Origin of the sequence: Amycolatopsis sp. FU40 (assembly GCF_021903635.1) — a bacterium.
Classification (GTDB): domain Bacteria; phylum Actinomycetota; class Actinomycetes; order Mycobacteriales; family Pseudonocardiaceae; genus Amycolatopsis; species Amycolatopsis dendrobii.
The window spans coordinates 963,421-1,018,676 of record NZ_CP091381.1; the positions used below are offsets into that span (position 1 = coordinate 963,421).

The window sequence follows — 55,256 nt, forward strand, 5'->3', positions numbered from 1 at the left end:
GGTCGTGCCCGGAATCGGCGTGGCCGGACGTGCGGGTGATCGTCGACGAGACCGGCGCGGTGGCCGCCGCGGCCGGGGTTTCGGCGGTCAGCGACGCGACCGAGACCGCTATCCGCGTCCACAATGGACACATTCTGCTGCGGGCGGAGGGCTTCGGCGCCTGCCACGCCGCCGCGACGGGCGCCGTGCCCGCCGGATGAATCGGCGGAATCCGCTGCCGGGCCGCCTAAACCCTTCCGACGTCGGTGGACAGGGCAGCCGCCGCGGCAGATAGTGGAGCGAAGATCGGCCGAAAGGAGCGGCGATGGCCGAGATCGCTCCGCTGGACCGGCAGTTGCGCGGCCTGCTGCGGCACGGCACGTTCGCGCAGGTCCTCGACCACGCGCTGAACGTCCGGGGGCTGAGCCTCGAACAGGTCCGGCAGCGGCTCGCCGGGCGGGGAGTGCGGGTCAGCCGGGCGGCGCTGAGCTACTGGCGCCACGGCCGCAGCCGTCCGGAACGGGCCGAATCGCTGCGTGCGGTGCGGGCCCTGGAGGCGGTGCTCGGCCTGCCGCCGGAATCGCTGGTCGCGCTGCTCGGCCCGCCCCGGCCGCGGGGAAGGGGAGCGGCGGCGGAACCGGAGGCCATCGACCGCAAACGGCTGTGGCCGGGCCACCGGCCGTTGCTGGCGGAGCTGAACCTGCCGCCGGACAATCTGGTGCGGCGTCTCGACGTGCACGAGCACCTGCGGGTCGACGAGCACCGGCGGCTGACCAAGGTGCACACCCGGCTCGTGGTGGAGGCCACCGCCGACCGGGTCGACCGGTGCGTGGTGTTCCTGTGGGCCGAGCGGTCCGCCCCGGCGCTGCCCGCCGAGGTCCGGTACTGCCGTCCCGGCCGGGTCCGGGTCGATCCGGAAGCCGGGGCGACGGTCTGCGAACTGCTGCTGGACCAGCGGCTCGCGACGGGCGAGCGCAGCGTGCTCGAGTACACCGCGGTCTACCCGCCCGGCCCGGAACTGACCTTCTACCACCACCGCTTCACCCGCCCGGTGCGGCAATACCTGCTGCAGGCGGAGTTCGCCGGCGCCCCGCCCGCCACCTGCGTGCCGTTCCGCCAGAACAGCGTGCAGGCGCCGCGGCGCCCCGGGCCTCCGCTGTGGATAGGGGCCTCGCGGACCGCGCATCTGGTGCTGACCGACGTCCGGCCGGGCATCGCGGGCCTGGCCTGGGAATGGGCTTGACCGGCGGTCCCGGGAAACCGCCGGCCAGCCCCTCCGCACCCGGTCAGTAGACGAACCAGGAGACCTGCGCCTTCCCCGCCGTGCCGGAGGTGTCGGTCGCGGTGATCGTCGAGCTCAGCAGACCCGAGGTGGTCTGCGGGTTCCCGGAGATCACGCCGGTGGCGTGGTCGATGGACAGCCCCGAGGGCAGTCCGGTGGCGCTCCAGGAGTAGCTGCCGGTGCCGCCGGAGGCGCGCATCGCCAGGTGCACCGGCGAACCGTGCGGCACCGCCTGGAAGCCCGGGTCGGCCACGGTGACCGGACCGGACGAACCGCCCTGCACGGTGAGGGTGAACGTGGTGTCGTGGCTCGCCGTGGCGTTCTTGCCGGTGATCGTCACCTTGTACGTCCCCTGCGGCGTGGAGGCGCTCGTGGCGATCGTCAGCTTCGCGGAACCGCCCGCGTTGACCGACGCCGGATCGAACGTCGCGCTCGCCCCGGCGGGCAATCCGCTCGCTGACAACGCGATGTCGCCGCCGGACGGAGGCGTGGCGCCGATCTGCTGGTTGGCCCAGTCGCCCATCGAACCCCACAGCTTGCCGTGCGCGTTGTAGGACGCACAGTCGGTGCGCAGCCAGGAGAAGACCCCGTAGATCTTGCCGTTGTAGTAGTACGGTCCGCCGGAGTCGCCTTGGCACAGGCCCTTGCTGCCGTCGCCGTAGCCGTCGCAGAACATGTACTGCGGCTTGAACACCGACGAGTCGATGGTGCTGCAGTTCGAACCGTCCACTGTGGGCAGCACGACCTCGCGCAGCTGGGTGTTCTTGCCGGCGTCATTGGCGTCGGTCTTGCCGTAGCCGATGGCCGTGCCCTGGGTGCCCAGCGGCAGGTCGTCGGCCGAGGACGCGATCTTCGGGTAGGTCATGCCCGCCGGAACGGGGATGTCGGTCTTCGTGAAGATGATCGCGACGTCGTTTCCGTTGCGCCAGCCCTGGTCGCTCTGCGGGCTGTAGTCCGGGTGGATCCGGAACTCCGCGATCTCGATCCGGGTGCCCTTGCTCGTGTCGTTCAGGTCGTCCCGTCCGTAGATCAGGTACTTCGGGTCGCCGTCGGCGAACTTGCAGTGCGCGGCGATCAGCACCGCCCGTTTGGCGACCACGCTGCCGGTGCAGGACTGCTCCTGCGGGCGCACCCCGCCGGTGCGGTGCTCGGAAATGATGAACGGGTACTTGGCGACGGTGGTCGGCTGCCCGTTGATCACGCTCGGGCTCGCCGAGGGCGCGGCGCCGTTCACCGCGGTCGTCGAGACGGTGGTCGTGGCGGATTGCCCGGCGTTGACCGACGCCGACGTCGGGTCGACGCTGAGGGAGAAATCGCCTTGGCCGGAACCGTTGACCGTCAAAGCGACCGGCGTCGTGTGCGTGGCATCAGTGGCTTTTCCCGTCACTGTAACGGTGTTCTGCCCTGGTGAGGCTGAGGACGACGCCGCGAGTGTGAGGGTGGACGTGCCGCCCGCGGTCACCGAGGGCGGGTCGAACGTCGCCGTGACGCCGGCTGGAAGCCCGCTCGCCGACAGCGCGACGCTCTGCGCGCTGCCCTTGACGACCTTGGTGGTGATCTTCGTGGTCGCCGACTTGCCCGGGTCGACGCTGACCGAGGCCGGGTCCGCGGCGAGGGAGAAGTCGTTGGCCGCGGGCGGCGTCGTGCCGTTGATCAGCGGGTCCGCCAGGTTGTCGCCCTGCATGGAGCCCCAGCCGGTGCACAGGTCGTAGCCGGTGCCCGCGTCGTAGGTGCCGTTGTTGCCGGAGACGACGTCGTGGAAGGCCGAGGAGTACTGCGCGGACTGGGCGATCGAGTACACCGTCGGGTTGATGGCGCCGAGATTGCTCTTGCCCGAGCTCTTCGCCTTCTGGTTCACCATCGCGAGATAGCCGGCCCACAGCGGGGAGGACAGGCTCGTCCCGCCGACGTCCTGCCAGCCGCCGTTCATGTACACCGAAAGCGCGCCCGCCCCGTAGTCGGCGTCGAGCGCGACGTCGGGCACCGAACGGTACTTGCTGCTGCCCGGCTGCCAGTCCGGCTTGCCGTAGACCGCCGAATACCCGCCGCCGGAGCGGGTGTTGCCGGTGCCGCCCTGGTTCCAGCACGACTCCGACTGGTAAGTGCCCGCGCTGTCGCTCGTCCGCAGCTGCGTGCCGCCGACGCCGGTGAACAGCGGGTCGCTGGCCGGGTAGTCGGCCTGCACGGTGGAGTTGTCGCCGTTGTAGCCGCAGCCGGTGGCTCCCCAGTCTCCGGAGGCCGACAGCAGAGTGACGCCCTGGGCGACCATCTGGGAGTAGGAGTCGTGCGACGCGGCGATCGGGTCGGATTCGCACTTCTCGCCGAGCAGCCACGAGCCGGACAGGATCGTGATCTCGTTGTCGCTCGCGATTTTCGCCATCTCGTCGACCCAGGCTTTGTCGCTGTTCGGCGCCTCGTAGACGATCTGGCTCGCTCCGGGCGCGGTGGCCGCGACCGCCTGGATGTCCAGCGTCACCTCCAACTGCCCGCTGCCCGGCTGGGAAACCCCGCCGTCCACCGGGACCGCCTTGGGCTTGACCGCGGGCTGCTTGAAGTAGTTCGTCCAGGCGTCGATGTCGGACTGCTTGAACGAGTCGAACTCGATCAGCCCGACCGTCTGCCCGGATCCGTCGTAGGAACCGGAAAGCTGCTTCATGCTGTAGGCGGTGCGGAACTGGGCGGGGGTGTAGCCGCCGCCCGGGCCGCCGGGACCCGCCGGGGACGACGCGCGGTGCGCGATCGGCCGGTTCGTCAGGCCGGTCACCGTGCGCACGATCTTCGCGACCGACGACGGCACGCTCGGCGCGGATTCCCTGGCGTAAAAGTGCTTTCCGGCTGAGTCGGCGTAGTCGCCGAGCCGCGTGCCAAACGCCGCCTCCACCTGCTCGACGGTCCCGGCCGCGTCGACCACCTGGCGGTTGGCTGAGACGTCGGTGACCCGCAGGCCCTGTTTCTCCAGGTATGCCTTCGCAGCGTCCACATCGGACTCGCGCGGTGCGAAGCGGGCCGTGTAGTCCGCGCTGGACAGGAAATGCCGGTAGTCCGGCGAACGCGGATCGCTGACCGAGGCGACGAACTGGGCGAGCCCGGCTTCGTCGTGGGGACGCAGCGAGAGCGCGATCGGGATTTCCCGGCCGGGATCGGTGGCGCCGAGACGCTGCGCGCCCGCCGGGGCGGAGCCGGTGGGCGCCAACGGCGTCCGCGGCTCTTGGGCGGCAGCCGAACCCGGTATCGCCAGAGCGGCTGTCAGGACGAGACCGGCTGCCGCGGCGGCCGGTCTCGCCCACAGGGAACGAGGGAGCACGATTCCTCCAAAGCGAAGCGGAGAAGAAACAGCCGGCCAAGGCTAGCCGCGGCGGGGGCCGCCGAATCGTGCTCGCTGAACGTTCGACGACGTTCAACCGTAATTCTGAACCAGGGCGTTTCCCCTGCTCAGAGGTAGTGGGGTGAAACAGTTTTCCACAGAGTGGCGGGTCAATTCACCGCGCTGGGAGGACGAAACTGGAAAGGAGAACCGGCACGACCGTCAACGCGATGGCTGTCCAGGGCAGCGCGCCGGGAGCTGTGCCGAGCAGGACTCCGCCGATCAGCGCGCCACCGGCGACGGCGCCGTTCCAGCTGGCGATGGTCAGCGACTGCGCGATGTCGGCACGGCGTCCGGCCAGCACCGCGGTGACCGCTTGGAACGACGTCGGCGCACCACCGAAAGCCAAGCCCCACAACGCACACGCGGCGAGCAGCAGCACCGGTTCGCGGCCGCCGAAGACGAGCATCCCGAAACAGCCGGCGGTGACGGCGGCGCAGCACGTGAGCACGGCACGGGGATGCCGGTCGAGGGCGAGCCCGACCAGCCACAGCCCGGCCACCGTGGCGGTGCCGAAGAGCAGCAGCCCGGCGCTCAACAGCACGAGATGCCCGTGAGCGGCGTAGAACGGCCCGAGATAGGTGTAGAACATGTTGTGCGCCAAGGAAAACGCTACCACCAGCAGCAACAGCGGACGCAGCCCCGGCGTGCGCAGCACGGCGCGGAGACTCGTCCGAGCCCCCGGTTCCTCGCCGGACAGCGGCGGAACCACCGCCACGATCCACCACAGCAGCGGCGCCGCGACGAGAGCCATCCCGGCGAACACCCAGCGCCAGCCGACGAGTTCGCCGAGGGCGGCACCGGCCGGGACGCCGAGCGCGAAACCCACCGGGGTGCCCGCCATCGCGACGGCGAGCGCGCGGCCGGACCGCTCCGCGGGCACGAGGCGCATGGCGTAGTTCGCCACGAGGGACCACAGAATCCCGGTGAGCGCCCCGGAGGCCACCCGCGCCGCGAGCACCAGCGCGAACCACGGGGACAGCGCGATCGCCAGATTGGCCGCCACGAACCCGGCGACCAGCAGGAGCAGGAGTTTCCGGCGCGGCATCCGGGCCGACGCCGCGGTCAGCGGCAGCGCGGTGAGGGCAGTGGTGATCGCGTAGACCGTCACCAGCTGTCCCGCGGCGGCCGGGGACACGCCGAGGTCGGCCGCGGCCGGGAGCAGGATTCCGGCCGGGACGATCTCGGTCAGGCAGCCGAGGAACACCGAGGCGGCCAAGGCCAGCAGGGCGGGGAGGGGCAGAGCGGTGCGGCCGGGCGGCGCGGTGACGTCCATGGCGGGGTCCTTGGGGTCGTGGCGGTCGGCCGCGTCGGTCAGGCGGGGGCGGGTGATTCGTCGTCGGGTTCGGTGTTGTGGCCGCGTCGGTCATGCCGTCGCGGAGCACGGCCGGGCGGGGGAAGTGCGGCCGTGCGGGGTGGGTGATGCGTCGCCGGTCGGTGATTTGGCGGCCGCGTCGGTCATGCCGTCGCGCGGCCGGGCGGGGAGGAGCGGCCGGGCGGCGCCGTGACGTCCGTGGTGGGGGGGGGCCCTGACGTCGTGGCGACCGGCCCGGCCGCGCGCGGTTACGTGGTGTGCAGCAGCAGGTTGTGCGAGCCCTCGCCGGGATCGACGACCTTGTCCTTCGCGGCCGCGTCGGTCATGCCCTTGAGCACCTGGTCCGGCGTCGCGTCCGGATGCGCGGACAGGAACATCGCGGCCACCCCTGCCGCTTCCGCCGAAGCGATCGACGTCCCGGAAACCACGGCGGACGCGCAGTCTCCCGTGTTGTCCGCCGTCGGGATGTCCTTGCCTGGCGCGTAAAGGTCCACGCAGCTGCCGAAGTTCGACGACGGCGCCCGGTGGTCGGCCTGATCGGTGGCGCCCACGGTGATCCCGGTGGTCTGCCGGGCGGGCGTGATGTCGCAGGCGTTCACCCCGGTGCTGCCGTCGCCGTTGCCCGCGGCGACGGTGTAGGAGAGGCCGTTCTGGGTCATCTTGTAGAGCTGGATGTCGAGGACCGTGCCGCTGGGACCGGCGAAGCTGAGGTTCAGCAGGGCCGGGCGCTGCGCGTTGAGGTTCACCCAGTCCAAAGCGGACAGAATCTCCTCGGACGTGCCCGTGCCGTCGCAGCCGAGAGTGCGCACCGACTCGACCGAGGCCTCTTTCGCGACGCCGTAGCGGCTGCCCGCGATGGCGGCCGCGACCTGGGTGCCGTGGCCGTTGCAGTCCGTTCCGCTCTGGTCGTCGTCGGGATCGACCGCGTCGTACGCGGCGTGCGCGCGTCCGCCGAAGTCGTGGTGGCTGGTGCGCACCCCGGTGTCGAGCACATAGACGTGCACGTTGGCCGCGGTGTTCGGATAGGTGTAGCTGCCGTCGAGCGGGAGGTCTGTCTGGTCGATCCGGTCCTGTCCCCACGAAGGCGGGTCTTCCTGGGTTCCGGCGGCGGTGTAGACCTGGTTGGCCCCGACCGTGGTGACCGCGGCGTCGGTGAGGTACTTGTCGTGCTGTTCCCGGGTCGCCGAAAGGGAAAACGCCTGCGAGACCGAGTAGTAGACCCGGCGCAGCGTGCCGCCGTACTTGGCGATCAGCGCGTTCGCCGCGGCGGTGACCTTGTCCTTGTCTTTGTCCATCGGCTTGAGCCGCACGATGTACACCGCGGTGTCGTCCGCGACCGCCGCGGGCGCCGCGATGCCGGCCGCGAGCGAGAGCAGGGCCGCCAGCACGACGGCTTTCGGGGTGCGTTTCATGGTCGTCCCTTCGGGGAGCCTCCGCCGCGATCCCGGGGAATCCCGGCGGAGGCGGGCGCGGTCAGAGATTGTTCAGCCAGGTGCGCAGGTCGTCCGGGCCGCTGCCCTCGTCGAATCCGACCACCCGGCTGCCCTTCTCCTGACCGGCGGAGATGTCGATCAGCGTCGGGATGTACTCGATCCCGTACTTGTCGGCGATGTCCTTGTTCTGGCCCTGCTCGCTCAGGTCCACCTTCGCCCAGATCCACTTGCCGCCGTCGGCCGCGTGGTATTTCTCCAGGTAGGGGGCCATCTTCTGACAGGGGCCGCACCAGCTGGCGTAGAAGTCCAGCACGACCGGCTTGGTCTTGGACATCTCCATCACCTGGTCGTAGTTGGCCGAGGTGACGTCGACGACGGTCTCGTCCTGCGGCGCGAGCGAAGCGTAGGACGCCGGGGTCTGCGCGGCGCTCGCCGGCGTCGCCGCGGCACCGCCGAGGACTCCCGCCGTCATCGCCGCGACGGCCGCGAACATCCGGATTCTCGTTCCCATGTGCTCTCCTCTATTCGGGGTGGGTGACCGGCACCGGCGCCGGACGCGCCGGGGTTTCGGGGGCGGGGCCGGTTTCGGTGGGGTGCCCGGCGCCGACCCAGTCTTCGATTCCTTCCCGGTACTTGCGGACGTCGGCGTACCCGAGTTCGAGCAGCCGGGCGCCGACGAATTCGCTGTTGCGGCAAGGGGTGTTGGCGCAGTAGACGACGATCGCCGCGGTTTTGTCCGGGACGACCCGAGGGGCGTGCTCGTCGGTGAACCGCGCGGCCTGCTCGTAGGGGAAGCCCGGGATGTTGCGGGCGCCGGGAAGGTGTTCGCGGGCGTAGTAGTCGGGCGGCATGGTGTCGACGACGATCACCGTGCCCTCGTCCATCGCGGTTTTCAGCTCTTCGCGGCCGATCAGCGGCAGCATGCCGGTTCCTCCCGGGTTCCGGCGGCGGGCAAGCAGGCCCGCCGCGAGGTGACTGACGAACGCCACGACCACCGAGTTGATCGTGGGAATCCCGAAGTCGAAGACGACCGCGAAGGCCGTTCCGAGCGCCCAGCTGACCAGCGCGGCGAGCTCCCAGTCGCGACCGGCGACGGCTTGCCCGCGGCGCAGGGCGGCGAAAACCGGACGGCACCGGCGAAGCACGAAGTACTCCGCGATGAGCACCCCGGCGACCGGCGGGGCGAGCACGCCGACCGCGGTCAGGAATCCGGCGAAGTCGTCGGCGATCCCGAGCGCCGACGCCGCCGTGCCGAACACGCCGAGCACCAGGACCACGTGCACCCGGCTGACCTTCCGGTCGAACAGCACGTCCACGACGTTGACCAGGCCGAGCGAGGAGGAGTACAGGTTCCAGTCGTTGATCTTGAGGATCGCGGTGGCCAGCACGAGGGTGCCGAGCAGCCCCGAGGAGGAGGTGACGATGCCGACGACGTCCGAGGTGGCGGCGGCGTGCGCGAGCAGCACGCCGATCAGCCCGATCAGGTACTCGCCGAGCGTCACGCTGATCACGGTCTGCTTGACCACGTCGGCGCGGGTGCGGTTGAACCGCGTCATGTCCGGGGTCATCAGCGCGCCGAGGATGAAGGCTCCGGACACCAGCGTGGTCGCCGCGCCGAGCGACAGCGGCGGTCCCGGCGGGGGAGCGGCGACCAGGTCCGCCAGCGAGTGCGTGTGCAGCGCGTCGAGGACCGAATACCCCGCCAGCACCAGGAAAGCGGGCACGGTCAGGTAGGCGGTCCAGGCCATCAGGCGGAAGCCGTAGACGGTGATCACGGTGATCGCCGCTCCGCCGACCAGCGCCCAGCCCCATTCCGGCAGCGCACCGCCGAGGGCGTGCATCCCGTGCGCGAACACCCCGTTCTGCACGCCGAACCAGCCCGCGAGGCTGATCGCCACGAGCAGGCCGACCAGTGCGGAACCCTTCCGGCCGAATCCGGCCCAGCGGGCGAGCACCGAGGTGGACAGTCCCTCGCGCACCCCGGCGATGCCGAGCAGCACGGTGATGACCTCCAGCAGCACCGAACCGATCGTGATGGCCAGCACCGCGTTCCAGAACGTCATGCCGTAGCCCAGCAGCGCGCCGACGATGAACTGCTGGAACGAGGACACCTGCCCGAACCGCTGCACCGCGACCGACGGCCAGGACCGGCGGGCGGCGTCCGGGACGCGGGTCAGCGAATAGTCGTCGTGCCGGTCGTTCATCGCCCGGTCGCTTCCAGTGCGGCTTCGGCGACGACGAGGAAACCCTGTCCCGGCTCGGGCCGGAAGGCGAATTCCCGGTCGAAGAACTTCTCGAGAAACGGCACCCGCTGGTGGTAGACGAACATCGACCGCGGATTTCCGGTGATCAGCCCGGAACCGGCGAACAACGGGAGTTCGGCGAGGAAGTAACGCACGGCGAGCCGGAGCGCCTGCTCGTCCGGCACGTTTCCGGTCCGGCCCTGCAGCACCCAGGTGGAAGCGCCGTAGCAGGCGGAACGGAATGCGCTGTCGGTTTCGAAGTGGGTTTCCGCCGAGGCCAGCAGTTCCCGATAGGACGGCAGTTCGCGCAGCCGGGCCATGCCGAGGATCCGGCTCTCCGGGTCGGGCACGTCCAGCGCGCGCAGCGCGGCGGCGATCTTGTTGTGCACGTGGCAGGACTGCCGGTGCGCCTTCTGTTTCGCCCTGGCGGGCGGGTATCCGAGCGCTTCGAGCGTGTAGGCGGTGACCTCGTCCGGGACGAAAAAGCAGAACTCGGCGAAGCGGTCCGCGGTCCACGCGGCGAGCCGGGCCAGCCGTTCCGCGGTGAAGTAGCCGTTGAACGGGCTCACTCCGACGCAGGCGTGCCGGACGTCCGGATACAGGCGGGCGCAGCCGGAAGACAGCGGAGTCGCGTCGAACATTGAAAATTCCACCTTTTCTCGTCTCGATTCCGCGTTTCTCCCGGCGGGGCGGGACTTGGTGCGGCTCACTGTGCCGGGATCCGGGCGGCGCGGGTAATGCCTGCCGGTTATGCCGCCGCGGGACGGCGGCGACTGTGCGATGCGGAGGTTCGCGAGAGGAACCCGCGCGGAATCAGATTCCTTCAGGGTTCCCCTCGCGGACTTCCGCGGGAGTGCGGCCACGGCCGCAGTTCGGAAAGAGGATTTCCTACTTTGGTCGGGCGATTGCCACACTTTCGCCGGTGCACTCGCACCGGCGGGCGTCATATCGTGAACTTTCGTGGAGTTGGAACTCAAGCATTTGCGCCACCTCCAGGCGATCGCCCAAGCGGGCAGCCTCAACCGCGCGGCCACCGAACTGGTGCTGCCGCAGCCCGCCCTCAGCCGCGAACTGCGCCGGATCGAGGAACTGCTCGGCAGGCCGCTGTTCGAACGCGCCCGCGCCGGGGTGCGGCCCACGCCGTTCGGGCAGCTGATCCTCGACTACGCGGACGGGATCCTGGCGCGCACCGCCCGGATCGGGCCCGCCCTCGCGCAGCACCGCGCCCAGCGCGACAGTGCGTTGCGGGTCGGCTGGTCGGAGACCGTCCTCTCCGGTCCGTTGCTCCGTGCGCTGGAGACGACCGGGCTCGGCGACCGGGCGGAGATCCGGACCGCCGAGTCGACCGCGGAGATGCTCGTCTGGTTCGGCCGCGGCGAACTCGACCTCGCCGTCCTGTCCGAACAGTGCGAGGTGCCGCTCCCCGCGAACACCGGCCGGATCGACCTCGCCGAGGACCCGCTGCTGATGATGCTCCCGGACTGGCATCCGCTCGCCGCCCGCCGCGAGGTGGACCTCGCCGAACTGGAGCACGAGCGGTGGATCTCCTCGACCGGGCCGGACCGCTGCCGCGAGTTCCTCGCCAGGGTGTGCGGCCCGTACGGCTTCGCCCCGGTGATCGCCCACTACGTGCCGGTCTCCGGCCCGCGCGACGAGATCGTCCGCTACCAAGGCGACGTCACGCTCGTCCAGGCCTCCCGCCCGCTCGCCCCGGGAGTGGTGCACCGGCCGGTCCCCGGCCTGCGCGAGCGGACCCGCCATTTCCTGCTGTACCGCGAGGACAGTCCGGTCGCCGCGCGGGCCGGCCTGCTGGCCGGGCTGATCCTCGACGCCTACCACGACGAAAGGGGCGGCTACGACGGCCCGCGCGCGATTCCGGGGGAACTGCCGTGGCTGACCGCCCGGACCAGCTGATCCGCACCGGCACGGACCTCGAGCTGCGGCAGCTGAAGCTGCTGGTCGCGGTCGCCGAGGCAGGCAGCGTGGCGGCTGCCGCGGCCGCGCTGGGCACCACTCCGGCCAAGCTCACGCTGCGGATCCGGCGGCTGGAACGGATGATCGGCGCCGCGCTGCTGGCCGCGGAACCGGCAGGGAAGCTGTTCACCGAAACCGGCGAGGTCCTGCTCGAACACGCCTCGGCGGTGGTGCCGCAGTTCGACCGGATGCTGACCGCCGCTCGCGCCGGACTGGAGCGCCCCGTCGCGCAGATCCGGATCGGCTCGGTGCCGACGCCCGTGCTGCCGCGGCTGATCCGCGAGGTGGGGCTGCGCAACCCCGGCGCCGGACTCGCGGTCCGGACCGGCGAATCGGCCGCGGAGCTGGCCGAAGCACTGCTTCGTGCGGAACTGGACCTCGGCCTGCTGCGTCAGGACGCCGTCCGGGAACGCCCCCTCGAATGGGTTTCGATAGCCACGGAGCCGCTGGTGGTCGGCATTCCGCCCGGACATCCGCTCGGCGTTCCGGATTCGCTCACGCCGGCCGCGCTGTCCGGCCGGCGCTGCGTGCTGCTCGACCAGGCCGTGCAGCCTCGGACGCACGCACTGCTCGCGGCCTTCGCCGACGCTGGCGCTGATCCGCGGCTTTGCTACGCCGACAGCGAATGGGCGGTGCTGTGTGTCGGTTACGGGGCCGGGATCCTGACCGTGACAGCGCCGCCGACGAGACCGATGCCGGACACCTCATACCGGCCACTGCATTGTGCGGCCACGAATTCGACTCTCGTGCTCGCCTGGGCTGAGGACAGCCCGTTTGCCGGTTGCGTCCCGCGCGTCCGTGCCGCGATGACGCGCGCGCACGCCGAATCCCTCCGCGCACTGGTCAGTTGCCGTCCGTGAAGGACTCCTTGCGGGAATCAGATTCCCGCAAGGAGTCCTTCACGGACATCAGAGATCAGCCGATGCGGTAGCTGTAGGGCAGAGTCGCCAGCACCTCGCCGGTTCCGACCTGCGGCAGACCGGTCACGCCGGTCGGCAGCGAAGGCACGGTCACGATGTTCAGGTGCCCGGCCACCTTCTGCCCGCGGTCGCCCGACGGCGTGATCGTCACCAGAATCGTCGCGGTCTCGCCCGGCTTCACCAGCTGCGGCGTGCCGCCGGTGCCGTTCGGGTCCACCGACTGGCCGTACGGGTCGCCGGTCGACGACGTCACCGAACCGTCGAAGCCCGCCGTCTGGATCGACGCCGTGTAGCTCGAATGCCCGGCAGGCGCGCCTTCCGGACCGAACGGGCCGATCTCCTGCACGTCGGCGAACCAGACGCCCTTGGTGACGTACCCGGTCTTCTCGCCGATCGTCGCGACCGACACCGTGCTGCCGTTCTGCGCGGACTTCAGGTCGCCGAGCACGTCGATGCCCGCCGCCGAACCCTGGATCTCCGCCTGCGCGGGCACGGTCGAGGAGGTCGCGACGGTGAACTTGCTCGTCTCGGGCGGAATCGAGTAGACCGGAGCGTCCGAGTTCAGCTCCGGCAGGTTGACCTCGGTCGACCCCTGGATCGGCTGCGGCTGCAGCGTTTGCCTGGTGTTCGTGCGCGCGTCGACGCCGATGGCGAGCGGTTCGACGCCGGTGTTGCGCACCGTCACCGGCACGGTCACCGCCTTGCCCGCGGCGAGCGACGCGGACTGCGGCAGCGCGGGCGCGCCGACCGAGACCTGGTCGAAGCCGACGGTTCCGGTGAACGGCTGGTCGATCTGCTTGCCGGTCACCGGGTTCTGCACGACGAGCACCAGGTGCCAGCGGCCCGGCAGCGGGTTCGCGTCGACGAGCTGCAATCCGGTGCCCTGCTTCAGCGTGGTGGCCGAATCGAGGGAGGCGTTGCTGTTCACGTCGGCGAGTTCGCCGTTCGGGTCGACCAGGACGCCGTCGAGCAGAGTGCCCGGATCCTGGAGTTTCACCGCGACGTCGAGGTCCCGCTTGCCGCGCGGAACGTCGAATTCGTAGGAGAAGGTCTGCGCGGGCGACACCGCACGGGCGTTGCCGCCGGTGATCGTGCCGCTGAAGGCGCCCGGGCCGTTCTTCGTCGGGATCAGTGCGCGCAGCACGGCCGACACGGTGGTCTGGTGGCCGTCGGAGCTGCCGAAGGTGATCGAGTAGTCCGCGTCGCCGCCGCTGGCCGGGGTCTGCAGCGCGACGTGCACCGGCTTCGTCTGCCCCGGGTTGAGCTGCAGGATCTGCGGCGAGACCTGGCCGTACGGGACAGCCCGCTGCGCGGTGGTCGCCAGCTGGACGTCACCGGTGTAACCGGCCTGCCCGGACGCCGAGTAGAGCACCGCGGTCCACGTGCCCGCGGCCGGGCGCGTGACGTCCACATTGGCGTAGTTCGCCGTCGCGGCCCCGCCCTGCGGACGGCTGTTGGCGACGAAAGTGCCGTCCGGCGCGAGCAGCGTCAGCCGCACCACCGGGGTGACCGACTGGCCGTTGACCGACTTCGGGCTGCCCTGCCACGCCATCCGCGCCAGCAGCCGCTGCGCGCCGTTCGGCACGGAGAACGTGACCTTCTTGTACGCCCAGTTGGTGCCGTTGAAGTACGGGAAGGTCGGCAGCTTCGTCGAGTCGAACGCCGTGGTCTGCGCCTGCGTGCCCATCGGGGAGAACGTCCGCGTGCCGGTGCTGACCGTCAGCGGCTTGGTACCCGAGTTGGTGACGTTGACCGACGCCTGCTGCGTGCTGCCCGGCGCGCCTTCCAGCGTCAGCTGGTCGGCCGACAGCGAGATGTTCGACGAAACGCCCGCCGGCGCGCCGGTCGAGCCCGGAGCGGTGAGCGCCGCTTCGACCGCCGCGCGCGCGTCGAGAAGGCCGGCGCCCTGCTCGTCGGCCGGGAGGTTGAGGTCGCGCGCGGTGCTGGTGATGATCTGCTTCACCTGCGCGGGCGTCGGCGACGTGCCGTGGTGGGAATTGCGGTAGCTCTGGATCACCAGTGCGGCGACGCCCGCGGTCAGCGGGGCGGATTCACTGGTGCCGCCGAAGGATTCGAGGTCGGTCGGCTGGGGGACGGTGTTGAAGTTGCGGCATTCCGAGTACGCCGGGGAGCAATCGGCCCAGTTGCCCTCGCCGGGCGCGACGAGGTCGATGGTGCGGCCGTTCTGCGTGATGCCCGACGACGACAGAGCGGAGATGTTGTCGCTGACCCATTTCCCGTTGGAGAACGGGAAAGCCGCGTAGCCGGTCTGCGCGTACAGCCGGTTGTCGGTGGTCGCGCCGGTGGAGATCACCAGCGGGTCGGTGGCCGGGCTGCCGATCGTGGACGTGGTGCCCGCGTCGCCGCTGGAGGCGGTCACCGTGACGCCCGCGGCCACGGCCTGGTCGTTGAAGACCTGGAACAGGTTGCGGGAGCTGGAATCCGGGTACTGGTTGAGGCCGAGCGATTCGTTGATCACGTCGACGTGGTCGACGGTCACCGCGTAGTCGATCGCCTGCAGCACCGCGGAGTTCGTGGCGGTCTTGCCGAAGACGTTCAGCCCCACCAGGCTCGCGCCCGGCGCGACGCCCTTGACGACGATGTTGCAGCCTGCCGGGAGCGGGTGCTTTTCGTTCACGAACTTCGACAGGTCGTGCACCACGACGCCCTGCGCGGCGATCGACGAAGCGTCGCCGAATGCCTCGGCGCCGGCGTCGGTCGTGTTCGGGCCGTCGCCGGAGAAGTCCTGGTAGTCCGAGAACACATGGCTGCCGTCGGGACGGATGAAGTCCGCGTAGTTCGGGTCCATGTTGTCGGCGAGGAACGCGACCTTCACGCCGGCGCCATTGGCCAGATCGGACGCGCTCTTGCCGCCGGTGGTGCTGTACGCGCGGATCGACGTCAGCGCTTCGGGCTCCAGCAACGGTTTCGCCGGATCGGCCGGGCAGGTCGCGTTCGGCGAAGCCGGTGCGGAAGGTCCGCCTGCCTTCGGCGCGGCGGCCGGTGCGCCCGGTTTGGCGTCCGGCAGCGTCACCTTGCTGTCCGGCAGCACCTGCGCGACCGCCGGGTCGTGCGCGAGCTGCGCGGCCTGCGCGGGCGTGACGGTGGCGGAAAACGCGTTGCCCAGCGCGAAGTGCTTGACTTTGGCCGGTGCCGCGCCGGCGAGCTTGGCGAGCACCGAGTCCTGTTCTTGGGTCGCTTTGGCGCGGCGAGTGTCCGAGGCCGCCTTGGTGGGCGGCGCGCTGGGCAACTGGTCCGCGAGGACGACGATCACCGATTGCGGCGCGGTGTCCGCCGCGGCGGCCGGTGCGGCAGCCTGCGCCGGCTGGGTCGCCCCGGCCAGCACCAGGCTGCCGGTCGCAGCCATGACCAGGGCGCGAACGGATCGCGAGGAACGCCCCATGTGCAGTTCCCACTTCCTGCTAGAAGGGTTCGTGAGTTACCGGCCCCGACGAAATCGGGCGCACTCGTGCCGCGCTCGATTTCCCAGTAGCAGAACTCTTTCCGACTCCCGCACGATCCACAAGCGACAATAGTGGGAAACAAATCCGGCAAACGGGACCGAATTTCCGCGCGGTCGCGCATTCGGTCCCGTTTGCCGGAATCGGGGTCAGTCCTGGGGGAGGTGTCGGCGCGAGTGTCGCGTCACCACAAGGGTTCCCGCGATGGCGACCAGTGCGACGCAGGCGAGCAGCACCGGGTAGCCCGCTACTGCGTTCAGTGCCGCCAGAAGTGACGGCAAGAGGAATCCGACATACGCCAGCGCGTAGTACACGCCGGTGAGTTCCGCGATTTCGTCCGGCCGGGCGAGACGTTGCAATTCCAGCAGTCCGGACACCACGACGATGCCGTAAGCGGCGCCCAGCACGACCGCCGCGCCGAGCGCGATCCACGGCGATTCCTCCGCTGCCGCGAAGACGCTCAGGACGAGTCCGGCGCAGAGCACCGCCATCCCGGTGAGCACGGCGCGGGCGCTGGTGGCGCGGTCGACCCGCTTGGCGATCGGCTGAATCCCCACGCCCGCGCCGATCGCGCAGACGGTGAGCAAGGTGGAGTAGGCCAGCGCCCACGACCCGGTCTGGTGCTCGACGAGCTGCGGCAGGATCGCGTACGCCACGCCGCACGAGCCGAAGATCCACGGCGCGGCGGGCAGGATCACCCGGCGGAACCGCGGATGCCGCGCGGTGGCGGGCAATGCGGCGCGGACCGAGCCGGTCCGGACAGCGAGCGTTTCCGGACTGCGCGTGACCGCGAGCAGCGAGACCAGCGCGAGTCCGATGTGGACCAGGTAGGGGAGGACCATCGGCCACGGACCCCATTGCGCGAGCGCTCCGGCGACGCCCGGCCCGATGCCGAGCCCGAGTGTCAGGCACAGTGCCGCGCGGCGGGTGCCCGTGTCGGCCGCGCTGTACGGGTCGGCGTCGGCGAGCTCCTTGATCCAGGTGGAGCCGACGGCCATCGCGACCGCGACCGCGATCCCGGAGAGGAACCGGCCCGCGGCGATCCACCCGGCGCCGGCCGGGCCGAGCGCCAGCAGCACGCTCGCCAGCAGCGACAACACGGTGCCGGCGAACATCACCGGGCGGCGACCGTACCGATTGGACAGTCCGCCGGACAGCAGCAGCCCCGGCACGAGGCCGACGACGTACGCGCCGAGCAGGGCGTCGACGGTGAACGCGGAGTAGCCCGCGGCGTGGTACATCACGAGCAGCGGGGTGAACTGGTTGCCGCCCCATCCGGCCGCGAACACCGCCGCGGCGGCCGGAAACCAGGCCGGGCGAGTGGTCGTTTCGGGTGTGTCGGGCAGGGGGTCAGCAGTAGTGGTCATCGACGGTGCACCGAATCCAAGTGTGCGCGCAGGGCCGGGGCGAAGGTGTCGGCCTTCGTCCCGGCCTCCGCGATGATGTTCAGGAGGTCTTCGTGCTCGCCGACGACCCGCGGCAGGCGTGCCGGGATCGGCGCGAGCGCGTGGACGTTCATCCGGCGCTGCCGGTCGGCGAGCGTCGTGTAGAAGGCGAGCAGCAATGCGTTGCCGCCCGCCTCGACGATCGTGCGGTGGAACAGGGCGTCGGCTTCCGCGAACGCGGGCACGTCGCCCGCGTCCGCGTGCTGCCGCTGGACGTCCAGCACCGCACGCAGTTGCTCGAGCGCCGCCGGGATCAGCTCCGGACGACGGCCCAGCCGTTGTACTGCCGCGCTTTCGACCGCCTCGCGGGCTTCGAGCACGTCCTCGGCCTCGCCCGGGGTGATCGGCACGACGATCGCGCCGCGCTTCGGGATCAGGTTGAGCAGCCCCTCGACCTGCAGCCGCAGGAACGCCTCGCGGACCGGCGTCCGGCTCACCCCGAGCCGCTCGGCGATCTCGCCCTCGCTGAACAGGTGGCCGCCGGGCAGTTCGCCGGTGAGCACGAGTTCCTTCGTGAGCTCGTACGCGCGGTCGGCGGCGGGTTTCGACGCGTTCACAGGTGTGACGCTAACATGCATCCCAGCTTGTATCTAAGCCGTTGTGACCTGCGGCTCAGCTGGTTTGTCGGGGGCGTGTGCGATGCTCCTCGGGTGCTGCTGCTCGACGCCCGACCGACCGTGAACCAAGCCGTCGACGCCATCCGCGCCGCCTTGACCGGCGGCCTGGACCCGGACCAGGACCCGCCGCGGTCCGTCGTACCCGTGCCCACCGGGCAGTTTCTGCTGATGCCCGCGTTCTGGGACCGCTATGCCGGGGTCAAGGTCGCTTCCGTCGCCCCGGACAACCCGGCGCGAGGCCTGCCGCGGATCCAAGGCCACTACCTGCTGATGGACGGCCCGACGCTCACCCCCATGGCCCTCCTCGACGGCGTCGCGCTCACGTCGGTGCGCACGGCGGCTGTTTCCGCGGTGGCCGTGGACCTGCTGGCAGTGCCGGACGCGGAACGCCTGGTGGTGTTCGGGACCGGTCCGCAAGCGCAAAGCCACATCGAAGCTTTCCGTGCCGTGCGACCGGTGCGGGACGTAGTGGTCGTCGGCCGCAATGCGGAGCGTGCGCAAGCTTTCGCCGCGCAGTACCCGTTCGCCCGCGCGGGCACTCCCGACGACGTGTCCGCAGCTGATCTGATCGCCTGCTGCACCTCGTCGCGCACCCCCGTGTTCGACGGAGCGAAGGTCCCCGAGCACGCCACCGTGGTAGCCGTCGGCTCGCACGAACCCGACGCTCGCGAGGTCGACGATGTCCTCATCGGACGATCCACAGTGGTCGTCGAAGGCATCGGCGCGGCTACCCGCGAGGCCGGGGATGTCGTAATGGCAATGGAATCCGGCGCCCTTGCCGCGGACGACCTTGTCTCGCTCGCCGCGCTGGCCCAGGGTGCTGCGGTGCCGCCGGGTCCTCGGCTGTTCAAGAGCGTCGGAATGGCTTGGGAGGATCTGGCGGTCGCGGCGGCCGTCTACGAAGCGGTCAAGTGACATCCCGGCGAAGCGGGAACGCGACCGCCAGTCCGGCCGCGACCAGTGCGTAGCCGAGGAGAACGAGCGCGCCGCCCGCGGTGGGCAGCAGCTGTCCGCCCGCGTGGCCGGTCTGCTGGGCCAGCGCGTCGGCGAGGTAACCGAATTCGGTGAGCGCCGCGGTGGCTCCGCCGGGAAGGAAGGGATAGATCGCGTTCACGCCCGGAATGGCGAGCAGCGCGATCTCCACCAGGTACAGATATCCGATCACGACCGCCAGCGCGGCGACTTGGTTCCGCAGCAGCGCACCGATTCCCACGCTCAGCACGGTGTAGATCGTCATCGCGGCGGCGATCCGGAGCAGAAGTTCGAGGACTGTTCCCGGCGCGAGGCCGACAGTCACTCCGTGGACGGCGGCGCTTCCGTAGAGCGCGAGCCCGGCGGCGGCCGCAGTGACGACGCCGTAGCAGAGCCCGCCGATGGCGAACGCCGCGAGTTTCGCGACGAGGATCCGCCAGCGGCGCGGTGCGAAGAGGAACGTGACGGAAATCGTGCGGTGCCGGTATTCCGACGTCATCGCGACAGTGCCGAAGACGGCCGGGAACAGGACTGTCACGGTCGCCATGCCGAGGACATTCCGCACCCCGGCGGCGGTGTCGAGACCCGGCATCGGCGGCTGGACGTGCTGCGGGCCGATCACGCCGATCAGCCCGACCAGTCCGCCGCCGCACGCCGCGGCCGTGACGAGCGCCCACAGCCACAGCCGGGTGGAGCACAACCGGCGGAGTTCCGCGGCGATCATCGCCGCTCGCCCGCGGTGAGGGCGAGGAAAACCTGTTCCAGGCCGGGTTTTTCCGGGGTCAGCTCGTGAATCCGGAGTCCCGCCGCGGCCGCCCGGTCCGCGATCTCGGCGGTGCCGATCCCGCGGACCCGAAGGAGATCCGGCGCGATCCGCTCGGCAGTTCCGCCCAGCGCCCGAGCGAGTTCGTCGGCGTCAGGGGAACGGACAAGCGCGACGGACGCGGTCGAGGCGGACAGGTCCGCTACGGTCCCGGTGGCGACGAGGCGACCGTCGCGGATGACCACGACCTGCCCGGCGATCTGCTCCAGTTCGCTGAGCACATGACTGGAAACCAGCACCGTGCGCCCGCCCGCGGCGAACCCGGTGAGCAGGTCGCGCAACCACGCCATGCCCCGCGGGTCCAGCCCGTTGCCCGGTTCGTCGAGCACCAGCACCGGCGGATCGCCGAGCAACGCTGTCGCGAGACTGAGCCGCCGCCGCATGCCAGTGGAATAGCCGCGCGAGGGCCGCCCCGCGAAGCCGGTCATCTCCAGTTGCTCCAGCACCTCGTCGACGCGCCGCCGAGGCAGCCGCGCCATCGCGGCGCAGACGCGCAGATGCTCACGCGCAGAACACGCCGGATGCGGCTCGGCCCCGTCGAGCACAGCACCGACGGCGCGGACCGGATGCGGCAACTCGGCGTACCGGAGACCGTCGATCGTCGCGGTCCCGGAGTCCGGCCGGACCAGGCCGAGAAGCATCCGCATCGTGGTCGTCTTCCCGGAGCCGTTCGGCCCGAGGAACCCGGTGATCTCCCCAGGGCTCGCGGAAAACGTCAGCTCGGCGACCGCGGGCGTCGCGCCGAATCGTTTGGTCAGATCTTGGACGGCGATGCTCATGCGCGAGCCTTGAGCGCGTCGGCCAGCTCGGCCGCATCGGGCAGGCTGAGCAGCAGTTCAGCGAACTCCGCGTCGTCGAGGACGATGCGCAGCGCAGGCCCGGACCGGCGCACCGACACCAGCTGGCGCGTCCCGGTGCCCAGCCCCCAGACCCCGACCTTGAACACCCCGCTGACCAGCATGCCGATCCGGCCGCCGCGGGTGCGGGCCAACGGGTTCCCGATCTGTTCGGCCGTCCGGATCCTGGCCAGCGGAACCGTGATTTCTTCGCGCCGCACCGCGAACCGCTCCCAGCGGGCGAACCGCACCCGGAGTTCGTCGCCGACGATCTCGGCCGTCGCCATCGCCACCACCTCCTGCGTTATCTGTTCTATTAGATGTATAGCAGATATCCTGGACGGGTGCTGCTGACTTTGGATCTCGACCGCGAGACGCCGATCTACCTGCAGATCCGGGACCGGATCGTGGAGGCGATCGCCGACGGCGACCTCGCCGAGGGCGACGCGCTGCCCTCCACCCGGCAGCTCGGCGCCGACCTCGGCATCAACTTCCACACCGTGAACAAGGCCTACGACCTGCTCCGCGCGCAGGGTCTGATCCGCATCAACCGCAAGAGCGGCGCGGTGATCCGCCGCGACGCCCGGTCCGGTCCCGCCGAACCCGGATTCGCCGACGAATGGCAGGAACGCCTCCGCACGCTCCTGGCCGAGGCCGTCGCGCTCGGGCTGGACGCCGGCGAGGTGACCGCCCGCTGCGGCACGGTGCTCGAATCCTTCCGCGCCAAGGCTCCGTCGTGACGTCGTCGGTCTGCCTGGATCTCGCGCTGGTCGCGCTGCTGGCCGCCGCGTTCTGGGCGGCTCCCGCGCTGGCCCGGCCGACGCTTCCGTTCGGTGTCCGCGTCCCGGCCGCGCGCATGGCCGAACCGGAGATCATCCGCGCGCACCATCGGTACGCGCGCGGAGTGCTGGTGGTCGGCACTCTCGCGTTCGTCTTGGTCGCTTTCGCTTCAGCCGGACTGCGCTGGGAATCGGCGGCCGCGTTCGTCGCACCGGTTCTCGCGGCCGCTTGCTGCGGGCTCGGCTACCGGGAGCACCGCAGAGTAGCCGCCGCGAAACGGGACGGCGACTGGTATTCCGGCACCCGTCAGGCAGTCGCGGCCGACACCTCCCTGCGCACCGACCCCGTCCGTCCACAGTGGATTCTTCTGGCTCCGGCGGCATCGCTGTTCGCGATCACCGCGGCGATCGGGGCCTGGCGCTACGGCGCTCTGCCCGCGACACTGCCGACGCCGAACGGAATGATCGTCGACCCCGCTCGGCGCAGCGAGACGACAGTCGGCCACGCCTTCGCGACCGTCACCGCGCAGCTGCTGATCATCGTCCTCGTCGGTCTGCTGGGCTTCGCCCTCCCTCGTGCCCGGCCGGAGCTCGACGCGGCACAGCCTGCCGCCTCGGCCGCCCGATACCGCGGCTACCTCGCCGGGGTGCTGCGGCTGCTGTTCGGCACCGCCGGATGCGCGGCCGCGAGCTTGCTGGTGGCGTCGCTGGAGGTGTGGGAGATCGTCCCGGCCACGACAGGCGCGACCGTCGTCAGCTACCTGCCTCTTGCCGCCGCGGCAATCGCGTGGGTGGCGTTCGCGTTCCGGGCCGGCGACGCGGGGCACCGGCTGCCCGCGGACGAAGAAGACTCCGGCCGCGTGCAGCGCGACGACGACCGGTACTGGCGCCTCGCAGGCATGGTCTACGTCAACCGCGGCGACCCGGCCCTTCTCGTGCACCGGCGCTCGGGCGTCTCCTGGACGCTCAACCTCGGCAACCCGATCAGCTGGGCGATCCTCGGGGCACTCGCGGCTTTCGCCGCGCTGGCCGGGTTCGGCGTCGTCGAACTGCCTTCCCGCGGCGGATAGCCTGGGTTCCTTCGACGGCGAGGGGAATCTGGGATGTCCGAGGAACTGACTACCGCGGCGGAACTGTTCGACGCGATCGGAGCCGGGTACGAGGAGGCGTTCGGCCGCCCGCCGGTGGTGGACGCGGCGGTGCGGGAGTTGCTCGCGGTGCTGCCGCCCTCGGCGCGGGTGCTCGACGTCGGCAGCGGGACCGGCCGCCCCGTGGCGGCGGATCTCGTCGCCGCCGGGCATCGGGTGACCGGGATCGACGTGTCCGCGGAGATGGTGCGGATCGCCCGCGAGCAGGTGCCCGGGGCCGAGTTCGTGCAGGCCGACGTGCGGGAATGGGAGTCGGAACCGGAGTCTTGGGACGCGGTGTGCGCGTTCTTCCCGTTCCTGCAGCTGGCGCGGGCCGAAACGGAGCGCGCGCTCGGCCGGATCGCCGGCTGGCTGGTCCCGGGAGGAAGGTTCGCGCTGATCACGGTGCCCTCCGACGTCGAGGACGTCCCGGTCGACTTTCTCGGCCACTCGATCCGGGTCACGAGCTTCCCGGCGGACGCGCTGGTCGAGCGGGTGCGCGCGGCCGGGCTGGAAGTGACCGGGACCCGGGCGGAGACCTTCGCGCCGGACAAGCCCGGGGCGGAGCCGGAGGAGCACCTGCTGATCTCGGCCCGCAAACCCGGCTGAGCGGCTCCGGAAAGCACGAAATGGTGAAACAAATTCAGTGCTGAGGGAAAGCGGGGCGGCATTTCCGCGCTGCCGGGTGAACACGCCGGAAACTGCGCGGAAACGCCGCCCCGCCCGCTCGTCGCGGCCGGTTTTCCGGCCGATCGAATGAATCCCCGCCGAGACCGGGTGATTGCCGGATCACCGCGGTTCGCTCACGGCGACCGGTTCGCGAGGTTTGCTGCCGCCTCGCCACTGACCGCTCACCGCAGCCGATTCGTTTTGTGCCCGCTCGCGCACATCGGCTGGCCGCGGCTCCTGGCTTGCGCTGCTCGTTCTCCGCTGAGCCTGCCCGCCGCACCCGAATCCCGCAGCCGGCTGCGACCGCCGACACGCTCGCTCGCTCGCCGCGGCTGGTTGCCGAGGCTCCTGACGTGCGCGGTTCGCTCGCCGCGCTCGACCTGCGGCAGTTGATTCGCTCGGTTCGCCCGCCGCAGCCGACCCGCGGACTTCCTGCGGCAGTCGGCTCGCGTTTGGCTCACCGCAGACGAGTGGAGGACTTCCTGCGGCAGGATCGCTTGCGGTGGCTGTCTCCTGAGTCTCCTGACTCGCGAAGTTCTTTTGCCGCCAACGGTTTGCTCCGCATACCGCGGGCGATGAGCGAGGCCGATCGCGGAAGCGATCGGCACGGGAACTCAGGCCGGAACAGGCTCGCTGCTACTGGTTGCCCCACTGCTGCTCGCCCTGCTGGCCGCCCTGGTCGTAGCCGCCCTGCTGGCCGCCTTGCTCGTAACCGCCTCGTTCGCCGCCCTGCTCGAAGCCCTGCTGCTGGCCGCCCTGCTGGAAGCCGCCCTGGCCGCCTTGGTCGAAGCCGCCCTGGCCGCCCTGATCGAAACCGCCCTGGCCGCCTTGGTCGCCCTGGCCGAAACCGCCCTGCTGACCCTGCTGTCCGCCCTGGTCGAAACCGCCCTGCTGCTGTCCGCCGCCCTGTTCCTGGCCGCCGCCTTGCTGGCCGCCGCCGAAGTTCTCCTTCAGTTTGTCCGCGCCCTGGCGGATCTGGTCGCCGTGCTTGCCGCCGGTTTTCTCGTCGGCGAATTCGGCGGCCTTGTCGATGCCCTCGCCGACCTTGTCCTGGTTGTTGCCCGCGAATTCCTGGATCTTGTCCTTGGCCTGGTCGAAAAAGCTCATTGAAATCCTCCTTGATCTATTCGTGACCCATGGATACCAGCCGGGTACCCGAAGGGCGCGGCCGCGAGACGCCAGTCCCCGGTTCGGGTGAGGCCGGGCGCCGGTTCTGCCCGGGTCGGGCCACGGGTGGGTTACCCCACACGCCCGGGTCCGGCCGCGGCGGGCCGGTAGGGTCGCCGCGGCAGGGGCGCCGGAGCCGAGGAGGACGTGTGGCGGGACCGTTGAGCGGGCTGAAGGTCGTCGAGCTGGCCGGGATCGGGCCGGGGCCGCACGCGTGCATGGTGCTCGCCGACCTGGGCGCGGACGTCGTCCGGGTGGAACGGCCTTCCGGATCGCTCGACCTCAGCGGCGGCAAGCCGGACCCGCTGCTGCGCGGGCGCCGCTCGGTCGCCGCGAACCTCAAGACCCCCGAGGGCCGCGAGCTCGTCCTGCGGCTCGCCGCGAAAGCGGACGTGCTGGTCGAAGGCCTGCGCCCGGGCGTCGCCGAACGGCTCGGCGTCGGCCCGGACGACTGCTTCGCAGGCAATCCCCGCCTGGTTTACGGCCGGATGACCGGCTGGGGCCAGGACGGGCCGCTCGCCCAGCGCGCCGGGCACGACATCAACTACCTCGGCCTCACCGGCGTGCTGCACGCGATCGGCCGCGCGGGCGAGCGTCCGGTGCCGCCGCTCAACCTGGTCGGCGACTTCGGCGGCGGATCGATGTTCCTGATCGCGGGCGTGCTCGCGGCGTTGTGGGAATGCGGCCGGACCGGACGCGGCCAGGTCGTGGACGCGGCGATGGTCGACGGCGCGAACGTGCTGTCCCAGATGATGTGGGCGTTGCGCGGCCTGGGTTCCTGGTCCGACGAACGCGGCACGAACCTCCTCGACGGCGGCGCGCCGTTCTACGACACGTACGTGTGCGCGGACGGCCGGTATGTCGCAGTCGGTTCTCTCGAACCGCAGTTCTACGCGGCTCTCCTGGACGGCCTCGGCCTCGCCGCGGAAGACCTCCCGCCGCAACTGGACCGCGACGGCTGGCCCGCGCTCCGCGCCACCTTCACCCGGGCCTTCCTCAGCCGCACCCGCGACGAATGGGCCGAGGTCTTCGACGGCACCGACGCGTGCGTCACGCCGGTCCTCTCGCCCGACGAGGCTCCCCGGCATCCGCACATCGCCGCGCGGTCCGGCCTGGTCACGCTCGACGGGATCATCCAGCCCGCTCCGGCGCCGCGGTTTTCGCGCAGCACAACGGATTTGCCGTCGCCGCCGCCAGTGCCGGGCGCGGACACCGAGGACGTCCTCGCCGACTGGAAGGCATGAGCACGCGGCTGGGCGCTCGTGCGCGTTGGCGCCGGTTCTAACCGGCAGCAGCACTCACGAGGACCGCAACCGCACCGGCAACGTCACGTGCCCGTTGGTGATGAACGACGGCACCGGCTCCAGCTCCTCCTCGGCCACCGCCAGCGCCAGATCCGGGAACCGCTCGAACAACGCCGGCAACCCCAGCTCCGCCTCCATCCGGGCGAGCTGCGCGCCGAGGCAATAGTGCACGCCGTGGCCGAACGCGAGCGCTGATTTGTCCTTGCGGGTCAAGTCGAACTCGTGCGCGTCCGGGCCGTGGTGGCTCTCGTCGCGTCCGGCGGGACCGAAGGACGGGAGAATCGGGTCGCCCGCGTGGATGACCGTGCCCTCGACCTCGATGTCCTCTCGCGCGAACCGCAACGGCAGGTGCGAAAGCGGGGCCTGCCAGCGCAAAGTCTCGTCCACGACGTCCGACCAGGTGCGCTTTCCGCCGAGCACCTGCCGCAGCTGGCCGGGATGGGTCAGCAGCGCGGTCACCGCCTGGTCGAGCAGGTTGACCGTCGTCTCGTGACCCGCGGTGATCACCAGGATCAGCGTGTCCACCAGTTCCGCTTCGCTCAGCCGGGAGCCGTCGGAGTCGCGGGCGCTGATGAGGGCGGTGGCGAGGTCGTCGCCGGGCTCGGAGCGCCGCTGGGAGACGAGGCCGGCGAGAATTCCGTACAGCAGCTCGACGTTCGCGGTCGCTTCCTCCGCGGTCGCCGACGTCGCGAAGATCCCGGCCACCGCGGTGCGCAGGCCCGGCCGCGTCTGTTCGGGGACTCCCACCAGCCGGCAGATCACCTCGATCGGCAACCGGTAGCAGTACTGTTCGCGCAGGTCGGTTTCGGATGGTCCGGCGTCGAGTTCGGCGAGCAGGCCGTCGACGATTTCGGCGACCGCCGGGCGCAGCGCGGCGATCCGGCCGGGCGCGAAAGCCTTGGACACCAGCGACCGCAGCCGCCGGTGCTCGTCGCCGTAGGCGGTGAACATGTTCTGCACCGAAACCCAGATGTCCAGCGACCAGTCGGAGGAGATCCTGCCGTCCCGGTAGGCGGGCCAGTGCCGCCGGGCGTCCTTCGACACCCGCGGGTCGGCGAGCAGGGCGCGCAGCAGCGGCAGGCTGGTGACCGACCAGGCGAGCACGCCGCCCGGCAGTTCGACCACGGTCAGCGGTCCGCGGGCGCGAAGCCGGGCGCCCTCGCCGTGCACGTCCGGCGCGGCCGGGTCCAGCACGAAGGGGGTGACGGCGTGGTCCATGGGCGCTCCTCGCGGCCCGATGGTCCACAATGGACTGACGATGGGGGAGGTGTCCGTTGCGGCCACCGGGTCCGCGACAAGCGTAGCGCGGCTAAGGATCGCTCTGTCCGGCTTGAGGGGTGGTCCGGACCAGGCCGGAGAAGGGGTTGACGTCAGCCGTCGGCGCGCTTGCGGTGCAGCGAGAACCGCTCGAACACCGACAGTTCGCCGGTCGGCTTGGTGACGTTGTAGTAGGTCACGTGCATGGTCGTCGTGCCGCCCGGACGGCGCCCGGGATCCACGGTGAACGCGGCGAAGCCGTAGGGGTGGTCGAGGTCGCGCACCGCGCTCCACACCGCTTTTTCGCGCACATAGGTCGGCTTCCGCTTGCCCGTGGCCGGATCCCGCTTGTCCGCGACGGCAGTCAGCACTTTTCCGGTGCCGTCCTTGAAGAAACTGCCGTTGGTGGTGCCGGAGACGCCTCCTCCGCCGAGAATCATGTGCACAGTGCCGTGCGTCGCGTCGATGTTGTCGGTCGCGTCGGACACCGGGTTCGGCGTGAGCGTTTCGCTTTCCGCGACGACGCCGTGCACGGCCAGGGAGCGTTCGTAGTCGTGCTCGTGCCCGCAAAGCACCAGGTCTACGCCGTAGCGGTCGAACAGCGGGCCGTACTTCTCGCGCAGGCCGAGGTCGGCGCCGTTCGCGTCGGACGTGCTGATCATGACCTGGTGCATCGCGACGACGATCCAGTCCACGTCCCGCGACGCCCGTGCCGCGGCGAGTTCTTTCTCCAGCCAGGCGAGCTGCCGCCCGCCGGAGTAGCCGCTGACGTAGAGGTCGCCGCCGTCTTGCAGGCAGTTGTCGTCGTTCTGCAGCACGATCACCCGGACCGAGCCGACGGTGAAGCCGTACCAGAGCCCGGCCAGTTCGGGGTCGGTTTCGGTGGACGGCAGCTGGAAATACGCCTGGTAGGCGTCCATCCCGAGCGCGCCGTTCTGCTTCTCGATCTCGTGGTTGCCCGCGGCGGGCATCCACGGCCGGTACCGCGCCGAGCGGGTGTTGTTGGTGAAGAAGTTGTTCCAGGTGCGCACGCGGTCGACGTCGAGGTTGGCGTAGCAGAGGTCGCCGTTGAGCAGGTGGAACAGCGGCGCGACGGTCTCGATGCCGGTGACGATGTCCTTCGTCGCCGGGGTGGAGAAGAAGTCGAGCGCGGGCGCGCCCTTGAGGTCCCAGGTGACCTGCGGCGCGGACTGGTCGCCGAAGCTGGTGAAGGTGAACGCGGACCGGCCGCCGGGCGCGGTGCGGAACGTGCCGGCGTCGGGCGTCGCGCCGTCGTGCTGGGCGACGTAGAGGTACTCGGTGTCCGGGCAGAGGCGGTTGATCTCGGCGTGGTGCACCCAGACCGTGCGGTTGGAGGCGCCGTCGAGGTAGGTGCGGGTGACCGCGGGCGCGTACGAGCCGAAGCCGTCGTCGAGCGTGCCGTAGAGGACGCGGGGGCGGCGGACCGGGCCGTCGGTGAGCCACGAAACCACCATCTGCCGGGCGGGATCGCGGCCGAACGTGAGGTGCAAACCCTGCACTGGCGTCGCGCCGCCGCCCGGCGCCGGCGCGAGCGGAGCGGCGGCGGCCGTACCAGTTCCGAGCAGTGGTACGGCAGCGCTTGCGCCCATTAGGCCTAATGCTCCTCGACGGCTGACGGCGTTGGACATGGCGGCCTCCTCCGGCTCCCAGGCGAAAGCGAAGTTATGCTGGCCGCGCGGCCCGCCGATGAACGCCTGCTGTCCGGCGCGTGAAGTGTCGTCCGGGCGGGTTCCGGTTCGTTCCCTTTGCCGGGAAACGGTTTCCAGACTGTCCGAAGTGGAGGGTCCGGGCGGTGCCGGATCGATTCAGAACGGTTCTGCTAGCCTCCGGGGTGACGTGCGGCTCGCCGTGGTGCCGCGTTGCCGCCGGGGCGCTCCACGGAGCGTGCGCTGAGTGCTTCGGCTCGAACCTCCGAGGAGCGTTATGACAGGCATCGTCCGGGTCCGGGGCCGTGAGGTGCTCGACAGCCGGGGCAACCCGACGGTCGAGGTCGACGTGGTGCTGGCGGACGGGTCGGCGGGCCGCGCGGCGGTGCCGTCCGGGGCCTCCACCGGCACGCGCGAGGCCGTGGAGCTGCGGGACGGCGACGCGAAGCGGTTCCACGGCAAGGGCGTGCGCAAGGCGGTCGACGCGGTGAACGGCGAGATCGCCGACGCCGTGGTCGGCATGGAGGCGGAGGCGCAGGCCGACGTCGACCGCGCGCTGATCGCCCTCGACGGCACCGAGAACAAGGCCCGCCTGGGCGCGAACGCGACGCTCGGGGTCTCGCTGGCGGTGGCGAAGGCGGCCGCCGCGGCGAACACGCTGCCGCTGTACCGCTACGTCGGCGGGGTGTACGCGCATCTGCTGCCGATGCCGATGATGAACATCATCAACGGCGGCGCGCACGCGGACAACCCGATCGACTTCCAGGAGTTCATGATCGGCCCGGTCGGCGCGGAGACGTTCGCCGAGGCCGTGCGGATGGGCTCGGAGGTGTTCCACACGCTGCGGAAATCGCTGCACGACGCGGGACACAACACGAATGTCGGCGACGAGGGCGGGTTCGCGCCGCAGCTGGGGTCGGCCGACGAGGCGCTCGAGTTAGTGGTCCGCGCGATCGAGCAGACCGGGTACGAGCCGGGCAAGGACATCGCGCTGCTGCTGGACCCGGCGGCCTCGGAGTTCTACCGCGACGGCGTCTACGACTACACCGGCGAGGGCCGCAAGCGCAGCGTCGAGGAGCACGTCGCGTACCTGACCGAGCTGACCGAGCGCTTCCCGATCGTCTCGATCGAGGACGGCCTGGCCCAGGACGACTACGCGGGCTGGAAGCAGCTGACCGACGGCATCGGCGACCGCGTGCAGCTCGTCGGCGACGACCTGTTCTGCACGAACGTCGAGATCCTGCGCGACGGCATCAAGCGCGGCATCGCCAACTCGATCCTCGTCAAGGTCAACCAGATCGGCACCCTGACCGAGACCCTGTCCGCCGTCGACACCGCGCACAAGGCGGGCTACTCGGCGGTCATGTCGCACCGTTCGGGCGAGACCGAGGACACCACCATCGCCGACCTCGCGGTGGCGACCGGCTGCGGCCAGATCAAGACGGGTTCCCTGTCGCGGTCGGACCGCACGGCGAAGTACAACCAGCTGATCCGCATCGAGGAAGAGCTGGGCACCGAGGCTCGCTACGCGGGCTGGGACACCCTGCGCTGATTGTGCGGCGGCCCGGGTTTCCCGCCCGGGCCGCCACTTTCTATTTCTTCACCCGCAGGAACATCGCCGCCGCGGTGAAGGCCGCGCTGACCCAGAACGCCGCACGCGCGTGCGCCGCATCAAGGACGACGGCCCCCGCCACCGCAGGCCCGGCCACCGCCCCGAGATTGAACGCCGTAGTCGCGATCGCCCCGGCCACCCGCGGCGCATCCTCGCTGGCAGACGTGACAATCGCAGCGATCAACGCGGACCCGGCCCCGAACGCCATCGCCCCGGTGACCAACGCTGATGCGACGAGCCCCGGAAGACTCTGCGCCGCGAAGAACGCCGCCACCCACACGGCGGTCAGCACTGCCGTGCCCGCTTTGAGGATCCTCGGCCCTGCCTTGCCCGCGACGGTGACGCCGACGAACGATCCCACTCCGAACACCGCCAGCACGACCGGAACCCATCCCGGCGGGGGCGGTCATCGTGCCGAGGTAGGTGAACGCCGCGAACGTCCCGCCGTTGACCAGCACGCCCTTGACCACGGTCGCCCTGACGCGCGGTCGCGTCAGGACCCGCCACTCGCGATACACCGGGCTTGTGGCCGGCGGATTGTCGAACTTTGCTGTTGTCAGCGCGATGGCGGCCGCTGCCGTGATCGCCGCGATAGCCCAGAACGCGGCCTGCCATCCGGCGTGCTGACCGAGCAGTGTCCCGGCCGGAACGCCGACGATGCACGCGAGCGTGACACCGGACAACAGCACGGAAGCCGCTCGCCCGACGGCGTCCTCCGGGACGAGCGCTGGCAGCGCCGCGAGCGCCACCGCGAGAAACCCCGCGTTGGCGAACGCCGCGAGGGCGCGGGTGGCGAGGAGGAGCGGGAAGTCGGTGGTGAGGGCACCGACGATGTGCACTGCGGAGAAGAGGCCGAGGAAGGTGAGGAGCGCCATTTTGCGCGGCAGTTTGCTGCCGAGCATCGCGAGAACTGGTGCGCCGACGACCATTCCCGCCGCGAAGAGCGACGTGAGCAGCCCGGCGGTACCGATGGAGACACCGGTGCCCGCGGCGATCTGGGGGAGAAGCCCGGAGAGGACGAACTCGGACGTGCCTTGGGCGAAGACCGCGGCGGCTAGCAGGAAGATGAGGGGTGGCAAGGGAATCGACTCCGATGAGCTGTCGGCGTCCGGGGACGCCTGGGGGCTGTCGACGGTTCGCTTGCGGAGTGGGGTGGCTCGGGTTCACGTGCGGCAGCCCGTTGGCTCGGGTGTCTGGCCGCAGTTGGGCCGGTCGGAGCTTTGCCGCGGCGTGATGGCCGCGAGCAGGCTTCGTCCGGATACTGCGGTGCCGGGCATGGGTTGCCAGGTCTGCTGTGCTGCCGAGCATGCGCTGCCGGAGGCTCCGCCGTGTGCAGGCTTCGCCAGCGGTGCTAAGCATGCTGTGGCCGCGGTGCTGTAACGCGGGGCATGCTTCGCCAGCGGTGCTGAGCGCGCTTTGCCGGTTGCTTTGCGTGCACCGGCTTTGCCCGCAGTGCTGTAGTGCCGAGGGCGCCTTGCCTGCGGTGCGCGGTGCCGAGCGCTGCTTTCGCCAGCGGTGCTAAGCATGCTTTGTCGGTTGCTTTGCGTGCACCGGCTTTGCCCGCGGTGCTGTAGCGCCGAGCATGATTTGCCCGCGATGCCGTGGTGCCAAGCACGCTCTGCCGGTGGCTCTCTGTGCGCAGGCTTCGCCAGCACACATATCGAACGGCAAGCTTCGCCCGTGGCGTCAGACTTCACCGCGACGTGGCCACCGTGCGCAGTCTTGGCGCTGGCTGGCCAACCTTGCCGTCGGCGCGATTCGTTCGCACACCGCGGCCCGACGCTATGCCTGGCCGCCGTGCGTGGTCACGCCGGTGAGAACCGGCATACACCACGCACGAGAACCTGTTCAGAGCACAGCTCAACCGCAGGGTATCCGCGGTGAAACTTCCGCCGGTCAGCCCGGCGCGGGAATGAACCCCGGCACCCGTCACTCCGCCGCCCAGCTTGCGGCTGGGCGGCTACCGTCTGCTGGCCTCCGGCGACGTCATGCCCTGGACTTTACCTTGCCGTGCTCAGGGAGTCGCGCGCATTCCCCTGTTCCTCCCGTGGGGAACGGAAATCCGGCCAGGCCGCGCATCGTAGGGTCGCCGGGGCGCGGCCGTCGTCGACAGCCGGAGTTCGCGTTCGGATCCCGTGCGGGGCGAACGAGGAGCGCCGATCCGGACAGCGCGGCACCGGTTGGTCTCGCGGGTTCAGTTGAGTCCGGCGTGGGCGGCGATATCGTCGGCGAACGATGTCACCTTGGTGTACATCCCGGGTTTGCCGGGCTTTCCGCATCCGTCGCCGTACGAGACGATGCCGACCACCGTGTCGCCGACTACCAGCGGGCCTCCGGAATCTCCTTTGCAGGCGTCGACACCGCCGTTCGGGTAGCCGGCGCACAGCATGCTCGCCGCGGAGTACTCCGGGTATCCGGTGCGGCAGGCGGAGTCGCCGGCTATGGGGACGGTGGCTTGGCGCAGGTAGTCCGACCGGTCGCCGCCGTCGGCGAGCCGGCCCCAGCCCAGGACGGTGGCATTGGTTCCGGCGGGGTAGCGGCTCGGATCGCGGGCCAGGCCGGCGGGGCGGTAGGGGAGCGAGCCGCGGACGGTCAGGACTGCGACATCCGCACCTTGTTGCGGCGTCTGGAAATCCGGGTGTTGCCACGCGGCGGACACGGCGCGGACGACGCCGTCCTGGCTGCGTTTGTCTTCTCTTCCGGCTACTACGCTGAGTTCGCCGATCGGGACGGTGGCGGCGCAGTGCGCGGCGGTCGCGACCGCGGTGCGGCTGACGATGACGCCGCCGCAGAACTGGGTTCCGTGACTGTCCACTAAGTACACAGCGTACGGATGTTGCGTCAGTGAAGCCTTTTCTCCGCCGATGACGGTCGGAGCGGCACTTGCGGCGGACAGGCTCAGGCTGATGACGGACAAGACGACGGCGACGATGAAAGCCAATCGGTGTGGCATAGCGGACCCCCTCGGCTGCGGCAGCGCACGAGAACCACTTTAACCGGCGGTTGAGCGGAAAACCGTCGCTGAACCGGGTGGAAACCGCGGGAGCCCGGATCCGGGCTCCCGCGGCGGGTGAGGCGGGATCGCTTGCGAAATTCGGCTCGGGCAAAGGAATCGCGGGCAGAGTGCGGGGGAAGGCTTGCGGTGAAGGAGGCTGACCGATGGGGCCAGGGCGAAGAACGGTTGAGGAAACGGGTTTCGGGAACGCGGGGGAAGCGAGGGCAGTGGCAGGGAAGCGAGGTTCTCGGAGTGAAACCTGGCGACGGCGGCGTCGTCGGCAAGGAACTGCCCAGCAGTCGAATACTCGAACGGCGGCCTGGCCGGAGCCGCCGGCGCGGAGTCGGCCGCAAGCACTGCTCCGAGACCTGGCTGCTTCAGCGGGAGCGCGTTGAGAAACAGCGGTGCGGAACCATCCCGAACTCAGTGTCGGGTCCGTTCGCTTCGGCGGACAAGGCGAGGGGAGCCGGCCCGGGGACCCGAGTGCCGGAAAGCCGCGATCAACTCGGCAGACCGAACGGGGGCCGCCGGTGCGAAGCCGGCCCCAGGCCTCGCACCGGCAACCCCCGGGCACTTCAGCAGAGCGGAGCCACCGGCCCGTCCGAGCCGGTCTTCACGTACGTGTCCGAGATGTAGTGCCCGGGCCCGATCCGGTCCCAGATCTTGCTCGTCCCGAACTTCCCGGTCACCGTGTCCCCGTTGACGTAGCACTCGATGTTCACCTTGGCGTAGTTGGCCGCCAGGCCCTTCACCGACGAGGACGTGTGCGCGCCCGACCGGACGTTCACCGGGTCGCCTGCCGTTTGGACGAGGCCGGTCGCCGCGGCGGAGCCGGTCCACAGGTAGGCGACCTTCACGTTTCCGTTGTCCCCGAGGCCGACACCCGAGCTGAAGGTGCCGTCGGCCAGGTCGATGCCCGCCGGGTTGCCCACCTTGTACCCGAGATCGTCGCGGCCGCCGTTGTAGCCGTTGTGGTAGGCGGCGTACGCCTCGGGCTGGCCTTGCGGCAGGTCTTTGTACTCGGCGCGCACCGAGGGCGGGTTCCAGTAGTCGTCCTTGGTGTTCCACGGGCCGACGTCCCAGACCGGCGCGTATTCGCAGCGGCTGTTGTCCGTCTTGCACACTCGCACGGTGTAGTTGCCGGTTCCCTTGGGCGACAAGGCTTTTCCGGACGGCAGCGCGACGAAGTGGTCGTTGCTCGCGATGACGTGGCCGTTCGCGGTGGTGTGGCCGGCGAGGCCTTCGCGGGTGGCGTAGACGGTGTAGGTCAGCGGGGTGGCCGCGGTGATGGCGTTCGCCTGCGGGGACAGGGAGCCGGTCAGTTCGACGTCGCGCACGGTGGGGCGGGCGGCGGTCGTGCCGGACAGCGTGATCCTGGTCTGCACGATGCTCACCGCACGCGGGAGCGCGGTGCCGGCAGGGGTCCATTCGGTCCAGTCGCCGGCGCCGGATCGGCCGCGGACGTCGACGTCGACCGAGGTGCCCTGCGGCGCGTCGGCGGAGATCTCGGCGGCTACCCGGTTCACCGGCGCGGGCAGGCGCCGTTCGGCGGAGAGCAGGTAGCCCTCGCTGCCCGCGGCCCGGTCGGCGGGTCTCCACGCGGCGTCTCGCAGCGTGAGCGTGCCGCTGGCCGCGGCGACGTTGACGTCGTCGCTGTCCACCGAGGACAGATCGGCTCGCCAGGTTCCCGACGCCTCGGCAGCGCTCGCGGGCGTCGCGACTGCGGCGACCGCCCCCGCGGCGAGCAGTGCGGCGACCGTGCGCCGGACCGTCACATTCCCGACCACGACGGATCTCCCTTCACTCGTCCGAATCGAACTGCCGGAGTGTCGGAGGGATCCGTACACGATCCATACAACGATCTCGCCCGGTCGTGTACCGGACGCGGGAGGTTGACAGCGGGGAGTAATGAGCTATAGCTTTGCAAACAAAGTTAATTTAAGAGCAAAGGAAGTATGGGATGACCATCCTGGTGACAGGGGGGCGCGGGAATGTCGGGAGCGAGGTCGTCCGGGTGCTCCGCGAGGGCGGACACGAGGTGCGTGGGTCGGCGCGTGACGCGACCGCGCTCAACCTGCCGGACGCGGTGTCGGTGGATCTCGCCGCGGAGGGCGGGTTCGAGGACGCGCTGTGCGGCGCAGACGCGATCTTCCTGTATCCGGCTCGGCCGAACGGTGCGGCGGATTTCCTTGCCGCAGCGAAGAAAGCCGGGGTTTCGTACGTTGTGCTGCTGTCCTCGCCGGACGTCTACGAGGGGTCGGCGGACAATCCGATCCGGCGGGGGCATCTGCCCGCGGAGGCGGCGGTGGCGGAGTCCGGACTGCCGTTCACGGTGCTGTACCCCGGCTGGCTGATGGGCAATACCCGGCGCGACTGGGGTGCGGCGATCCGGGCCGGTGAGCCAGTGCGGCTCTTCTCTCCGGAGTCGCAGTTCACGCCGACGGCCGAGGCGGACGTGGCCGCGGTAGCCGCGAGGTTGCTTGCGGAGCGTAGCTATCCGGGGCGAATGCTCACGGTGACCGGGCCGGAGTCGATGACGCAGCGTGCGATCGTCGAGACCCTGGCGGAGGAATTGGGTCGCTCGATCGAAGTGGTGACCGAAACTCGCAGCGAAGCGCTGGAACGGCGTCCGGAGTGGATGCCCGCGGCGGTCCTGGAGCACCTGATGGACGTGGAGGAGGCAGCAGTGGGCCGCCTCGCGCCGGTGAACAACACGGTGGAGCGGTTCGCGGGACGAGCGACGTCATTCCGCGAGTGGGCGCGGGCGCACAAGGACGATTTCGCCCAGCGCCCATAGAAAGTCCACTGTGGACAGTGGCTACGCGGTCTTCCAGGAAACGCACGCGGGTCGCGTCTGGGATTCGCACAATTCCCGCACCGCGCGCAGCACTTCCTCGGCGGAAACCTCGCTCCCGGAGGGCTGCGGGAAGTGCGCTCCCTGAAGGCTGCAGTAGTCGACCGGTTCCTCGCCGACGCCGTTCGCGGGCAGGAAAGTCTCGCCGTTTTCGTGCCACGTCAGGCTTCCGCGCGCACCGCGCAAACCGGCGACCAGGTACGGCGTCCGCGGCTTCCGGCCCGCGTACAGCCACCAGACGATCCCGGCGTCCGGCGTGGGCGGTTCGGCGGAGCGCAGGGCGGAGAGCACGTCGTCGACAGTCGCCTCGGTGACGTCGTACCCGGTCCGGCGACGGGCGTCTTCGATGCTCGCCATGGTGCGCTCCGCTCGTGAAGTGTCCCGATACTACTCGGTGCCGATCGGCGAGCGACTTGTGGAATGGCTGGCGCGCAGCCGGGCCGCGCGCAGCGTCAGATAGCGCTGTTCGGCGGTGTTTCCGGTGCGGGCGGCGGCCGCGGTGTAGTGGCGGATTGCTTCCTCTCGTTCGCCGGCCAGCTCCAGCAGGTGCGCCCGGGCGGCGGCGAGGCGGTGGTGGTCGGGAAGCCGGTCGTCGAGTTCGGCGAGCATCGTGAGCCCGGCGTCCGGCCCGTGCACCATCGCAGTCGCGATCGCGCGGTTGAGCGTTACGACCGGGTTGCCGGTCAGGGCTTCGAGCCGCGTGTACAGCGTGAGCACGCGCGGCCAATCGGTGTCCTCGGCCCGCAACGCGATGTCGTGCGTCGCGGCGATCGCGGCTTGCAAGCGGTATTCGCCGATGCCGTCGCGGGCCAGCGCGGCGGTGATGAGCGCGACGCCTTCCCGGATCAGCGAACGGTCCCATCTCGCCCGGTCCTGCTCGGCGAGCGGAATGAGGTCGCCGTCCGGTCCGGTGCGAGCCGGACGGCGGGCGTCGGTGAGCAGCATCAGTGCGAGCAACCCCGCCGCTTCGCCGTCGTCCGGCAGCGCGGCGTGCAGCAGCCGCGCCAGCCGGATCGCCTCCGCGGACAGTTCGGTCCGGTGCAGACGGCGGCCGCCGCTGCTGGTGTAGCCCTCGTTGAACACGAGGTACAGCACGTGCAGCACGGACCGCAGCCGCGCCTGCCGCTCGTCCGCGGCGGGCATCCGGAACGGCAGGCCGGACTTCTTGATTTTCGCCTTCGCCCGGCTGATCCGTTGCGCCATCGTGGTTTCCGGCACGAGGAACGCGCTGGCGATCTCCGCGGTCGTCAGGCCGCCGACCGCTCGCAACGTCAGTGCGATCGCCGACGCCGACGTCAGCGACGGATGCGCGCACAGGAACAACAGCGTCAGCGTGTCGTCGCGATCCGGCACCTCGGCGCCCGGCGGCTCGGCGGCGACGGTGTCCTCGCGCCGCCGCCGGGCCTGGTCGCTGCGGAAGCTGTCGATGACCCGGCGGCTGGCGGTCTGCAGCAGCCAGCCGCGGGGATTCTCCGGGATCCCCTCGGCGGGCCAGTGCTGCACCGCGGCGAGGAGAGCCTCCTGCGTCGCGTCCTCGGCCGCGCCGAAATCGCCGGACCGGCGCGCGAGGACGGCGAGGACCTGGGGCGCGAGCGCGCGCACCAGGTCCTCGACCTCGGGCTGCGACATCACACCTCCGGCGCGCTCATCACCTGGCGCACCTCGATCGGCACCCGCAGCGGCGCGCCTTCGGGCCCGGGCGCGGCCGAGACCCGGGTGGCGATCTCCAGCGCCCGCGCCTCCGATTCGACGTCCACCACCCGGTATCCGGCCAGCAGTTCCTTGCCCTCCGGGAACGGCCCGTCGGTGACGACCGCGCCGCCCTTGCCGTCCGCCACCACGGTCTTCGCCGCCTCCGGCCCGGCCAGGCCCTCCGCTTCGACGAGTTCCCCGGCCTCGGTCAGTTCGGCGTTGAGCACGTGCTGGAACTGGATGTGCGCGCGAATGTCCTCGGGGGCCCATTCCGGCAGCGGCACGTCGCAGTCCTCGCCCTGGGCGTAGGTCTGCAGCAGCATGTACTTCGGCATAGCGTTTCCTCCAGTGTCCGGCTCGCCGCTTCCGGGCGGGCTCACCAAGGGAACGGAACCCGCGCACCGTCCTCGACACGCATCGCGGACATCTTGCCGGGAATATCGGCGAGCGCGGGGCGGAACAGGTGGCGTGGGTCTCAGTGCCCGGGACGTCCGAATGGCCTAGCAGGTAGGTTGCGGGAAGCAACTCACCTGGAGGGAACCGTGAGCACGACGACCTTCGCCGCGGTGTCCGCGGTCAAGCAGCATTCGGACACCGGGTTCAGCGTCGACCTCAGCCCGGCGTGGACCATCGGCGGCCGCCCGAACGGCGGCTACCTGCTGGCCACGATCGCCCGCGCGGCGACTGTCGTTTCGGGGCATCCGGACGTGCTCGCGGCCAGCGCGCACTACCTGCGCTCGCCCGAACCGGGCCCGGCGGAGATCGAGGTCGAGGTGCTGCGCACCGGCCGGACTGCGACCCAGCTGCGCGGACGGCTGCTCAAGGACGGCGTGCCGCAGGTCGAGGCTCTGCTGACGCTGGGCGTGCTCGGCGAGGCCGAACCGTTCTGGCAGGACGGCGTGCCGCGGCCGGAATTCGGCCCGTTCCCGGAGGAGCCGTGGGGCCCGGCCGTGCTGACGTCCGGCATCCCGATCGCGATCCGCGACGAGATCGACGTGTACTTCGACCGTCCGCTCGCCGACGGGCCCAGCGGCCGCGGCGAACTGCGCGCCCTGCTCGCGCTGCCCGGCGACGAGCCGTTCGACCCGGTCAGCCTGCTGTTCGCGGTCGACGCCCTGCCGCCGGCGACCCTCGACGTCGCGCCGTCCGGCTGGGTCCCGACGCTCGAACTGACCGCCTACGTGCGGGCGCATCCGGCTCCCGGCCCGGTGCGCGTGCTGCACCGCGCCCACCTGATCGGCGACGGGCGGGTCGACGAGTCCTGCCACGTGTGGGACAGCGCCGGGACGCTGGTCGCGCAGGGCACGCAGCTGGCCGGGATCCGGATCGGCTGAGTTCCTGAGCTACTGCCCCGGGTACGGCGGCTGCTGCTGCGGGTAGCCGGGGTACGGGGCGGGCGGCAGCGAGCCGGAGAACGTCGGCGCGGCCGCTGGCGAGTTCATCGACATCAGCAGGTTTTCGACGGTCCTGCGGCGCGCGCCCGCGACGACCGCGACAGCCATGATCTCGAGCGCGAGGCCGAGCACGAACCAGAACAGGTGGTAGCTGGTCAGCGCCTCGAGGTCGTGCTCGTAGCACCACGTGGTCGCCTCCCCGTTCCGCGAAACCTCGCAGTACCAGTGCGGCTTGGCGATCAGCACCATGATCAGCCCAACCCCGATGCTGGCCAGCCCAAGGACCATGAAGAAGACCTGCAGAATCCGCGCGAAGATCGACATGCGCGGAGCGTAGCGACCCAATGCCCGCCGGGTCAGCGGGTTCCGGCAAGTGCCCCCGTCGTGACCAACCGGTACCCGGTGCGCCCGGAAAACTCGGCCGTCAGCGCGAACCGGTCGCCGCGCACCAGCGTGTGCCGCCATTCGATGCGTTTGCCCGCGCTGGTGCCGAGGCGTCCGATGGAGAACGCGCCGACCGTTTCGCCGCAGCCCAGCAGGGTGCGCTCGGCGCGGGTCGGCACGACGGCGCGGATCTGCTCCTCGCCGTGGTCGAGCCGGACGCCGGTGCGGCGATGGAGTTCGCCGTACAGGCTGGTGTGCTGGAAATCCGCGTCCAGCAGCGGCCGGGCGAGTTCGGCGGGCAGCCACACCCGGTCGACGGCCAGCGGGTCGTTCCCGGCCAGCCGCACGCGTTCGAGGTACAGCAGGGGAGTGGAGCCCTCCAGCGACAAGCGTTCGGCGACCACCGCGTCCGCGCGGATGTCGAGCCTGCGCACGACGCTGTGCTGGTCGAGACCGGCCTCCTCGACCGCCGCGAAGAGGCTGTAGAGCGCGCCGAGCGGCTGCTGGATCTCCGCGGCCGCCGCGACGCGGGGCTGGCGGCCGCGTTCGGCGATGAGCGTGCCGTCCGCGCGCAGTTCCCGCAGCGCCTGCCGGACGGTCTGCCTGCTGACGCTGTATTCGTCGGCGAGCGCGAGCTCCCCGGGGAACGCGCTGTCGAATTCCCCGGCGCGGATGCGCACCAGCAGCCGCTGCTGCAACTGCCGCCACAGGGGCTGCCCGCCGGTGCGGACCAGCTCTGCCTCGCCCATGCCGGGAACACTACCGCTTGCCAAATGTACGGACAGCTCTTAGATTAAATGTACGTACATTACCGAGGAGGCCAGAGTGCGCACAGGAGTGAACCGGTGACCGGCGCGACGCTGGGAGCGGCGCGCGCGACGGTGCAGTGGCGGGCGAAGCTCGCCCGTCCGGTGCCGGGGCTCGCGGTCGCGCTGCTGGTCGCGGCGGTGGCGACGGCGGGCGGCAAGCTCGTTCCGGTGGTCGGCGGGCCGGTGCTCGCGATCCTGCTCGGCGCGGTCGCCGGCGCGGTCGTGCCGGGGCTGCGCGGCTGGCGGTTCAGCCCGGGCTACGCGATCGCGTCGCGGCCGGTGCTCCAGCTGTCGATCGTCGTGCTGGGCACGGGGCTCTCGATCCAGCAGGTGGTGCACGTCGGCGGGCAGTCGCTGCCGGTGATGCTCGGCACGCTCGCGGTCGCGCTCGGCGGCGCCTGGGTGCTCGGCAGGCTGCTCGGCGTCCGCGGGGACACGCAGACGCTGATCGGCGTCGGCACCGGCATCTGCGGTGCGTCCGCGATCGCGGCGACCAGTGCGGTGCTGAAGCCGAAGGAAGCCAATATCGCTTACGCGCTCGGCACGATCTTCACCTTCAACGTCGCCGCCGTCCTCCTGTTCCCGCCGCTCGGACACGCGCTCGGGATGTCGCCGCACGCGTTCGGCCTGTGGGCCGGAACCGCGGTGAACGACACGTCTTCCGTCGTCGCGGCTTCCTACGCGTACGGCGGCGACGCCGGCTCGTACGGCCTCGTCGTGAAGCTCACCCGCACGCTCACGCTGATCCCGATCGTGCTCTTCCTCGCCGTGCTCGTCGCACGCAAGCAGTCCGGCGGCCGGGTTTCCTTGCGCGCCATGCCTTGGCACCGGCTGGTCCCGCCGTTCCTGATCGGCTTCCTCGCCGCCGCCACGGTGGAAAGCGCGGGCTGGATCCCGCAGTCGTGGCACGCGCCGCTGTCGACGCTCGGCACCTTCCTGATCACGATGGCGCTCGCCGGGATCGGTCTCGCGCTCAAGCCGTCCGACCTGCGCAAGGCAGGGCACAAGCCGCTGCTGATGGGGGCCATCCTGTGGGTCGCGGTCGCCGCGTCGAGCCTCGGGCTGCAGGCGCTGACCGGCGGGATGTGACGCGCTAGCGCACGCGCGGATTCCGTTTCCGCCGCCTGCGCTCGGCAAAAGCCGCCAGCAGCCGGGGCACTCCTCGGCTCCGGCGCACGAACACCAACGATTCGCCGCGTGGGGCCGGTTCGGTCCCCGCGGCGTTTTCGTCGCGCCGTCCGCGCCGGAACTCGCGGAGCCCGGCGGCGAACACGTCCGGGTCGCCGCCGACGTCCGGGTGATGGGTGCGCACGAACCGGCGGTAGGCCGCCTTGTCGGCCTCGGACCATTCCGTCCGCTCGTCCACCGCCGTCCTTCCCCGGTTGAAGGTTTCACTGGAGGTTCCTGCCGGAAGCCGCGTTGAACTGCCAACCGGCGGTTCAACGATACAGTTCAAGCACATGACCGAGAAGATCGAACTCGACCTGTCCGAGCTTCGCGCCGTCACGGCCTACGCGGTGGCTTGTGCGGAGCCCGCGCTGCCGATCTTCGAACAAGCCCGTCCAGGCGACCGCCGTCCGCACGACGCGATCGAGTCGGCCCGGGCGTTTGCTCAGGGAGCCAAGCGCAGCAAGGCGATTCGCGACGGCGCGTGGGCGGCGCAGCGGGCGTATCAGGAAACTCGCGATGCCGGTCAGGCCGCGGCGAGCGAGGCCGCGCGGGCCGCTGTCGCCGCTGCTGGCGCGGCGTTTCTGCATCCGCTCGCGAAGGCGACTCAGGTGTGGCACATCCTCGGTCCGGCCGGGCACGCGGCGTATGCGTTCGAGTTGGCCGGATTGACGGTTCAGCACCCGGCGGCTGATCCGGTGGTGGTCCGGGTGCTGTCGCGGTATCCGGCGGCTCCGGGCGGCCGGGGCCGGGCGGGGGAGTGGGTGCGCGAGCTGGATGCCTTGCTGCGCAAGGGTTAGCGAACCCGTTCCACCCGCCGCTCGTCCCAGACCGGTTCCGGGGTTTCGCGGACCGCGCCGTCCGAGCCGAAGACCAGGTAGCGGTCGAACGAGCGCGCGAACCAGCGGTCGTGGGTGACCGCGAGCACCGTGCCCTCGTACGACTCCAGCCCGTCCTGCAGCGCCTCGGCCGATTCCAGGTCGAGGTTGTCGGTCGGCTCGTCGAGCAGCAGCGCGGTGGTTCCGGCCAGTTCCAGCAACAAGATCTGGAACCGCGCCTGCTGTCCGCCGGACAACCGGTCGAATGCCTGCTCGCCCTGGCGATGCAGCTCGTATCGGCGCAGCGCGGCCATCGCCGCGCCGCGATCGGCCGCGTGCTCCGTCCACAGCACGTCGACCAGCGTGCGGCCGGTCAGTTCCGGGCGCGCGTGCGTCTGCGCGAAATGGCCGGGCACGACGCGTGCGCCGGTCTTCCACTCGCCGGTGTGCGCGACGTCGCCGCCCGCGAGCAGCCGCAGGAAATGCGACTTCCCGGAGCCGTTCGAACCGAGCACCGCGACGCGCTCGCCGAAGAAGATCTCCAGCGAGAACGGCTTCATCAACCCGGTCAGTTCCAGGTTCTTGCAGGTCACCGCGCGCACGCCGGTGCGGCCGCCGCGCAGCCGCATCCGGATGTCCTGGGGACGCGGCGGTTCCGGCGGGGGACCGGCCTCCTCGAACTTCCGCAGCCGGGTCTGCGCCGCCTTGTACCGCGACGCCATCTCGTCGCTGCGCGCGGCGTACTGCTGCATGTCCCGGACCAGGCGTTTGAGCTGGGCGTGCTTCTCGTCCCAGCGGCGGCGCAGTTCGTCGTAGCGGGCGAACCGTTCCTGGCGCGCTTCGTGATACGTGGCGAAACCGCCGCCGTGCACCCAGGCGTCCGCGCCGTCGCCGCCGGGCTCGACGCTCACGATCTTGTCCGCCGCGCGCGCGAGCAATTCGCGGTCGTGCGAGACGAACAGGACGGTTTTGCGGGTTTCCTTCAGCCGGGCTTCGAGCCAGCGTTTGCCGGGGACGTCGAGGTAGTTGTCCGGCTCGTCCAGCAGCAGGACCTCGTCCGGCCCGCGCAGCAACGCTTCCAGCACGAGCCGTTTCTGCTCGCCGCCGCTGAGCGTGCGCACGAGCCGCCGGCGCGCGCGGTCGAACGGCACGCCGAGGGCCTCGGTCGTGCACATGTCCCACGTCGTCTCGAACTCGTATCCGCGCGCCTCGGCCCAGTCGCTGAGTGCCTGCGCGTACTGCATTTGCGCGGCCTCGTCGTCGACCTCAAGCAGCCGTTCCTCGGCCGCGTCCACCGCCAGTGCGGCGTCGCGAACCCGTTGCGGGGCAACCGAAACCAGCAGATCGCGCACCGTGCGCTCGTCGCGCACCGATCCGACGAACTGCGCCATCGCGCCCAGCCCGCCGGAGACGGTGACCGAGCCCTCGTCCGGCTTCAGCTCTCCCGACAGCATCCGCAGCAGCGTGCTCTTGCCCGCGCCGTTAGGGCCGACCAGTGCGACGACCGCGCCCTCGCCGACCCGGAACGAGACGTCGCCGAGCAGCGGACGCCCGTCGGGCAGCACGTAGCGCAGATGCGCGGCCTCCAAATGCCCCATGCCCGCGCACTCTACCCAGGCAGCCGCGAATCGCCGCACGGTTTTTCGGCTGTCCACAGAGGACACGAAGCGGCGGCGCCGGTCTGCGCCGGCGCCGCCGCTCGTGCGGATCGCCTTATGCCTTCCGCTGCATGCTCTCCCGTGCCGGGTTGGCCTGCTCGCCCGCCTTCGGGTCCTTCTCGTTCTGCTTCGCGCGCACACCGGACTCGACGCGGTCGCCGAGGTCCTTGTCCACGTTGTGCCAGTACTCGAACGCCCGCTTCAGCACCGGTTCGGTCACGCCGTTCAGCAGGTGGCCGACGATGTTGTCGACCAGCCGTTCGCGCGCGGCGTCGTCCAGCACCTCGCGCACCATGGTGCCCGCCTGGCCCCAGTCGTCGTCCTCGGCGTGGTCGACGTAGGCCGAGCGGACCATCTCGCCGTCGGCGTGCCAGCCCGCGGGCGTGCCGTAGCGTTCGGTGTCCGCGCGCGGGCCGCCCTTGGAGTTCGGCGCGTACACCGGGTCGGAGACCTTGGCGTAGCGCATCGCGCCGTCCTTGCTGTAGCTGTGCACCGGCGCGACCGGCGCGTTCACCGGCAGCTGCTTGTAGTTCGCGCCGATCCGGTACCGGTGTGCGTCGGCGTAGGCGAAGATCCTGCCCAGCAGCATCCGGTCCGGGCTCGGGCCGATGCCGGGAACCAGGTTGTTCGGCTCGAACGCGGCCTGCTCGATCTCGGCGTGGTGGTCGGTCGGGTTGCGGTCCAGCGTCATCTTCCCGACCTCGATCAGCGGGTAGTCGCCGTGCGGCCACACCTTCGTCAGGTCGAACGGGTTGAACCGGTAGGTCTTCGCGTCCTCGAACGGCATCACCTGGACGTGCAGGGTCCAGCTCGGGTGGTCGCCGCGCGCGATGGCCTCGAACAGGTCGCGGGTGTGGTAGTCGGTGTCCGCCGACGCCATCTGGTCGGCCTCGTGCTGGGTGAAGAACTCGATGCCCTGGTCGGTCTTGAAGTGGTACTTGACCCAGAACTTCTCGCCCGCGGCGTTGACCCACATGTAGGTGTGCGAGCTGTAGCCGTTCATGTGCCGCCACGTGCGCGGGATCCCCCGGTCGCCCATCAGCCAGGTGACCTGGTGCGCGGACTCCGGGGACAGCGTCCAGAAGTCCCACTGCATGTCGTGGTCGCGCAGGTTGCTGTCCGCGCGGCGCTTCTGCGACCGGATGAAGTGCTGGAACTTCAGCGGGTCCTTGATGAAGAACACCGGGGTGTTGTTGCCGACGAGGTCGTAGTTGCCCTCGGTGGTGTAGAACTTCAGCGCGAACCCGCGCGGGTCGCGCCAGGTGTCCGGGCTGCCGCGTTCCCCGGCCACCGTGGAGAACCGGGCGGCCATCTCGGTTTTCGCGCCGGGCTGGAACACCGCCGCCTTGGTGAAGCGGCTGACGTCGTTCGTCACTTCGAAGCGCCCGAACGCGCCGCTGCCCTTGGCGTGCGGCTGCCGCTCCGGCACCCGTTCCCGGTTGAACTGCGCCATCTGCTCGATCAGGTAGTGGTCCTGCAGCAGGATCGGGCCGTCCGGGCCGAGGGTGAGCGAATGCTCGTCGCTCTCGGCCGGGATCCCGGAGTCCGTGGTGGTCGCCGGGGGTTTCGGTTCTTCGGTCATCTCGCGAGCTCCTCGTGGTGGTCGGAAACGCCGGAGCAGCCGGGGCACAGACCCCAGAAGACGATCTCGGCCTCGTCGACGGCGAACCCGTGCCGGTCGTGCGGCGTGAGGCAGGGGGCCTCGCCGCGGACGCAGTCGACGTCCTCGGCCCTGCCGCAGCGCCGGCACACCACGTGATGGTGGTTGTCGCCGGTCCGCCGTTCGAACCGCGCCGGATGCCCGGACAGCTCGATCCGGCGGACTAGACCCGCGTCGCCGCACGCGGCGAGCACGTCGTAGACCGCTTGGATCGACACGCTGCCCAGGCTTTCGCGCACGCCCGCGGCGATCGCCTCGACAGTGGCGTGCGGGTGCTCGCCGAGCCAGCCGAGCACGGCTTGCCGCGGCTTGGTGACGCGCAGGCCCGCCGCTCGCAGCGTCGCCGCCGAGTCCGGCATCGGAGTCCTCCCCGGGATCTGGAACCGCTCCAGTTCCGCCGGTTACCCGGTCTCCGCGCGGCTCACACCTGGGTGTCACCCGCCGGTCGGACGAGTTCGGCGAGATGCGCCCGGAGGACGGCGACGCACTCCTCCGGCGAGGTGAGTTCCGGCTGCAGCACGGCCCGGAAAGCGATCCCGTCCAGCAGCGCGGCCAGCCGGGGCGCTTCGATCTCGGGGTCCTTCGGCTCGAACCGGCCGCTGCGGGCCTGGGCGTCGAGGATGCGGCGGGCCAGTGTCACGGTGCCCTGAACCGCCTCGCGGGCCAGGTCGTCCAGACCCGGGTCGGCGCGCGCGGCCATCAGGAATTCGACCAGCACGGTCACCTCGGTGCGCCGGCGCTCGTCCAGCGGCAGCAGTTCGCACAGGAACTCGGCGAGCTGGTCTACGGCCTCGTCCGGCGGCAGTTCCGACAGCGAACCGATCTTCTCGCGGCGTTCGACGAGCCGCGCGGTCGTCCGGTCGATGGTGGTGCGCATCGCGAACCGCATCAGCGCGTGCTGGCTGTCGAAGTAATGCCGCACCGAGCCGATGTTCAGGCCCGATTCCGCGGCCACCGCGCGCAGCGAGACCGCGTGCAGCCCGTCCTTCGCGGCCAGCCGCAGCACCGCGTCCGCGATGTGCGCGCGCCGCTCTTCCCCGTCCACCACTCTAGGCACTGGACTTTTATATCACAGACGTGATAGAAACGGTTTGTATCACAGGTGTGACAGAAAGGGGTGCGCTGTGGAGACGGTGCTGAACATCCTGCTGATCCGGTTCGGCATCATCGCCGGGATCGTGGTGGTCGTCGGGCTGGGCGCGTTCGCGCTGATCGTTTCGCTGCGTCGGCGCGGCAAGGGGGAGCGCGTGCGGGAAGGCGCGGCGGTGCTGGCGAAATCCGCGGCCAGGGCGATGGACCGGCGCGGCGCGCGGGGCGTGCGCGGGCGGGTCGGCGGCGAGGTCGTGCGTCAGGCCGCGCGGTGGCTGGACGAGGACCCGGGCCGGAAGCGGTCCGGCCGGTGAACGCGGTGCTGGCCGACGGGGACGAGATGCTGCAGCACCTCGCGCACGATCTGTTCGTGAAGGGGTTGATCGTGCTGGGGGCGGTGGTGGTGGCGGTCGTCGGGATCGTGGTGATCTGGAAGAAAGCGGGGCGCTGAAGGCCCGGGAGGCAGCGCCGGGCGCCTTTCCGGGCACGGGTGCGGGGGCGCCGCGCCGGTCGGCGGGACAACCGCGCGCGGTACGCGCCACGTGGCGGTGCCTGCCGGGGCCGGGATTTCGGCACGATGGAGTCTTCCCCTGGAACACGGAGGCCGTCGATGAGTTATCCGTTCGATCCCGAAATCGCCGCCGCGGTCCCGATGCTGCCCGAGGTCGACCTCGTCGACGTCGCGGCCGCGCGGGCGGGCATGGCCGAACTGATCGCCTCGACGCGAGGCGACTTCGACGAAACCGGTGTCAGCACGCGCGACGAGTCCGTGCCCGGTCCCGAAGGCGCGCCGGACGTCCCGGTCCGTGTTTACACGCCGGATCGCGTCGCGACGAACGCCTTGGTGTTCGACATCCACGGGGGCGGTTTCGCACTGGGCGACCTGGAGGTCGACCACGCGTCCAACGTCGAGCTGGCCCGCGATCTCGGCGTCGTGATCGTGTCGGTCGAGTACCGGCTCGCGCCGGAGAATCCGTATCCTGCCGGGCTGGAGGACTGCTACGCGGCGCTCGAATGGTCGGTCAAGCACGCGGACGAACTGGGCGTCGATCCGGCAAAGGTGGTGCTGTACGGAGTGAGCGCGGGCGGCGGACTGGCCGCGGCGCTCGCGCTGCTGGCCCGCGACCGGGGCGGCCCCGCGGTGGCGTTCCAATTCCTCGCCGTGCCCGAACTCGACGACCGCCTCGAGAGCGGCAGCATGCGCCGGTTCTCGGACACGCCGATCTGGCACCGGCGGGCTGCCGAGTCGAGCTGGGACTACTACCTCGGCGGCCCGGGCAAGCGCGGTGGTTCGGACGTCCCGGTCTATGCGGCGCCGGCCCGGGCGACGGATCTCTCGGGACTGCCGCCCGCTTATGTGTCGGTGATGGAGTTCGATCCGCTGCGCGACGAGGGAATCGCTTACGCACAAGGCCTTTTGGCGGCGGAAGTGCCTACGGAACTGCACTTGTTCCCGGGCACTTTCCACGGTTCCGGGGTGATCCAGCACGCGACGGTGAGCCGCCGGGAAGCCGCGGAACGACGGGCCGTGCTGGCCCGGGTGCTCGGGGTCGAGGCGGACTGAGGCTGGGCGGTCGGGTCGTCGCGGCTTGCCGGGGCGGCCGGAATCGCTTGTGCTGGGCCGATTCCGGCGCGCTTCCACAACTCGCGTCCGCTGTGGACAGTTCGGCCGAAGGCGGCGGGGTTTGCCGGTGGAGGACGATAGAGTGGAAACCGGGGGTGCCCCCGCGCCCCTCACGCAGACTCCGCCAGCCTCCGCGCCACCAACGCGAGCCGCGCCCGGAACCGCCCCGCCGGGTCGTCCAGCGACCATCCCAGCGCGTCCTCCACATGCGCCAGCCGCGCCGCCACCGAACTGTGGTGCCGGTGCAGCGCGATCGCGGCCTGGCGGAGGGAACCCGTGCGGCAGAAGGCTTCCAGGGTTTCCAGATCGCCGCTCCCGGCGAGCGCGTTCAACGCCCGCACGTCCGGCTGCGCGCGCAACTGCTCGACCGGGATCTCCGCCAGCAGCGTCACCGCGCCGAGATCCTCGTGCACGATCAGCGGCCGCGCCGTCGCCGCGAATCGTTGGGCCAGGCGGGCTTGCAGCCACGAGCGCCGTGCTTCGAGGCCGTCGACCGCGTCGCCGACCCCTACCCGGACGGAATCCGGGAGCGTACGGTCCTTGGCCCGCAAGGCCAACGTCTCATTCAGCGCCGGCACGACCGAATCCGGGCCCTCGCGCGGCTGCAACAGCACCGCGGCGACCCCGCCGACCACGGCCACCCGCGCACCGAGCGGTTTGCCGCGGGCGACGAGCGCGACCGCGTCCGCGCCGGCATCGCGACCGGCGCCCGAAGCGACCGCCACCACTCGCAGCGGGCGCGCGGTGTCCAGGCCGAGCAGGGTCAGCGCCCGCGCCCGGTCCTCGTCCGCCGCCTGCTCGCCCAGCACCAGCTCGACCAGCGCCGGGTCGGCGAGATGCGGCGCGGCGGGCGGCGGTTCGACCGGGTTGAGCACCTTCGCCGAGATCGCGAGCCGTTCGAGCACCAGGTCGTCGAGCGGACCCGGCTCGCCCGCCCGTTCCAGCCAGACCCGCCCGGCGCCCTCGAGGTCCGCGACGACCGCGCCGGGCGGCGCCGGGCCGTCGCCGCCGGGTTCGCCGGTCGGCCGGTACCGGAGCACGGTTCCGTCGGCACAGCGAATCCCGGCGACGCATTCCGCAAGAAAAGCCGTCGCGCGCAGCAAATCCGGCAGCGTCGCCCGGCGGGCGATCAGCTCGTCGAAATACGCGATGACGCGCACCGCCGTTTCCGCGCCGGAATCGACCGCGGACAACCGCAGCAGCAAGCCCTTCACGAGTGCCAGCCTAGCGCGAGTCTCATGTGGACAGTCCGGCCAGCGGGTGCAGTTCCTCCCACCGCGGGACGCGCGGCGGGAAGCGCAGCGTCAGCCCGGCTTCCGCGGGCGTGCGGTCGGCCTTGCGCGCGTTGCAGCTGCGCGCCGACCCGCCGCAAGCCGCGACGGTGTTGAGCCAGCTCGTGCGCGCACCGCCGCGCGAAACCGGCGTGATGTGGTCGACCGTGGTGGCCCGGCGCCCGCAGTAGGCGCACGTGTGCCGATCGCGTCGCAGCACGCCGGAACGCGACCAGCGCGGCGGCCCGGAATAACGCCATTTCATGACGACGTAGCGCAGCAGCCGCACCACCTTCGGCCGCGGGAAGACGCCGAGGTCGGGCCCGTCGCTTTCGTGGACGACCGCGACCTGGCGGACCAGCATCCGGATGGCATGGGGGAGCGAGACGGTGTGCAGGGGCTCGTAGCCGGCGTTGAGAACCAGGACTCCCATGGCGACGGGCACCTCCTTTCCGGGGCTGAACGGGCCGCGAACGCAAAAGCCGCCCGGCCGGCGTTCCGGCGGGCGGCTCCTCGCTCACGGCGTGGCAGGCCACGTCATGGCGCGGAGCCGGGAATGCCCGACAGGTGCATGCGTTCGTCGCGACGCGGCATTCCGTGGATCCTTTCGTGGCTGTGGACGACTTCATCATTGCCGCCCCGCGCCGCCGCGTCAACGGAAAATGATCGCCCCCGCTTCAAGATCCACAGTGGACTATCGCGGGCGCGCGGAAGCGGTTTTCGGCGGCGTCCGGTACAACTCGCCCAGCAACGCCACCGCGGCGTGCGTGGCCGGATGCGGATCGCGGGCGCGCCAGGCGAGCTGGACCGGCACCTGCGGGGCGTCGCGGACCCGGCGGTACACAATGCCGTCGCGGCGATACTGCGTCATCGTGGAATGCGGGGTGACGCCGACGCAGCGCCCGGTGGTGATGGCGGCGAGCCAGTCGTCGACGTCGTGCGTGTACTCGATCCGCGGGCGCGATTCCGGCGGCCACAACTCGGCGGAAGTGGTGCCGGTGCGCGGATCGATCACCAGCAGCCGCGACGCGAGATCGGCGAGCGTGACGGTGCGGCGTCCGGCGAGCGGGTCGTCGGCGGCCATGGCGCAGTAGCGGTCCTCGCGGCCGACCGTCGCGTGCGCGTACTTGCCCGGCGGCACCTGATGGCGCACCACGGCGAGATCGGCGAGCCCTTCCGCCAGCCCGGCGGTCGCGGTGTTGGCGCGCACGAGCAGCAGTTCGACGTCCGGGTACCGCGCTGCCCAGCGACGCTGGAACTCCGCGGTGTGCCTGCCCATCGCCGACCACGCGTGGCCCATGCGCAGCCGCGTGTGCCCGGTGGTCGCCTCGCGCACGAGCTCGTCGGCCTCGGCGAGCAGATGCCGGGCGCGGGCGAGCACCTGGACGCCCGCGGTCGTCGGCTCGAGGCTCCGGCTGGTGCGATGCAGCAGCTGCACGCCCAGAACCCGTTCCAGCGAGGCCAGATTCCGGGATACCGCCGCCTGCGAGACGCCGAGTTCGGCCGCGGCGTCGGTGAAGGTGCCCGCGTCCACGATCGTCACGAGGCAGCGCAGCTGACGCAGCTCCAGATCCATGCGTCCAGCGTATCGCTGATGCGGTCAATGCATTTTGCGCATGGATCGGCCGACTGCATGCTCGACCGCATGGCGACTACGGAGCTCGCTCCGCGAACACGTGACGACGCACGGGCGGCCGGTGCCGCGATGCTGCTCGGAAGCGCGCTGTCGAACCAGGTCGGCGCGGCGACCGCGGCGCTCGCGTTCCCGGTGCTCGGCCCGCCGGGCGTGGTGGCGGTCCGCCAATGGGTGGCGGCGGCGGTGCTGCTGGCGGTCGGACGCCCGCGGCTGCGGACCTTCACCGCACGGCAGTGGTGGCCGGTACTCGCTCTGGCCGCGGTGTTCGCGACGATGAACCTCTCGCTCTACACCGCGGTCGACCGGATCGGTCTCGGACTGGCCGTGACGCTGGAATTCCTCGGCCCGCTGGCGATCGCTCTCGCCGGCTCCCGGCGCCGGACGGACCTCGCGTGCGCGGTGGCCGCCGCGGTCGCGGTCGGCGCGCTGATGCGGCCGCGGCCGAGCACCGACTATCTCGGGATGGGGCTCGCGCTGGTCGCCGCGTCGTGCTGGGCCTGCTACATCCTGCTGAACCGGACCGTCGGCCGTCGCCTGCCCGGGGCTGCGGGCTCGGCTGCCGCCGCCGGGGTGTCCGGTCTGCTGTACGTGCCGATCGGGCTGTTCGCGATGCTGCACCACCCGCCGACTTCGGGCGCTCTCGCGGCGGCGCTCACCGCCGGGCTGCTTTCGTCGGCGCTGCCGTTCCTCGTCGATCTGGTGGCGTTGCGCCGGGTGCCGACGCAGTTCTTCGGCGCGTTCATGAGCGTCAACCCGGTGATGGCCGCGCTGGTCGGACTTGTGCTGCTGGACCAGCGGCTCGACGCGGTCGCGTGGGCGGCGATCGGGGTCATCGTGGCGGCGAACACGGTGGCGGTGCTGCGGCGGGCCGGGTAATTGTCGGTGCGGCGGGATAACGTAGGCGCCGTCGGCAAGGGAGGTGTGGCATGGTGCGGATCGCTGATCAGGAGTGGCCGTCGACGGTCGTGCCCGCCGACGCGCGCGAACGCGCCCAGTCGACGGGCGTGCTGGTCCGCCGCATGGGCTGGGTGTCCGAGCGGCTGACCCGGGAGGAACGCGACGACGTCGAGCGGCAGCTGGAATTCTGGTACTCCAACGGATACTGCCCGGACGCGCTGCTGATCGCGATGAGCGCGCTGCCGGACGGGACGCGCCAGCGGCCGCGCCGCGCCAGCGAAAAGCCGGGCGACTTCCTGCGGTCGCGGATGAAGGGCTGGTTCGTCGACGAGTCCGCCGCCGCAGACCTGACCGAGGTGCGCGAACCGCCTCGGCGCGGGCAGACCTTCGAGGCCTGGCTCGCGAACCGGCGCAAGCAGGCGGCTGACGAGGGCACGTATCAACGGCGTTCGCGGCTGACCGACGCGGGGGAGCGGGCCCGGGCCGAGGCCCGCACGATCGCGGCGTCCCGGCGGAAGGATCCGCTCGCGCGCGTGCGCGAGAGCGAACGTCGGCGTGCGGCGGCGTTGGAGAGCCTGCGGGTGGTCGGCGAGGCGGTCGAGGCGCCGCCGCCGCCGGCCTCGGCGGGCGCAACGCCGCGAATGGTGGCTTCGTTCGCTGGACGGCAGTCGTTGGCCGCGCATTCGCCGCAGGTGCTCCGGATTGTCGAGCGGTTGCGGGCGGAGAAGCGAGGGCCGTCGGCGGCGGAATTGGCGGTGCTGCGAAACGCGGTTCGCGACGCGCACCACAATGCCGGGCTCGGGACGTTGGAAGCGGCGAGCGCGGAAGTCAACGACGTGGATTCGCTGACGCCGGACGGGCAGCGGATCAAGGATTTCCTCGCACGTGCGGCGGACGACCGGCTGCCGCTTGACGCGACTGTGCGGTTGCTTCACTCGATGCGGTGAGCTGTGCGTGTCGGGTCACCCGCGGCGGGGAGGGTGCTTCCAGACTCGCCCGGTGATGAACACGGCGATGGACGATGCCGGGCGCTGTCTGCTTTCGGTGGCGTGGAATATCCGGACCGGCGGTCCTCGGGCGGATCCGCGGGCGGACGCGGTGCGGGAGCGGCTGCGGACGGTGTGCCGGGAGCTCGGGCATGCGGCTTGCCGGTTCGCGGCCGGGGATGCGAGCGGGGATCCGGTGCCGTTGTTGCGGCTGGCGGATCGGGCTTACGAGGTGGATACGTTGCTGCTGCTGGTGGGGACTTCGCTGATTCCGGATCCGGGGCGGGATCTGCGGCGGTGGGGCGAGATTGAGCGGTTGGCGGGCGAGGTGGACGGGATGGTCGTGGCGGCTTCGGGCGTGCTGGGCGGGGTCTGTGTTTGATCGCTTGGCCGCGGTCGGCTCGTCGCCTGGCGGCGGCATTGCTTCGTGAGTGGGTTCGCGGGCACCCCGATTTTTTAGTGTGACTACGGCGCGGGGGTGCTTGTCAAGGCGGGAAGGATGCCTTGGCAAGCACCCCCGCGCCGTGTTTTTGGCTTCGTATCGGGGGTGGGGGAGGTGTGGGTGCCTTGCTGGGTTGGGGGCGTCGGCTGCGGTTTGGTTGGTGAGGCGCGGCTTGGGTGGCCGGTTGCGGTGGGGTTCGCGGGTGGCGGTTTAGCGCCCCAATGTGGCATTGGGTGCGTCAGATGCACCGAACGCCACATTGGGTGCGTCGCATGCGCCCAATGTGGCATTGGGCTTTCTCAGCAGTGCGCGGGAGTCTCGCCTCTGCCGAAAGGCCCGGCGCGCGACGCCGACGTCCGCGAGGGCCACCTTTGAGGAATCCCTCACGCCCTCTCGCACGCCGTGAAGGGCCCTTCACGGACTTAGATTCCCTCAAGGAGCCCTTCACAGACCGCCGCAACGCACCCAATGCGGTATTGGTTGCACCCCGCGCACCCAACGCAGCGCGGCGGCGGGACGGGGCGTGTGGGAGTCAGGGTCCGTGCGGGGAACCCTCACGGACTCCAGCCGGGGGCGCAGCTGCCTCGCGGAATCGGTGTCGGAAGGCGTCACGGGCGGGGACTCTGTGGCTCACGAGAATCCATGCGAGCGGGGACGGGTCAGGGGCGTTGGCGCACTCCGGCCAGCACCGCGCTCACACTGGGCAGCCAGCGGTGCCTAGGGTCCGGCGCGGTCAGCCATTCCGGGCCCATGCCGGGTGCTTGCTGACCGGTCGGCAGGGGGAGGAGCGCGCCGCTGTCCAGGACGGTCACGTCTGCCGGCAGGCTGCCTCGCAGGAGCAGTTCGCCGTCGGTCTCGGCGAGGATGGCCAGGCGCGGACCGTGTTGGGTGGGGAGGATCAGGGACGGGCCTTCGCAGCCCAGGGCGGACAGGTGGTTGCGCACCGGGCCTGAGGTGAGTTTCGGCAGGGTGACTGCGCACAGGCCGTTTTCCAAGGCCAGGAACAGGCGCGCGCCCTGCCGCCGGACTGACCAGCCGAACACCCCGCCGTAATACGCGTCTGCCGGGTCTGGGCCGGTGTGGTGGTCGGGCCGCAGTTGCTGGTCGAGAGTCATCGTCGACGCCTTCCGCTCGCATGGGGTGCCCGCCCATGCTAACGGCACTCAGTGCCACTAGCAACCCGGGCTGCTACCGTTCGGGAATGACGGAGACGCCGCGCACCCGGGTCGGGGCCACGCCGGCCGGGCGGCGGCAGTTGCGTCGCGCGCTCGCCACGGCGGCCGTGGATCTCTTCGCCGCCAACGGGTACGAGGCGACGACCATCGACGACATCGCCGCGGCGGCGGGCGTCGGGCGGCGCACGTTCTTCCGGTATTTCGACAGCAAGGACGACGTCCTCTTCGCCAATCACGACGAGATCGTCGCCGAGATGGAGCAGGTCTTCGAGACCGCCGACCCGGCGCGCGACCCGATCGAGGTGGCGACCGCGGCGGTGTCGCTCGTGCTGGAGTCTTATGCCGCGGAGCTGGATGTCTCGCTCAAGCGGTTCACCCTCACGCGCACGGTGCCGTCGTTGCGGGACAAGGAAGTCGCGACGGTCGACCGTTACCAGCGCGTCCTCGCCCGCTACCTCC

53 protein-coding genes and 2 pseudogenes (2 of these 55 only partly in view) are annotated in these 55,256 nt (G+C 70.8%); 21 read left to right on the top strand and 34 right to left on the bottom strand.

Annotated features, from left to right (window positions below; all coding sequences use genetic code 11):
• Both L3Q65_RS05695 and L3Q65_RS05700 read left to right on the top strand, forming a co-directional pair.
• On the top strand, positions 1–200 hold the 3' end of the coding sequence (locus L3Q65_RS05695; RefSeq protein ID WP_182892016.1) for a TetR/AcrR family transcriptional regulator. Its footprint begins 856 nt before the window's first position; the window shows 200 of its 1,056 coding nt (coding positions 857–1,056); its start codon lies beyond the left edge, outside the window; the stop codon is at positions 198–200.
• A gap of 104 nt (positions 201–304) precedes the next feature.
• On the top strand, positions 305–1,222 hold the full coding sequence (locus L3Q65_RS05700) for an XRE family transcriptional regulator (RefSeq protein ID WP_182892015.1): 918 nt from the start codon (positions 305–307) through the stop codon (positions 1,220–1,222).
• Between the two features lie 43 nt (positions 1,223–1,265).
• Here L3Q65_RS05700 and L3Q65_RS05705 read toward each other — a convergent pair whose 3' ends face one another.
• From L3Q65_RS05705 to L3Q65_RS05735, 7 genes and pseudogenes are all read right to left on the bottom strand, one after another.
• Positions 1,266–4,565 (bottom strand): protease pro-enzyme activation domain-containing protein, encoded by a 3,300-nt coding sequence (locus L3Q65_RS05705; RefSeq protein WP_237598955.1) that lies wholly within the window; start codon positions 4,563–4,565, stop codon positions 1,266–1,268.
• A gap of 175 nt (positions 4,566–4,740) precedes the next feature.
• A complete protein-coding gene (locus tag L3Q65_RS05710) occupies positions 4,741–5,901 on the bottom strand; it encodes an MFS transporter (protein ID WP_237598956.1) in 1,161 nt (386 codons plus the stop codon).
• 287 nt (positions 5,902–6,188) lie between these two features.
• Positions 6,189–7,352 carry a S8 family peptidase gene (locus L3Q65_RS05715; RefSeq protein ID WP_182892012.1) on the bottom strand — a complete coding sequence of 388 codons (1,164 nt, stop codon included), beginning with the start codon at positions 7,350–7,352 and terminating at the stop codon, positions 6,189–6,191.
• A gap of 61 nt (positions 7,353–7,413) precedes the next feature.
• Complete coding sequence (locus tag L3Q65_RS05720; RefSeq protein ID WP_182892011.1) at positions 7,414–7,884, bottom strand: co-chaperone YbbN; 471 nt, start codon at positions 7,882–7,884, stop codon at positions 7,414–7,416.
• A gap of 10 nt (positions 7,885–7,894) precedes the next feature.
• Positions 7,895–8,296, bottom strand: a complete 402-nt coding sequence (locus L3Q65_RS05725; protein ID WP_237600852.1) for a rhodanese-like domain-containing protein — start codon at positions 8,294–8,296, stop codon at positions 7,895–7,897.
• A 147-nt stretch (positions 8,297–8,443) separates the two neighbouring features.
• Positions 8,444–9,577 (bottom strand): annotated as a pseudogene (locus tag L3Q65_RS05730) (cytosine permease); the annotation flags it as partial.
• Positions 9,574–10,257, bottom strand: a complete 684-nt coding sequence (locus L3Q65_RS05735) for a tRNA-dependent cyclodipeptide synthase (RefSeq protein ID WP_237598957.1) — start codon at positions 10,255–10,257, stop codon at positions 9,574–9,576. The pseudogene L3Q65_RS05730 and the gene L3Q65_RS05735, both read right to left, overlap by 4 nt.
• A 319-nt stretch (positions 10,258–10,576) precedes the next feature.
• Between L3Q65_RS05735 and L3Q65_RS05740 the strand changes: the two genes are divergently transcribed.
• Positions 10,577–11,530: a LysR family transcriptional regulator gene (locus L3Q65_RS05740; protein WP_182892008.1), complete on the top strand. Its 954-nt coding sequence runs from the start codon at positions 10,577–10,579 to the stop codon at positions 11,528–11,530.
• Positions 11,506–12,450: a LysR substrate-binding domain-containing protein gene (locus tag L3Q65_RS05745; protein ID WP_237598958.1), complete on the top strand. Its 945-nt coding sequence runs from the start codon at positions 11,506–11,508 to the stop codon at positions 12,448–12,450. Before L3Q65_RS05740 ends, L3Q65_RS05745 begins: the two co-directional genes overlap by 25 nt.
• Before the next feature lie 55 nt (positions 12,451–12,505).
• Here L3Q65_RS05745 and L3Q65_RS05750 read toward each other — a convergent pair whose 3' ends face one another.
• The 3 genes from L3Q65_RS05750 to L3Q65_RS05760 form a co-directional block, all read right to left on the bottom strand.
• On the bottom strand, positions 12,506–15,877 hold the full coding sequence (locus L3Q65_RS05750) for a S8 family serine peptidase (protein ID WP_237598959.1): 3,372 nt from the start codon (positions 15,875–15,877) through the stop codon (positions 12,506–12,508).
• A gap of 243 nt (positions 15,878–16,120) precedes the next feature.
• Entirely contained in the window at positions 16,121–17,338 is a 1,218-nt protein-coding gene (locus L3Q65_RS05755) for an MFS transporter (RefSeq protein WP_237598960.1), read from the bottom strand.
• Positions 17,335–17,973, bottom strand: a complete 639-nt coding sequence (locus tag L3Q65_RS05760; RefSeq protein ID WP_182892004.1) for a GntR family transcriptional regulator — start codon at positions 17,971–17,973, stop codon at positions 17,335–17,337. The genes L3Q65_RS05755 and L3Q65_RS05760 overlap by 4 nt, the downstream gene beginning before the upstream one ends.
• Before the next feature lie 93 nt (positions 17,974–18,066).
• Here L3Q65_RS05760 and L3Q65_RS05765 point away from each other — a divergent pair, with 93 nt between their 5' ends.
• Positions 18,067–18,948 (top strand): ornithine cyclodeaminase family protein, encoded by an 882-nt coding sequence (locus L3Q65_RS05765; protein ID WP_220507324.1) that lies wholly within the window; start codon positions 18,067–18,069, stop codon positions 18,946–18,948.
• Here the strand turns inward: L3Q65_RS05765 and L3Q65_RS05770 are convergent.
• Genes L3Q65_RS05770 through L3Q65_RS05780 form a run of 3 tightly spaced genes read right to left on the bottom strand, consistent with a single transcriptional unit; the run spans position 18,941 to position 20,951 of the window.
• Positions 18,941–19,729 carry an ABC transporter permease gene (locus tag L3Q65_RS05770; RefSeq protein ID WP_237598961.1) on the bottom strand — a complete coding sequence of 263 codons (789 nt, stop codon included), beginning with the start codon at positions 19,727–19,729 and terminating at the stop codon, positions 18,941–18,943. The two genes, L3Q65_RS05765 and L3Q65_RS05770, sit on opposite strands and share 8 nt — an antisense overlap.
• Positions 19,726–20,607, bottom strand: a complete 882-nt coding sequence (locus tag L3Q65_RS05775) for an ABC transporter ATP-binding protein (protein WP_182892001.1) — start codon at positions 20,605–20,607, stop codon at positions 19,726–19,728. The genes L3Q65_RS05770 and L3Q65_RS05775 overlap by 4 nt, the downstream gene beginning before the upstream one ends.
• Positions 20,604–20,951: a hypothetical protein gene (locus L3Q65_RS05780; protein ID WP_182892000.1), complete on the bottom strand. Its 348-nt coding sequence runs from the start codon at positions 20,949–20,951 to the stop codon at positions 20,604–20,606. The genes L3Q65_RS05775 and L3Q65_RS05780 overlap by 4 nt, the downstream gene beginning before the upstream one ends.
• A gap of 57 nt (positions 20,952–21,008) precedes the next feature.
• Between L3Q65_RS05780 and L3Q65_RS05785 the strand changes: the two genes are divergently transcribed.
• The 3 genes from L3Q65_RS05785 to L3Q65_RS05795 are packed head-to-tail and all read left to right on the top strand — an operon-like array spanning position 21,009 to position 23,179.
• Positions 21,009–21,404 (top strand): GntR family transcriptional regulator, encoded by a 396-nt coding sequence (locus L3Q65_RS05785; RefSeq protein WP_182891999.1) that lies wholly within the window; start codon positions 21,009–21,011, stop codon positions 21,402–21,404.
• Positions 21,401–22,513, top strand: a complete 1,113-nt coding sequence (locus tag L3Q65_RS05790; protein WP_237598962.1) for a DUF1648 domain-containing protein — start codon at positions 21,401–21,403, stop codon at positions 22,511–22,513. Before L3Q65_RS05785 ends, L3Q65_RS05790 begins: the two co-directional genes overlap by 4 nt.
• Positions 22,514–22,546: 33 nt before the next feature.
• Positions 22,547–23,179, top strand: a complete 633-nt coding sequence (locus L3Q65_RS05795) for a bifunctional 2-polyprenyl-6-hydroxyphenol methylase/3-demethylubiquinol 3-O-methyltransferase UbiG (protein WP_237598963.1) — start codon at positions 22,547–22,549, stop codon at positions 23,177–23,179.
• 696 nt (positions 23,180–23,875) lie between these two features.
• Here L3Q65_RS05795 and L3Q65_RS05800 read toward each other — a convergent pair.
• Positions 23,876–24,346, bottom strand: coding sequence for an antitoxin (locus L3Q65_RS05800; RefSeq protein ID WP_237598964.1), 471 nt, complete (start codon positions 24,344–24,346; stop codon positions 23,876–23,878).
• 209 nt (positions 24,347–24,555) lie between these two features.
• On the opposite strand from L3Q65_RS05800, the gene L3Q65_RS05805 reads away from it, so the two are divergent.
• A complete protein-coding gene (locus L3Q65_RS05805; RefSeq protein ID WP_237598965.1) occupies positions 24,556–25,650 on the top strand; it encodes a CaiB/BaiF CoA-transferase family protein in 1,095 nt (364 codons plus the stop codon).
• A gap of 54 nt (positions 25,651–25,704) precedes the next feature.
• Here the strand turns inward: L3Q65_RS05805 and L3Q65_RS05810 are convergent, their stop codons facing one another.
• A complete protein-coding gene (locus tag L3Q65_RS05810) occupies positions 25,705–26,928 on the bottom strand; it encodes a cytochrome P450 (protein ID WP_237598966.1) in 1,224 nt (407 codons plus the stop codon).
• A gap of 152 nt (positions 26,929–27,080) precedes the next feature.
• Positions 27,081–28,577 carry a metallophosphoesterase family protein gene (locus tag L3Q65_RS05815; protein WP_237598967.1) on the bottom strand — a complete coding sequence of 499 codons (1,497 nt, stop codon included), beginning with the start codon at positions 28,575–28,577 and terminating at the stop codon, positions 27,081–27,083.
• A 334-nt stretch (positions 28,578–28,911) separates the two neighbouring features.
• Here L3Q65_RS05815 and eno point away from each other — a divergent pair, with 334 nt between their 5' ends.
• Complete coding sequence (eno, locus tag L3Q65_RS05820) at positions 28,912–30,186, top strand: phosphopyruvate hydratase (protein ID WP_237598968.1); 1,275 nt, start codon at positions 28,912–28,914, stop codon at positions 30,184–30,186.
• Between the two features lie 40 nt (positions 30,187–30,226).
• Here the strand turns inward: eno and L3Q65_RS05825 are convergent, their stop codons facing one another.
• The 4 genes and pseudogenes from L3Q65_RS05825 to L3Q65_RS05840 all read right to left on the bottom strand — a co-directional run bounded on the left by L3Q65_RS05825 (position 30,227) and on the right by L3Q65_RS05840 (position 35,028).
• Positions 30,227–30,607, bottom strand: a complete 381-nt coding sequence (locus tag L3Q65_RS05825) for an MFS transporter (protein ID WP_237598969.1) — start codon at positions 30,605–30,607, stop codon at positions 30,227–30,229.
• Between the two features lie 85 nt (positions 30,608–30,692).
• Positions 30,693–31,325 (bottom strand): annotated as a pseudogene (locus L3Q65_RS47555) (MFS transporter); the annotation flags it as partial.
• 1,115 nt (positions 31,326–32,440) lie between these two features.
• Positions 32,441–33,199 carry a trypsin-like serine protease gene (locus L3Q65_RS05835; RefSeq protein WP_237598971.1) on the bottom strand — a complete coding sequence of 253 codons (759 nt, stop codon included), beginning with the start codon at positions 33,197–33,199 and terminating at the stop codon, positions 32,441–32,443.
• Between the two features lie 617 nt (positions 33,200–33,816).
• Positions 33,817–35,028: a hypothetical protein gene (locus tag L3Q65_RS05840; protein WP_182891989.1), complete on the bottom strand. Its 1,212-nt coding sequence runs from the start codon at positions 35,026–35,028 to the stop codon at positions 33,817–33,819.
• A gap of 173 nt (positions 35,029–35,201) precedes the next feature.
• Between L3Q65_RS05840 and L3Q65_RS05845 the strand changes: the two genes are divergently transcribed.
• Entirely contained in the window at positions 35,202–36,038 is an 837-nt protein-coding gene (locus L3Q65_RS05845; protein ID WP_237598972.1) for an SDR family oxidoreductase, read from the top strand.
• A 21-nt stretch (positions 36,039–36,059) separates the two neighbouring features.
• On the opposite strand, the gene L3Q65_RS05850 is transcribed toward L3Q65_RS05845, so the two are convergent.
• Genes L3Q65_RS05850 through L3Q65_RS05860 form a run of 3 tightly spaced genes read right to left on the bottom strand, consistent with a single transcriptional unit; the run spans position 36,060 to position 38,122 of the window.
• Positions 36,060–36,452: an Imm1 family immunity protein gene (locus L3Q65_RS05850; RefSeq protein ID WP_182891987.1), complete on the bottom strand. Its 393-nt coding sequence runs from the start codon at positions 36,450–36,452 to the stop codon at positions 36,060–36,062.
• Between the two features lie 30 nt (positions 36,453–36,482).
• Positions 36,483–37,724, bottom strand: coding sequence for an RNA polymerase sigma factor (locus L3Q65_RS05855; RefSeq protein WP_220507322.1), 1,242 nt, complete (start codon positions 37,722–37,724; stop codon positions 36,483–36,485).
• Positions 37,724–38,122, bottom strand: coding sequence for a YciI family protein (locus L3Q65_RS05860; RefSeq protein ID WP_009076620.1), 399 nt, complete (start codon positions 38,120–38,122; stop codon positions 37,724–37,726). Before L3Q65_RS05860 ends, L3Q65_RS05855 begins: the two co-directional genes overlap by 1 nt.
• A 207-nt stretch (positions 38,123–38,329) precedes the next feature.
• On the opposite strand from L3Q65_RS05860, the gene L3Q65_RS05865 reads away from it, so the two are divergent.
• A complete protein-coding gene (locus L3Q65_RS05865) occupies positions 38,330–39,121 on the top strand; it encodes a thioesterase family protein (protein WP_237598973.1) in 792 nt (263 codons plus the stop codon).
• Positions 39,122–39,130: 9 nt separating this feature from the next.
• Here L3Q65_RS05865 and L3Q65_RS05870 read toward each other — a convergent pair whose 3' ends face one another.
• Together L3Q65_RS05870 and L3Q65_RS05875 are read right to left on the bottom strand one after the other, a co-directional pair.
• On the bottom strand, positions 39,131–39,505 hold the full coding sequence (locus L3Q65_RS05870; RefSeq protein WP_182891984.1) for a hypothetical protein: 375 nt from the start codon (positions 39,503–39,505) through the stop codon (positions 39,131–39,133).
• A gap of 32 nt (positions 39,506–39,537) precedes the next feature.
• A complete protein-coding gene (locus L3Q65_RS05875) occupies positions 39,538–40,314 on the bottom strand; it encodes a GntR family transcriptional regulator (protein WP_182891983.1) in 777 nt (258 codons plus the stop codon).
• Between the two features lie 96 nt (positions 40,315–40,410).
• Between L3Q65_RS05875 and L3Q65_RS05880 the strand changes: the two genes are divergently transcribed.
• On the top strand, positions 40,411–41,463 hold the full coding sequence (locus L3Q65_RS05880; RefSeq protein ID WP_182891982.1) for a YeiH family protein: 1,053 nt from the start codon (positions 40,411–40,413) through the stop codon (positions 41,461–41,463).
• 4 nt (positions 41,464–41,467) lie between these two features.
• Here the strand turns inward: L3Q65_RS05880 and L3Q65_RS05885 are convergent, their stop codons facing one another.
• Positions 41,468–41,740: a hypothetical protein gene (locus L3Q65_RS05885; protein ID WP_237598974.1), complete on the bottom strand. Its 273-nt coding sequence runs from the start codon at positions 41,738–41,740 to the stop codon at positions 41,468–41,470.
• A 94-nt stretch (positions 41,741–41,834) separates the two neighbouring features.
• Between L3Q65_RS05885 and L3Q65_RS05890 the strand changes: the two genes are divergently transcribed.
• A complete protein-coding gene (locus tag L3Q65_RS05890; protein ID WP_182891980.1) occupies positions 41,835–42,341 on the top strand; it encodes a putative immunity protein in 507 nt (168 codons plus the stop codon).
• On the opposite strand, the gene L3Q65_RS05895 is transcribed toward L3Q65_RS05890, so the two are convergent.
• The 4 genes from L3Q65_RS05895 to L3Q65_RS05910 form a co-directional block, all read right to left on the bottom strand.
• On the bottom strand, positions 42,338–43,957 hold the full coding sequence (locus L3Q65_RS05895) for an ABC-F family ATP-binding cassette domain-containing protein (RefSeq protein WP_237598975.1): 1,620 nt from the start codon (positions 43,955–43,957) through the stop codon (positions 42,338–42,340). The two genes, L3Q65_RS05890 and L3Q65_RS05895, sit on opposite strands and share 4 nt — an antisense overlap.
• Positions 43,958–44,072: 115 nt before the next feature.
• On the bottom strand, positions 44,073–45,599 hold the full coding sequence (locus L3Q65_RS05900; RefSeq protein WP_182891978.1) for a catalase: 1,527 nt from the start codon (positions 45,597–45,599) through the stop codon (positions 44,073–44,075).
• Complete coding sequence (locus L3Q65_RS05905; RefSeq protein WP_237598976.1) at positions 45,596–46,036, bottom strand: Fur family transcriptional regulator; 441 nt, start codon at positions 46,034–46,036, stop codon at positions 45,596–45,598. Before L3Q65_RS05905 ends, L3Q65_RS05900 begins: the two co-directional genes overlap by 4 nt.
• Positions 46,037–46,098: 62 nt before the next feature.
• On the bottom strand, positions 46,099–46,734 hold the full coding sequence (locus L3Q65_RS05910) for a TetR/AcrR family transcriptional regulator (protein ID WP_237598977.1): 636 nt from the start codon (positions 46,732–46,734) through the stop codon (positions 46,099–46,101).
• A 67-nt stretch (positions 46,735–46,801) separates the two neighbouring features.
• On the opposite strand from L3Q65_RS05910, the gene L3Q65_RS05915 reads away from it, so the two are divergent.
• From L3Q65_RS05915 to L3Q65_RS05925, 3 genes are all read left to right on the top strand, one after another.
• Positions 46,802–47,080, top strand: a complete 279-nt coding sequence (locus L3Q65_RS05915; RefSeq protein ID WP_167754362.1) for a hypothetical protein — start codon at positions 46,802–46,804, stop codon at positions 47,078–47,080.
• Positions 47,077–47,217, top strand: a complete 141-nt coding sequence (locus L3Q65_RS05920) for a hypothetical protein (RefSeq protein WP_237598978.1) — start codon at positions 47,077–47,079, stop codon at positions 47,215–47,217. The genes L3Q65_RS05915 and L3Q65_RS05920 overlap by 4 nt, the downstream gene beginning before the upstream one ends.
• 159 nt (positions 47,218–47,376) lie before the next feature.
• A complete protein-coding gene (locus L3Q65_RS05925; RefSeq protein ID WP_237598979.1) occupies positions 47,377–48,330 on the top strand; it encodes an alpha/beta hydrolase in 954 nt (317 codons plus the stop codon).
• Positions 48,331–48,500: 170 nt separating this feature from the next.
• Here the strand turns inward: L3Q65_RS05925 and L3Q65_RS05930 are convergent, their stop codons facing one another.
• The 3 genes from L3Q65_RS05930 to L3Q65_RS05940 form a co-directional block, all read right to left on the bottom strand.
• Positions 48,501–49,604: a CdaR family transcriptional regulator gene (locus tag L3Q65_RS05930; protein ID WP_182891973.1), complete on the bottom strand. Its 1,104-nt coding sequence runs from the start codon at positions 49,602–49,604 to the stop codon at positions 48,501–48,503.
• Positions 49,605–49,626: 22 nt separating this feature from the next.
• Positions 49,627–50,094 carry an HNH endonuclease gene (locus L3Q65_RS05935; protein WP_182891972.1) on the bottom strand — a complete coding sequence of 156 codons (468 nt, stop codon included), beginning with the start codon at positions 50,092–50,094 and terminating at the stop codon, positions 49,627–49,629.
• A gap of 261 nt (positions 50,095–50,355) precedes the next feature.
• Positions 50,356–51,237: a LysR family transcriptional regulator gene (locus L3Q65_RS05940; RefSeq protein WP_237598980.1), complete on the bottom strand. Its 882-nt coding sequence runs from the start codon at positions 51,235–51,237 to the stop codon at positions 50,356–50,358.
• Between the two features lie 69 nt (positions 51,238–51,306).
• Between L3Q65_RS05940 and L3Q65_RS05945 the strand changes: the two genes are divergently transcribed.
• The 3 genes from L3Q65_RS05945 to L3Q65_RS05955 are packed head-to-tail and all read left to right on the top strand — an operon-like array spanning position 51,307 to position 53,562.
• Entirely contained in the window at positions 51,307–52,173 is an 867-nt protein-coding gene (locus L3Q65_RS05945) for a DMT family transporter (RefSeq protein WP_237598981.1), read from the top strand.
• 50 nt (positions 52,174–52,223) lie between these two features.
• On the top strand, positions 52,224–53,141 hold the full coding sequence (locus tag L3Q65_RS05950; RefSeq protein WP_237598982.1) for a hypothetical protein: 918 nt from the start codon (positions 52,224–52,226) through the stop codon (positions 53,139–53,141).
• 55 nt (positions 53,142–53,196) lie between these two features.
• On the top strand, positions 53,197–53,562 hold the full coding sequence (locus L3Q65_RS05955; RefSeq protein WP_237600853.1) for a hypothetical protein: 366 nt from the start codon (positions 53,197–53,199) through the stop codon (positions 53,560–53,562).
• Between the two features lie 719 nt (positions 53,563–54,281).
• Here the strand turns inward: L3Q65_RS05955 and L3Q65_RS05960 are convergent.
• Entirely contained in the window at positions 54,282–54,737 is a 456-nt protein-coding gene (locus L3Q65_RS05960) for a hypothetical protein (protein WP_182891968.1), read from the bottom strand.
• Positions 54,738–54,823: 86 nt separating this feature from the next.
• On the opposite strand from L3Q65_RS05960, the gene L3Q65_RS05965 reads away from it, so the two are divergent.
• A protein-coding gene (locus tag L3Q65_RS05965) for a TetR family transcriptional regulator (protein ID WP_182891967.1) crosses the window boundary here: on the top strand, positions 54,824–55,256 show its 5' portion. The gene runs 305 nt beyond the window's last position; the window shows 433 of its 738 coding nt (coding positions 1–433); its start codon is at positions 54,824–54,826; its stop codon lies beyond the right edge, outside the window.

Coding starts and splice junctions, on each gene's coding strand:
- L3Q65_RS05700 (WP_182892015.1), top strand. CDS start 305: ATGGCCGAGATCGCTCCGCTGGACCGGCAGTTGCGCGGCCTGCTGCGG.
- L3Q65_RS05710 (WP_237598956.1), bottom strand. CDS start 5,901: ATGGACGTCACCGCGCCGCCCGGCCGCACCGCTCTGCCCCTCCCCGCC.
- L3Q65_RS05715 (WP_182892012.1), bottom strand. CDS start 7,352: ATGAAACGCACCCCGAAAGCCGTCGTGCTGGCGGCCCTGCTCTCGCTC.
- L3Q65_RS05720 (WP_182892011.1), bottom strand. CDS start 7,884: ATGGGAACGAGAATCCGGATGTTCGCGGCCGTCGCGGCGATGACGGCG.
- L3Q65_RS05725 (WP_237600852.1), bottom strand. CDS start 8,296: ATGCTGCCGCTGATCGGCCGCGAAGAGCTGAAAACCGCGATGGACGAG.
- L3Q65_RS05735 (WP_237598957.1), bottom strand. CDS start 10,257: ATGTTCGACGCGACTCCGCTGTCTTCCGGCTGCGCCCGCCTGTATCCG.
- L3Q65_RS05750 (WP_237598959.1), bottom strand. CDS start 15,877: ATGGCTGCGACCGGCAGCCTGGTGCTGGCCGGGGCGACCCAGCCGGCG.
- L3Q65_RS05755 (WP_237598960.1), bottom strand. CDS start 17,338: ATGACCACTACTGCTGACCCCCTGCCCGACACACCCGAAACGACCACT.
- L3Q65_RS05770 (WP_237598961.1), bottom strand. CDS start 19,729: ATGATCGCCGCGGAACTCCGCCGGTTGTGCTCCACCCGGCTGTGGCTG.
- L3Q65_RS05775 (WP_182892001.1), bottom strand. CDS start 20,607: ATGAGCATCGCCGTCCAAGATCTGACCAAACGATTCGGCGCGACGCCC.
- L3Q65_RS05780 (WP_182892000.1), bottom strand. CDS start 20,951: ATGGCGACGGCCGAGATCGTCGGCGACGAACTCCGGGTGCGGTTCGCC.
- L3Q65_RS05795 (WP_237598963.1), top strand. CDS start 22,547: ATGTCCGAGGAACTGACTACCGCGGCGGAACTGTTCGACGCGATCGGA.
- L3Q65_RS05800 (WP_237598964.1), bottom strand. CDS start 24,346: ATGAGCTTTTTCGACCAGGCCAAGGACAAGATCCAGGAATTCGCGGGC.
- L3Q65_RS05810 (WP_237598966.1), bottom strand. CDS start 26,928: ATGGACCACGCCGTCACCCCCTTCGTGCTGGACCCGGCCGCGCCGGAC.
- L3Q65_RS05815 (WP_237598967.1), bottom strand. CDS start 28,577: ATGGGCGCAAGCGCTGCCGTACCACTGCTCGGAACTGGTACGGCCGCC.
- eno (WP_237598968.1), top strand. CDS start 28,912: ATGACAGGCATCGTCCGGGTCCGGGGCCGTGAGGTGCTCGACAGCCGG.
- L3Q65_RS05835 (WP_237598971.1), bottom strand. CDS start 33,199: ATGCCACACCGATTGGCTTTCATCGTCGCCGTCGTCTTGTCCGTCATC.
- L3Q65_RS05845 (WP_237598972.1), top strand. CDS start 35,202: ATGACCATCCTGGTGACAGGGGGGCGCGGGAATGTCGGGAGCGAGGTC.
- L3Q65_RS05850 (WP_182891987.1), bottom strand. CDS start 36,452: ATGGCGAGCATCGAAGACGCCCGTCGCCGGACCGGGTACGACGTCACC.
- L3Q65_RS05855 (WP_220507322.1), bottom strand. CDS start 37,724: ATGTCGCAGCCCGAGGTCGAGGACCTGGTGCGCGCGCTCGCGCCCCAG.
- L3Q65_RS05860 (WP_009076620.1), bottom strand. CDS start 38,122: ATGCCGAAGTACATGCTGCTGCAGACCTACGCCCAGGGCGAGGACTGC.
- L3Q65_RS05870 (WP_182891984.1), bottom strand. CDS start 39,505: ATGTCGATCTTCGCGCGGATTCTGCAGGTCTTCTTCATGGTCCTTGGG.
- L3Q65_RS05875 (WP_182891983.1), bottom strand. CDS start 40,314: ATGGGCGAGGCAGAGCTGGTCCGCACCGGCGGGCAGCCCCTGTGGCGG.
- L3Q65_RS05890 (WP_182891980.1), top strand. CDS start 41,835: ATGACCGAGAAGATCGAACTCGACCTGTCCGAGCTTCGCGCCGTCACG.
- L3Q65_RS05895 (WP_237598975.1), bottom strand. CDS start 43,957: ATGGGGCATTTGGAGGCCGCGCATCTGCGCTACGTGCTGCCCGACGGG.
- L3Q65_RS05900 (WP_182891978.1), bottom strand. CDS start 45,599: ATGACCGAAGAACCGAAACCCCCGGCGACCACCACGGACTCCGGGATC.
- L3Q65_RS05905 (WP_237598976.1), bottom strand. CDS start 46,036: ATGCCGGACTCGGCGGCGACGCTGCGAGCGGCGGGCCTGCGCGTCACC.
- L3Q65_RS05925 (WP_237598979.1), top strand. CDS start 47,377: ATGAGTTATCCGTTCGATCCCGAAATCGCCGCCGCGGTCCCGATGCTG.
- L3Q65_RS05935 (WP_182891972.1), bottom strand. CDS start 50,094: ATGGGAGTCCTGGTTCTCAACGCCGGCTACGAGCCCCTGCACACCGTC.
- L3Q65_RS05940 (WP_237598980.1), bottom strand. CDS start 51,237: ATGGATCTGGAGCTGCGTCAGCTGCGCTGCCTCGTGACGATCGTGGAC.
- L3Q65_RS05945 (WP_237598981.1), top strand. CDS start 51,307: ATGGCGACTACGGAGCTCGCTCCGCGAACACGTGACGACGCACGGGCG.
- L3Q65_RS05950 (WP_237598982.1), top strand. CDS start 52,224: ATGGTGCGGATCGCTGATCAGGAGTGGCCGTCGACGGTCGTGCCCGCC.
- L3Q65_RS05955 (WP_237600853.1), top strand. CDS start 53,197: ATGAACACGGCGATGGACGATGCCGGGCGCTGTCTGCTTTCGGTGGCG.
- L3Q65_RS05960 (WP_182891968.1), bottom strand. CDS start 54,737: ATGACTCTCGACCAGCAACTGCGGCCCGACCACCACACCGGCCCAGAC.